The 48,096-nt window shown below is 63.6% G+C and carries 37 protein-coding genes, 1 tRNA gene and 1 riboswitch (1 of these 39 only partly in view); of the genes, 20 read left to right on the top strand and 18 right to left on the bottom strand.

Annotated features, from left to right (window positions below; all coding sequences use genetic code 11):
- The 14 genes from hscA to QYS36_RS12350 all read left to right on the top strand — a co-directional run.
- Positions 1–1,247: the 3' portion of a Fe-S protein assembly chaperone HscA gene (hscA, locus tag QYS36_RS12285; protein WP_308839737.1), read on the top strand. Its footprint begins 619 nt before the window's first position; 1,247 of the gene's 1,866 nt are visible here — the last part of the coding sequence; the start codon falls outside the window, past its left edge; the stop codon is at positions 1,245–1,247.
- Between the two features lie 3 nt (positions 1,248–1,250).
- A complete protein-coding gene (gene fdx / locus QYS36_RS12290) occupies positions 1,251–1,592 on the top strand; it encodes an ISC system 2Fe-2S type ferredoxin (protein ID WP_308839738.1) in 342 nt (113 codons plus the stop codon).
- Positions 1,593–1,607: 15 nt separating this feature from the next.
- Positions 1,608–1,808, top strand: a complete 201-nt coding sequence (gene iscX / locus QYS36_RS12295; RefSeq protein ID WP_013792386.1) for a Fe-S cluster assembly protein IscX — start codon at positions 1,608–1,610, stop codon at positions 1,806–1,808.
- Positions 1,809–1,947: 139 nt separating this feature from the next.
- Positions 1,948–2,379: a nucleoside-diphosphate kinase gene (gene ndk, locus QYS36_RS12300; RefSeq protein ID WP_111460553.1), complete on the top strand. Its 432-nt coding sequence runs from the start codon at positions 1,948–1,950 to the stop codon at positions 2,377–2,379.
- 25 nt (positions 2,380–2,404) lie between these two features.
- The gene (gene rlmN / locus QYS36_RS12305; protein WP_308839739.1) at positions 2,405–3,553 is read left to right on the top strand and encodes a 23S rRNA (adenine(2503)-C(2))-methyltransferase RlmN; all 1,149 of its coding nucleotides are present in this window, start codon (positions 2,405–2,407) and stop codon (positions 3,551–3,553) included.
- 10 nt (positions 3,554–3,563) lie between these two features.
- Positions 3,564–4,328 carry a type IV pilus biogenesis/stability protein PilW gene (gene pilW / locus QYS36_RS12310; RefSeq protein WP_308839740.1) on the top strand — a complete coding sequence of 255 codons (765 nt, stop codon included), beginning with the start codon at positions 3,564–3,566 and terminating at the stop codon, positions 4,326–4,328.
- The gene (locus tag QYS36_RS12315) at positions 4,325–5,341 is read left to right on the top strand and encodes a RodZ domain-containing protein (RefSeq protein WP_308839741.1); all 1,017 of its coding nucleotides are present in this window, start codon (positions 4,325–4,327) and stop codon (positions 5,339–5,341) included. Before pilW ends, QYS36_RS12315 begins: the two co-directional genes overlap by 4 nt.
- 1 nt (position 5,342) lies before the next feature.
- Positions 5,343–6,455, top strand: a complete 1,113-nt coding sequence (gene ispG / locus QYS36_RS12320) for a flavodoxin-dependent (E)-4-hydroxy-3-methylbut-2-enyl-diphosphate synthase (protein ID WP_308839742.1) — start codon at positions 5,343–5,345, stop codon at positions 6,453–6,455.
- Positions 6,456–6,475: 20 nt separating this feature from the next.
- Positions 6,476–7,765 (top strand): histidine--tRNA ligase, encoded by a 1,290-nt coding sequence (hisS, locus tag QYS36_RS12325; RefSeq protein ID WP_308839743.1) that lies wholly within the window; start codon positions 6,476–6,478, stop codon positions 7,763–7,765.
- A gap of 33 nt (positions 7,766–7,798) precedes the next feature.
- The gene (locus tag QYS36_RS12330) at positions 7,799–8,437 is read left to right on the top strand and encodes a tetratricopeptide repeat protein (RefSeq protein WP_308839779.1); all 639 of its coding nucleotides are present in this window, start codon (positions 7,799–7,801) and stop codon (positions 8,435–8,437) included.
- Positions 8,430–9,581, top strand: coding sequence for an outer membrane protein assembly factor BamB (gene bamB, locus QYS36_RS12335; protein WP_308839744.1), 1,152 nt, complete (start codon positions 8,430–8,432; stop codon positions 9,579–9,581). Before QYS36_RS12330 ends, bamB begins: the two co-directional genes overlap by 8 nt.
- 116 nt (positions 9,582–9,697) lie before the next feature.
- Positions 9,698–11,170, top strand: a complete 1,473-nt coding sequence (der, locus tag QYS36_RS12340; RefSeq protein WP_308839745.1) for a ribosome biogenesis GTPase Der — start codon at positions 9,698–9,700, stop codon at positions 11,168–11,170.
- 208 nt (positions 11,171–11,378) lie between these two features.
- Positions 11,379–12,056: a type 1 glutamine amidotransferase domain-containing protein gene (locus QYS36_RS12345; RefSeq protein ID WP_308839746.1), complete on the top strand. Its 678-nt coding sequence runs from the start codon at positions 11,379–11,381 to the stop codon at positions 12,054–12,056.
- Between the two features lie 149 nt (positions 12,057–12,205).
- Complete coding sequence (locus tag QYS36_RS12350; protein WP_308839747.1) at positions 12,206–14,329, top strand: TonB-dependent siderophore receptor; 2,124 nt, start codon at positions 12,206–12,208, stop codon at positions 14,327–14,329.
- Between the two features lie 225 nt (positions 14,330–14,554).
- On the opposite strand, the gene QYS36_RS12355 is transcribed toward QYS36_RS12350, so the two are convergent.
- The 5 genes from QYS36_RS12355 to QYS36_RS12375 all read right to left on the bottom strand — a co-directional run bounded on the left by QYS36_RS12355 (position 14,555) and on the right by QYS36_RS12375 (position 19,276).
- Positions 14,555–15,346, bottom strand: a complete 792-nt coding sequence (locus tag QYS36_RS12355; RefSeq protein WP_308839748.1) for an ABC transporter ATP-binding protein — start codon at positions 15,344–15,346, stop codon at positions 14,555–14,557.
- Positions 15,343–16,413 (bottom strand): iron ABC transporter permease, encoded by a 1,071-nt coding sequence (locus QYS36_RS12360; RefSeq protein ID WP_308839749.1) that lies wholly within the window; start codon positions 16,411–16,413, stop codon positions 15,343–15,345. Before QYS36_RS12360 ends, QYS36_RS12355 begins: the two co-directional genes overlap by 4 nt.
- The gene (locus tag QYS36_RS12365) at positions 16,406–17,419 is read right to left on the bottom strand and encodes an ABC transporter substrate-binding protein (RefSeq protein WP_308839750.1); all 1,014 of its coding nucleotides are present in this window, start codon (positions 17,417–17,419) and stop codon (positions 16,406–16,408) included. The genes QYS36_RS12360 and QYS36_RS12365 overlap by 8 nt, the downstream gene beginning before the upstream one ends.
- Positions 17,420–17,702: 283 nt before the next feature.
- A complete protein-coding gene (locus tag QYS36_RS12370) occupies positions 17,703–18,377 on the bottom strand; it encodes a DUF2238 domain-containing protein (protein WP_308839751.1) in 675 nt (224 codons plus the stop codon).
- A gap of 41 nt (positions 18,378–18,418) precedes the next feature.
- On the bottom strand, positions 18,419–19,276 hold the full coding sequence (locus tag QYS36_RS12375) for an SDR family oxidoreductase (protein WP_308839752.1): 858 nt from the start codon (positions 19,274–19,276) through the stop codon (positions 18,419–18,421).
- Positions 19,277–19,474: 198 nt separating this feature from the next.
- On the opposite strand from QYS36_RS12375, the gene QYS36_RS12380 reads away from it, so the two are divergent.
- The 3 genes from QYS36_RS12380 to QYS36_RS12390 are packed head-to-tail and all read left to right on the top strand — an operon-like array spanning position 19,475 to position 23,039.
- Positions 19,475–19,855, top strand: coding sequence for a termination factor Rho (locus QYS36_RS12380; protein ID WP_308839780.1), 381 nt, complete (start codon positions 19,475–19,477; stop codon positions 19,853–19,855).
- Positions 19,856–19,887: 32 nt separating this feature from the next.
- Positions 19,888–21,423 (top strand): alpha-amylase family glycosyl hydrolase, encoded by a 1,536-nt coding sequence (locus QYS36_RS12385; protein WP_308839781.1) that lies wholly within the window; start codon positions 19,888–19,890, stop codon positions 21,421–21,423.
- The gene (locus QYS36_RS12390; protein WP_374990451.1) at positions 21,420–23,039 is read left to right on the top strand and encodes an alpha-amylase family protein; all 1,620 of its coding nucleotides are present in this window, start codon (positions 21,420–21,422) and stop codon (positions 23,037–23,039) included. Before QYS36_RS12385 ends, QYS36_RS12390 begins: the two co-directional genes overlap by 4 nt.
- Here QYS36_RS12390 and QYS36_RS12395 read toward each other — a convergent pair.
- The 11 genes from QYS36_RS12395 to QYS36_RS12445 all read right to left on the bottom strand — a co-directional run bounded on the left by QYS36_RS12395 (position 23,016) and on the right by QYS36_RS12445 (position 34,893).
- A complete protein-coding gene (locus QYS36_RS12395) occupies positions 23,016–23,993 on the bottom strand; it encodes an SDR family oxidoreductase (RefSeq protein ID WP_308839754.1) in 978 nt (325 codons plus the stop codon). The two genes, QYS36_RS12390 and QYS36_RS12395, sit on opposite strands and share 24 nt — an antisense overlap.
- Before the next feature lie 195 nt (positions 23,994–24,188).
- Positions 24,189–24,262: transfer RNA gene (locus QYS36_RS12400), tRNA-Gly, on the bottom strand.
- A gap of 95 nt (positions 24,263–24,357) precedes the next feature.
- Positions 24,358–25,236: an alpha/beta hydrolase gene (locus tag QYS36_RS12405; RefSeq protein WP_308839755.1), complete on the bottom strand. Its 879-nt coding sequence runs from the start codon at positions 25,234–25,236 to the stop codon at positions 24,358–24,360.
- Between the two features lie 232 nt (positions 25,237–25,468).
- Positions 25,469–26,161 (bottom strand): pseudouridine synthase, encoded by a 693-nt coding sequence (locus tag QYS36_RS12410; protein WP_308839756.1) that lies wholly within the window; start codon positions 26,159–26,161, stop codon positions 25,469–25,471.
- A 3-nt stretch (positions 26,162–26,164) separates the two neighbouring features.
- Positions 26,165–26,386, bottom strand: a complete 222-nt coding sequence (locus QYS36_RS12415) for a cysteine-rich CWC family protein (protein ID WP_308839757.1) — start codon at positions 26,384–26,386, stop codon at positions 26,165–26,167.
- Between the two features lie 255 nt (positions 26,387–26,641).
- Positions 26,642–30,352: an urea carboxylase gene (gene uca, locus QYS36_RS12420; protein ID WP_308839758.1), complete on the bottom strand. Its 3,711-nt coding sequence runs from the start codon at positions 30,350–30,352 to the stop codon at positions 26,642–26,644.
- A 267-nt stretch (positions 30,353–30,619) separates the two neighbouring features.
- On the bottom strand, positions 30,620–31,255 hold the full coding sequence (locus tag QYS36_RS12425; RefSeq protein ID WP_308839759.1) for an urea amidolyase associated protein UAAP2: 636 nt from the start codon (positions 31,253–31,255) through the stop codon (positions 30,620–30,622).
- Between the two features lie 10 nt (positions 31,256–31,265).
- Positions 31,266–31,994, bottom strand: a complete 729-nt coding sequence (locus QYS36_RS12430) for an urea amidolyase associated protein UAAP1 (RefSeq protein ID WP_308839760.1) — start codon at positions 31,992–31,994, stop codon at positions 31,266–31,268.
- Complete coding sequence (locus QYS36_RS12435; RefSeq protein WP_308839761.1) at positions 31,991–32,929, bottom strand: ABC transporter ATP-binding protein; 939 nt, start codon at positions 32,927–32,929, stop codon at positions 31,991–31,993. Before QYS36_RS12435 ends, QYS36_RS12430 begins: the two co-directional genes overlap by 4 nt.
- Positions 32,926–33,741, bottom strand: coding sequence for an ABC transporter permease (locus QYS36_RS12440; RefSeq protein ID WP_308839762.1), 816 nt, complete (start codon positions 33,739–33,741; stop codon positions 32,926–32,928). Before QYS36_RS12440 ends, QYS36_RS12435 begins: the two co-directional genes overlap by 4 nt.
- Before the next feature lie 84 nt (positions 33,742–33,825).
- Complete coding sequence (locus QYS36_RS12445) at positions 33,826–34,893, bottom strand: putative urea ABC transporter substrate-binding protein (RefSeq protein ID WP_308839763.1); 1,068 nt, start codon at positions 34,891–34,893, stop codon at positions 33,826–33,828.
- 64 nt (positions 34,894–34,957) lie between these two features.
- Positions 34,958–35,062, bottom strand: a riboswitch (guanidine-I (ykkC/yxkD leader).
- 332 nt (positions 35,063–35,394) lie between these two features.
- Between QYS36_RS12445 and QYS36_RS12450 the strand changes: the two genes are divergently transcribed.
- The 3 genes from QYS36_RS12450 (at position 35,395) to lapD (ending at position 38,617) form a co-directional block, all read left to right on the top strand.
- Positions 35,395–35,853, top strand: a complete 459-nt coding sequence (locus tag QYS36_RS12450) for a hypothetical protein (protein WP_308839764.1) — start codon at positions 35,395–35,397, stop codon at positions 35,851–35,853.
- 122 nt (positions 35,854–35,975) lie between these two features.
- Positions 35,976–36,665: a cysteine protease LapG gene (lapG, locus tag QYS36_RS12455; protein WP_374990450.1), complete on the top strand. Its 690-nt coding sequence runs from the start codon at positions 35,976–35,978 to the stop codon at positions 36,663–36,665.
- A 20-nt stretch (positions 36,666–36,685) separates the two neighbouring features.
- A complete protein-coding gene (gene lapD / locus QYS36_RS12460; protein ID WP_308839765.1) occupies positions 36,686–38,617 on the top strand; it encodes a cyclic di-GMP receptor LapD in 1,932 nt (643 codons plus the stop codon).
- Here lapD and QYS36_RS12465 read toward each other — a convergent pair whose 3' ends face one another.
- Together QYS36_RS12465 and QYS36_RS12470 are read right to left on the bottom strand one after the other, a co-directional pair.
- Positions 38,618–38,956, bottom strand: a complete 339-nt coding sequence (locus QYS36_RS12465) for a tryptophan synthase subunit beta (protein WP_308839766.1) — start codon at positions 38,954–38,956, stop codon at positions 38,618–38,620.
- A gap of 71 nt (positions 38,957–39,027) precedes the next feature.
- The coding region (locus tag QYS36_RS12470) for an Ig-like domain-containing protein (RefSeq protein WP_308839767.1) at positions 39,028–48,096 on the bottom strand (9,069 nt) is incomplete at its 5' end.

The raw sequence follows: 48,096 nt of genomic DNA on the forward strand, positions 1-48,096 counted from the left end.
ACCTGGGCGGCGGTACCTTCGATATTTCCATCCTGCGCCTGACCGGTGGCGTGTTCGAAGTGCTGGCCACTGGTGGCGACAGCGCCCTGGGTGGCGACGACTTCGACCATGCCATCGCCGGCTGGATCGTCGAGCAGGCGGGTCTGTCTGCCGATATCGAGCCCGGCGCCCAGCGCAGCCTGTTGCAGACGGCCTGTTCCGCCAAGGAAGCGCTGACCGCTGCTGACAGCGTCGAAGTCGTGCATGAGCAGTGGCAGGGTGTGTTGTCCCGTGCCGAGTTCCAGGCGCTGATCGAACCCATGGTGGCGCGCAGCCTGAAAGCCTGCCGCCGCGCGGTGCGCGACGCCGGTATCGAGGTCGAGGACGTTGGTGCAGTGGTCATGGTCGGTGGTTCGACCCGGGTGCCGCGCGTGCGCGAGGCGGTCGGCGAGCTGTTCGGTCGCCAGCCATTGACCGATATCGACCCGGATCAGGTGGTCGCCATCGGTGCGGCGATCCAGGCCGATGCCCTGGCCGGCAACCGCCGCGCCGACGGCGAAGAATTGCTCTTGCTGGACGTCATCCCGCTGTCCCTGGGGCTGGAAACCATGGGCGGGTTGATGGAAAAGGTGATTCCGCGCAACACCACCATTCCGGTGGCGCGCGCCCAGGAATTCACCACCTATAAAGATGGCCAGAGCGCCATGATGATTCACGTGCTGCAGGGCGAGCGCGAGCTGATCAGCGACTGTCGCTCCCTGGCGCGCTTCGAGCTGCGCGGCATCCCGCCGATGGTGGCCGGTGCCGCGAAGATCCGCGTGACCTTCCAGGTGGATGCTGACGGCCTGCTCAGCGTCAGTGCCCGCGAGCTCGCCTCGGGCGTCGAAGCCAGTATCCAGGTCAAGCCCTCCTATGGCCTCACCGACGGCGAGGTGGCGCGCATGCTGCAGGACTCCTTCCAGCATGCCGGTGGCGACAAGGCAGCGCGCGTGTTGCGCGAGCAGCAGGTCGATGCCCAGCGCCTGCTCGAGGCGGTCGACGGTGCGCTGCAGGTCGATGGCGACCGTTTGCTGGACGCCGAAGAGCGCATGGTCATCGAGCTGCAGATGCAGGAATTACGTGATTTGTTGACCGGCACCGATGGCCTGGCCATCGAGCAGCAGACCAAGCGTCTGTCGCAGGTGACCGATGCCTTTGCCGCCCGGCGCATGGATTCGACGGTTAAAGCCGCGCTGGCCGGGCGCAGCCTGAATGAGATCGAGGAATAACCGATGCCCGTGGTAACTTTTCTGCCCCACGAGAAATTCTGCCCTGAAGGGCTAGTGGTCGAGGCACCCTCCGGTACCTCGATTCTGGAGCTGGCCCACGAGCACCGTATCGAGATGGAAAGCGCCTGTGGCGGCGTGTGTGCCTGTACCACCTGCCATTGCATCGTGCGCAAGGGTTTCGATTCGCTGAACGAGGCGGACGAGCTCGAAGAGGATTACCTGGACAAGGCCTGGGGGCTGGAAGCGCAATCGCGCCTGGCCTGTCAGGCCATAGTCGGCGAGCAGGACCTCACCGTCGAGATACCCAAGTATTCGCTCAATCACGCTGCCGAAGCGCCGCACTGATCAGGAAACCACGACATGAGCCTGAAATGGGTTGATGTGCTCGAAATCGCCATCCAGCTCGCCGACAGCAAGCCGGATGTCGACCCCCGTTATGTCAACTTCGTCCAGCTGCATCGCTGGGTGGTCGAGCTGCCGGAATTTTCCGACGACCCGCAGCGCGGCGGCGAAAAGGTTCTCGAAGCCATTCAGGCGGCCTGGATCGAAGAAGCCCAGTGATCCTGGGGCCGGTTCATGGCCGGTCTTTTATGCCGAGCAGGTGCCACCTTGGGGCATCGCTCTTATGCTTTTGACTGGAACCCGCGTATAATTCGCGGGTTTAATTTTTGGCTTTAATCCACCGTTTCTGGAGTTTCACATGGCTGTTCAACGTACCTTCTCCATCATCAAGCCGGATGCCGTTGCTAAAAACGTTATCGGCAAGATCACCACTCGCTTCGAAGAAGCCGGCCTGCGCGTCGTTGCTTCCAAGCAGCTGCAGCTGTCCGAGCGCGAAGCGGCCGGCTTCTACGCCGAGCACAGCGAGCGCGGCTTCTTCAAGGATCTGGTTGCTTTCATGACCTCCGGTCCGGTTATCGTTCAGGTGCTGGAAGGCGAAAACGCCATCGCCAAGAACCGTGAGCTGATGGGCGCTACCAACCCGAAAGAAGCGGCTGCCGGCACCATCCGTGCTGACTTCGCGGTTTCCATCGACGAGAACGCCGTTCACGGTTCCGACTCCGAAGCTTCCGCTGCTCGCGAAATCGCTTACTTCTTCTCCGCTACTGAGATCAACGCTCGCATTCGCTAAGGCGACGCGTGCGAAGGTGACGTTCATGACCGACACGAATGGCAAAATCAACCTGCTGGGCCTGACCCAGCCGGAAATGGAGCAGTTCTTCGAGAAGCTCGGAGAAAAGCGCTTTCGTGCCGGTCAGGTCATGAAGTGGATTCACCACTTCGGCGTCGATGATTTCGCCGCCATGACCAACGTCGGCAAGGCCTTGCGCGAGAAGCTCGAGGCCGCTGCCTACATTCGCGGGCCCGAAGTGGTCAGCGAAGACATTTCTTCCGATGGCACGCGCAAGTGGGTAGTGCGCGTGGCGTCGGGCAGCTGCGTGGAAACCGTGTACATCCCCCAAGGTGGGCGTGGCACCCTGTGCGTTTCCTCGCAAGCCGGCTGTGCCCTGGACTGCAGCTTCTGCTCCACGGGCAAGCAAGGTTTCAACAGCGACCTCACCGCGGCCGAGATCATCGGCCAGGTGTGGATCGCCTGCAAATCGTTCGGCAGCGTGCCGGCGACGATCGACCGCGCCGTCACCAACGTGGTGATGATGGGCATGGGCGAGCCGCTGCTGAACTTCGACAACGTCGTCGCCGCCATGAAGATCATGATGGACGACCTCGGCTACGGCATTTCCAAGCGCAAGGTCACGCTGTCGACCTCCGGCGTGGTGCCGATGATCGACAAGCTCGGTGAAGTGATCGACGTGTCCCTGGCGCTGTCACTGCACGCGCCGAACGACGAACTGCGTAGCCAACTGGTGCCGATCAACAAGAAGTACCCGCTGGAGATGCTGCTCGCGGCGTGCAAGCGTTACGTTTCCGGCCTCGGCGAGAAACGTGTGCTGACAATCGAGTACACCTTGCTCAAGGACGTCAACGATAAACTCGAGCACGCCGAGCAGATGGTTGCCCTGCTGGCGGACATCCCCTGCAAGATCAACCTGATTCCGTTCAACCCGTTCCCGCACTCCGGCTACGAGCGGCCGAGCAACAATGCCATTCGGCGTTTCCAGGAACTGTTGCAAAAAGCCGGACATAACGTCACGGTGCGCACCACTCGTGGTGAAGATATCGACGCTGCCTGTGGGCAATTGGTTGGTCAGGTCATGGATCGTACCCGTCGCAGTGAGCGCTATATCGCCGTACGCCAGCTCAATGGCGACTCGGATGCCCCGCGCTCCACCGCCAGCCGTAACTGAGAGGATCTCCATGACCGCGCTGCGTTCCCTGCTGTTTCTGCTGACTGCCAGCCTGCTCACCGCCTGTGTTTCCACCGGCGATGTCGACCCGATGAAAACGTCCGAGGGCCGCAAGAAGGCGTATGACTCGTTCGTGCAGTTGGGCATTGGCTATTTGCAGCAGGGCGAAACCGGCCCGGCCAAGGTGCCGCTGAAGAACGCACTGGACATCGACTCCTCGGCTCCCGATGCGCATGCCGTTCTGGCGCTGGTGTTCCAGCGCGAGATGGAGCCCAAGCTGGCCGATGAACATTTTCGCAAGTCGCTGTCCAAGAACCCCAGGGATGCACGGCTGCTGAACAACTACGGCGGTTTCCTGTTCGAGCAGAAGCGCTACAAGGAAGCCATGGAGCGCTACAGCCTGGCCGCCGAAGACAGCCTCTACCCCGAGCGCGCCCGGGTGTTCGAGAACATGGGCATGACCGCCATGATGCTCAACCAGCGCGAGCAGGCGAAAACCTATTTCGAGCGCTCGTTGCGCCTCAACAGCCGCCAGCCGCGTGCCTTGCTGGAGATGGCCAATCTCTCCTTCGAAGATCGCGAGTACGTGCCGGCGCGCAGCTATTACGAGAGTTTCAGCGCCATTTCCGAGCAGAACGCCCGCAGCTTGTTGCTGGGCGCGCGCCTGGCCACGATCTTCGAGGATCGTGACCGCGCTGCCAGCCTCGGCCTGCAGCTGAAACGTCTTTATCCCGGTACGCCGGAATATCAGCAATATCTGTCGGAGCAAAGATGAAAGCGGCCCAACCCGAAGTTGCAGCAGCTCATCGCGTCAATCCTGGAGAAGCCCTGCGTGCAGCGCGTGAGAGCCGAGGCTGGTCGGTGGCGGAAGTCGCCACCCAGCTCAACCTCACCCCGATGCGCCTGAGCCAGCTGGAGGCTGGCGAGTTCGAGAAACTGCCGGGCAACACCTTCTCCCGGGGTTACATCCGCGCCTACGCGAAATTGCTGGGGCTGGAGCAGGCGCCGCTGGTGGCCGATTTCGATCAGTTCACCGGCAGCAACGCCACCGGGGCCAGCGTGCACGCGCTGGGCCGGATCGAGGAGCCAACCCGTTATTCACAGAGCATCCTGCGCCTGGTCAGCTTCCTGCTGCTGCTCGGCGTGGGCGGTGCCTGCTTCTATTGGTGGCAGGAACAGGGCTGGCAGATCGATGACCTGAAGAGCGTCGGCCTGGGTCATGTCGAGGTCGAAGGCGCCGATGGCAGCACCCAAATTCATCCGCTTGACGAGCCGGAAGATCAGGCCGTCGCTGCGGCGCAGGGCCAGGGCACCGAGCTGCCGTTGCCAGGCGTACCGGCCGAGCAGGGAGAGGCCCCGAGCGAAACGCCGCCGGCCACCGCCACCGAACTGCTGGAACAGAACCCGCCAGCCGAGCAGGCCGCGCCAGCGCAGCAAGCACCCGCTGCCCCAACTGAGCCGGCTGCCCCTGCGGCGCCGGCGGCACCGAGCGCCCAGGCCCCGGCTGGCACGGCTGCCCAGCCGCAGGCTCCGGTTGCCGCTGGCGAAGGCCTGGTGAGTTTGAAATTCACTGCCGATTGCTGGGTTCAGGTGACCGACGCCAGCGGCAAGGTCATCGCCAGCGGGCTGAAGCGCGCCGGTGACAGTCTTGATGCCCGTGGGAAGGCCCCCATGGAGCTGCGCCTGGGCTTTGCCCGCGGCGCTCAGGTGACCTATAACGGTGCCGCGGTCGACGTGACGCCGCATATCTCCGGTGAAACCGCACGCTTGAAGTTGGGTGGGCAGTAATATGCATGGTGAATCACCGATCAAACGTCGTCTCTCTCGCAAGATCTGGGTAGGCTCGGTTCCGGTCGGCGGCGATGCCCCCATCGCCGTGCAGAGCATGACCAACACCGACACCAATGATGTTGCCGCCACCGTCGAGCAGATCCGTCGCCTCGAAGCGGCGGGCGCCGATATCGTGCGCGTCTCGGTGCCGGATATGGACGCCGCCGAAGCCTTCGGCCGCATCAAGCAGCAGGTCAACCTGCCGCTGGTGGCCGACATCCACTTCGATTACCAGATCGCCCTGCGGGTGGCCGAGCTGGGCGTCGACTGCCTGCGCATCAACCCGGGCAACATTGGCCGTGAAGATCGCGTCAAGGCGGTGGTCGAGGCCGCGCGCGACAAGGGCATCCCGATTCGCATCGGCGTCAACGCCGGCTCCCTGGAAAAGGACCTGCAGAAGAAATACGGCGAGCCGACGCCCGAGGCGCTGGTCGAGTCCGCGCTGCGCCATGTCGAGCACCTCGACCGCCTGAACTTCCCCGACTTCAAGGTCAGTGTGAAGGCCTCCGACGTGTTCATGGCCGTCGAGGCCTATCGCCTGCTGGCCAAGCAGATCGACCAGCCGCTGCACCTGGGCATCACCGAAGCCGGCGGCCTGCGCTCCGGTACCGTGAAGTCTTCCGTGGGCCTGGGCATGCTGCTCGCCGACGGCATCGGCGACACCATTCGCATTTCCCTGGCCGCCGATCCGGTGGAAGAAATCAAGGTCGGTTTCGATATCCTCAAGTCGCTGCGCCTGCGTTCGCGGGGCATCAACTTCATCGCCTGCCCGAGCTGCTCACGGCAGAACTTCGACGTGGTCAAGACCATGAACGAGCTGGAAACCCGCGTGGAAGACCTGCTGGTGCCGCTGGATGTGGCGGTGATCGGCTGTGTGGTCAACGGCCCCGGTGAAGCCAAGGAAGCGCATATCGGCCTGACTGGCGGCAGCCCGAACAACCTGGTGTACATCGACGGCAAGCCGGCCTCCAAGCTGACCAATACCAACCTGGTGGATGAGCTGGAAAAGCTGATCCGCGAAAAGGCGGCCGAGAAGGTCGCCGCCGATGCGGCCGTGATCGTGCGCGGCTGATCCGTGCTTAAGGAAAACAATTGAGCAAGTCCCTGCAAGCCATTCGTGGCATGAACGATATCCTGCCGCAGCAGACCCCGGCCTGGCGCTATCTGGAAACCACCCTGGCAACCTTGCTGGATAGCTACGGCTATCAGGAAATCCGCCTGCCGATCCTCGAGTTCACCGACCTGTTCGCCCGTGGCATCGGCGAGGGCACCGACGTGGTCGACAAGGAGATGTACACCTTTCTCGACCGCAACAACGAGTCCCTGACCCTGCGCCCCGAGGGCACTGCCGGTTGCGTGCGCGCGGTGCTCGAGCATGGCCTTACCGGTGGCGGGCAGGTGCAGAAACTCTGGTACGCGGGCCCGATGTTCCGCTACGAAAAGCCGCAGAAGGGCCGTTATCGCCAGTTCCACCAGATCGGTGTGGAAGTGTTCAACCTGCCCGGGCCGGACATCGACGCCGAGCTGATCACCCTGACCTGGCGCCTGTGGAAGCAACTGGGCCTGGCCGATGCGGTGACCCTGCAGCTCAACAGCCTGGGTTCCAGCGAAGCCCGCGGTGTGTACCGCGACGCCCTGGTGGCCTATCTGCGCGAGCGCTTCGATCAGCTCGACGAAGACAGCCAGCGCCGCCTGACCACCAACCCGCTGCGCATTCTCGACAGCAAGAATGCCCAGACCCAGGCGCTGCTCGCCGACGCACCGACCCTGCATGACTACCTGGACGACGAGTCCCGCGCGCACTTCGAGGGCCTCAAGGCGCGGCTGGATGCCGTCGGTATCAAATACGAGATCAACCCGAAGCTGGTGCGTGGCCTCGATTACTACGGCCGCACCGTGTTCGAGTGGGTGACCGACAAGCTCGGTTCTCAAGGTACCGTGTGCGCCGGGGGCCGTTACGACGGCCTGATCACCCAGTTTGGCGGCAAGCCGACGCCGGGTGTGGGCTTTGCCATGGGCGTCGAGCGCCTGGTGCTGCTGCTGGAAACCCTGCAGTGCGTGCCCACCGAGTTGCGTCGCCCGGCCGATGCCTTCATCTGTGCATTCGGTGAGGCTGCCGAGCTGGCTGCACTGGCCCTGGCCGAAGACGTCCGTAACCAGGTTCCGGGGCTGCGCCTGCTGGTCAATGCCGGCGGGGGCAGCTTCAAAAGCCAGTTCAAGAAGGCCGACAAGAGCGGAGCGCTGTATGCTCTGATTCTCGGTGAGGACGAACTGGCCAAGCGCGTGGTAGGTTGCAAACCTTTGCGCGACGACAGCGAACAACAAAGCATTGCCTGGTCGGATCTTGCCGACCACCTGGCATCCTGCACCCAGCAGGCTTGAGCGATTTAGCGATTAAGGAGTATTGGGGTGGCGTTGAACAGCGATGATGATGAACTGGCCGGCCTGAAGGACTGGTGGGATCGTAACGGCAAGCCGCTGCTGGCGGGCGGCGCCCTGGCGCTGATCGCGGTATTCGGCTGGCAGGCTTGGCAGAAGTACCAGACCAACCAGGCGCAGGGCGCATCGGTGATCTATCAGCAGCTGCTGGAATCGGCCATGACCCCGAGCGGCCAGCCGGACGCCGCCAAGGTGGCCGCGCTCGCTGGCGAGCTGAAGAAGGATTTCGGTGGCACCCAGTACGCCCAGTACGGCAGCCTGTTCGTGGCCAAGGTGGCGGTCGAGTCCGGCAAGCTGGACGACGCGGCGAGCGAGTTGCGCAGCGTGGTCGACAAGCCGGCCAACGACACCCTGGGCGAGCTCGCTCGTCAGCGTCTGGCCCGTGTGCTGGCCGCTCAGGACAAGGCCGACGAAGCGCTCAAGCTGCTCGACGGCGACGCCGACCAGGCCTTCCTGGCCAGCCGTGAAGAGCTTCGCGGTGACCTGCTGGTGAAGCTGGGGCGTACCGACGACGCGCACGCTGCCTATGTGAAAGCCAAGGGCGCGCTGGCTGAAGAAGCTGCCGTCGGTGGTCTGCAACTGAAGATCGACGACCTGGCCAAAGGGGATGCATGACGTGATGCGTTGGAAGAATGCCGCACTGTTGGCCCTGGCCGTCCTGGCCGTGGGTTGCAGCAGCAACAGCAAGAAAGAACTGCCGCCTGCCGAGCTTCCCAAGTTCACCGAGGAAGTGAAGCTGCAGAAAGAGTGGAGCCGCTCGATCGGTAACGGTCAGGGCGACATCTACAACATGCTCGAGCCCGTGGTCGATGGCGAGCAGATCTTCGCCGCCGACGTCGAAGGCCTGGTCGTGGCCATGGACCGTACCACCGGCAAGGTCGCCTGGAAGCAGGAGCTCGAGGTTCCGGTTTCCGGCGCCGTGGCGGCTGGCTACGGGATGATCGTGGTCGGCACCCTCAAGGGTGAGGTGATCGCCCTGGATTCGGCCAGCGGTGAAGAGAAATGGCGCGCCCGTGTGCCGAGCGAAGTGCTCTCCCCACCGGCGATCAGCAGCGACACCGTGCTGGTGCAGACCCAGGACGACACCCTCGTCGCGCTGGATGCCTACAGCGGTCAGCAACGCTGGATCTTCGAGAACACCCCGGCGGTACTGACCCTGCGCGGTACCGGCAGCCCGCTGCTGACCAACCAGTTGGCCATCGCCGGCCTGTCCAGCGGCAAGGTCATCGCCCTCGACGCGCAGCGCGGCATCCCGGTCTGGGAGCAGCGCGTGGCCATTCCCCAGGGCCGTTCCGAGCTCGACCGCATCGTCGATATCGACGGCGGCCTGCTGCTCTCCGGTGGCCAGCTGTACGTGGTCAGCTACCAGGGCCGAGTTGCGGCACTGGACCTGCAGAGCGGCCGGGTGATCTGGCAACGCGAAGCGTCCAGCTCCATGGGCGTGGCCCAGGGGTTCGGTAACGTTTACGTGACCCTGGCCAGCGGCACCGTGGAAAGCATCGACGAGCGTTCCGCGTCGGCACTGTGGACCAACGATGCCCTGGCACGCCGCCAGCTGTCGTCGCCCGCGGTGTTCTCCAGCTACGTCGCCTTCGGCGACCTGGAAGGCTACCTGCACCTGATCAGCCAGGTCGACGGTCGCTTCGTCGGCCGTACCCGTATCGACAGCGACGGGCTGCGCGCCCGTCCGCTGGTGGTCGGCGACTGGCTGTATGCCTTTGGCAACGGCGGCAAACTGGTGGCGCTGACCATCAAGTGAGCCCCGGCTTCGCTTGCCTGGCCGTGCCGGGCAAGCGAGGCGGATAGTGCGTGATTTGCGGCCGCTGCCTGTGCAGCGGCTTTTGTATTTTTTGAAATAACGAAGTGGAGAGCCGAATGGTTCCCGTAATTGCCCTGGTGGGCCGGCCGAACGTCGGCAAATCCACCTTGTTCAACCGCCTGACCCGCACCCGCGACGCGATCGTCGGGGATCTTTCCGGGCTGACCCGCGACCGCCAGTACGGCGAGGCCAAGTGGCAGGGGCGCACCTATATCGTGATCGACACCGGCGGTATCTCCGGTGACGAGGAAGGCATCGACGCGAAGATGGCCGAGCAGTCCCTGCAGGCCATCGAGGAAGCCGACGCCGTGCTGTTCCTGGTCGACGCCCGTGCCGGGTTGTCCGCCTCCGACCAGATGATTGGCGAGCACCTGCGCAAGCGCAACAAGCGCAGCTTCCTGGTGGTCAACAAGGTCGACAACCTCGACCCGGACCTGGCCCGCGCCGAGTTCTCGCCGCTGGGCATGGGCGAGGCCCTGCCGATCGCCGGCGCCCATGGCCGTGGCATCACCCAGATGCTCGAAGCCGCCCTGGGCAGCTTTCCCAAGGATGCCGGCGAGCCGGAAGAGGGCGAGGAGGCCGAGGAAGTCGCCGAGGGCGAGGAAGCCAAGCGCATTCCCGGCCCGAGCGAGAAGGACGGCATCAAGCTGGCCATCATCGGCCGCCCCAACGTCGGCAAGTCGACCCTGGTCAACCGCATGCTCGGTGAGGATCGGGTCATCGTCTACGATCAGGCCGGCACCACCCGCGACAGCATCTACATCCCCTTCGAGCGTGACGACGAGAAGTACACGCTGATCGACACCGCCGGCGTGCGCCGCCGCGGCAAGATCTTCGAAGCGGTGGAAAAGTTCTCGGTGGTCAAGACCCTGCAGGCCATCCAGGACGCCAACGTGGTGGTGTTCGTCATGGACGCCCGCGAAGGGGTGGTCGACCACGACCTCAACCTGCTCGGCTTCGTGCTCGAGAGCGGCCGCGCGCTGGTCATCGCACTGAACAAATGGGACGGCATGGAGCCCAGCGAGCGCGATTACGTGAAGACCGAGCTGCAACGCCGGCTGTTCTTCGTCGACTTCGCCGATATCCACTTCATCTCGGCGCTGCACGGCACCGGCGTTGGCCATCTGTACAAGTCGGTGCAGGCCTCGTTCAAGTCGGCGATCACCCGCTGGCCGACCAGCCGCCTGACGCAGATCCTCGAGGACGCCGTGCAGGAGCACCAGCCGCCGCTGGTCAACGGTCGCCGCATCAAGCTGCGCTATGCCCACCTCGGTGGTGCCAACCCGCCGCTGATCGTGATCCACGGTAACCAGGTCGACGCCGTGCCGCGCGCCTATTCCCGTTACCTGGAAAACACCTACCGGCGCGTGCTCAAGCTGGTCGGTACGCCGATCCGTATCGAGTACAAGGGTGGCGAGAACCCCTACGAGGGCAACAAGAACACCCTGACCGACCGCCAGGTGAACAAGAAACGCCGCCTGATGAGCCACCACAAGAAGGCCGAGAAGAAGCGCAAGGACAAGCGCTGACAGCTGGCGGTATTCAGCCGTTGGTAAAGGAGGGGTAGCTACAGGCGTAGCTGCCCCTTTTTTCATTTTGGCGCTCTTGCGCGGTTCAGGTTGACCGGCATCCATTTCTTGGTTGCCGCTACCTGGGGTGAACGAAAAAAGCGCGGGCACTCTCTGCCGTTTCAGACCACTAACCCAGAACCCCATCGCCACAGGTAAGGAATTCACGATGAACGTACTGATGGTACTCACCTCCCACGACCAGCTCGGCAACACCGGTGCGAAGACCGGCTTCTGGCTCGAAGAGTTCGCCGCGCCTTACTACGTGTTCAAGGATGCCGGCGCCACGATCACCCTGGCGTCCCCGGCTGGCGGCCAGCCGCCGCTGGACCCGAAAAGCGACGCAGCGGATGCGCAGACCGATGCCACCCGCCGCTTCAAGGCCGATGCCGAAGCGCAGCGCCAGTTGGCCAGCACCGTCAAGCTCGCCTCGGTGAACCAGCAGGACTTCGACACCGTGTTCTACCCAGGCGGCCACGGCCCACTGTGGGACCTGGCCGAGTCGCCCGAGTCGATCGCCCTGATCGAAGCCTTCGAGCGTGCCGGCAAGCCGATTGGTTTCGTTTGCCATGCGCCGGGTGCGCTGCGCCACGTCAAGGCGGCCGACGGCAGCCCGCTGATCAAGGGCCGTCGGGTCACCGGTTTCAGCAACAGCGAAGAGGCCGGCGTGCAGCTCACCGACGTGGTGCCGTTTCTGATCGAGGACGAGTTCCAGAAGCTCGGCGGCCAGTATGAGAAGGGTGAGGACTGGGGCTCGTTCGTGATCGAGGATGGCAAGCTGGTCACCGGCCAGAACCCGGCCAGTTCCGAAGCCGCCGCCGAGGCCTTGCTGGCGCAGCTCAAGTAATCGGTAAGCGGCGGCATCGCCACCACGACGGGCGATGCCGCCCTTGCTGATGCGGCGACGCCTCGAGGTAAGGGTGATTATCTAATGCAATTGTGAGTCAGTCTCAGCTGGATTAGAATCGCGGCCCTTCTCCCTGAGGATTACCTCCCATGCGTTGGCGTCGTGCTTCCATCTGCCTGTTGTCGCTGTGTTCCGTCGGCGTTCATGCCGCTTCGCTGACCGTGCCGGATGACGGCACGCTGGAGCTGCCCGACTCCGTCGTCACCGGCTCTGCAGAGAGCGCCACCGGCCCGGTTCAGGGCTACGCGGCGACTCGCTCGGCCAGCGCCACGCGCACCGATACCGCCCTGCACGAAACGCCCCAGTCGGTCAGCGTGGTACCGCGCGACGTGATCGACGACATCTCCGCCACCCGCCTGCAGCAGGCGCTGGACCAGGCCGGCGGCGTTGGCCGCGCCAACAACTTTGGCGGCCAGGGGCTGACCAACTTCACGGTGCGCGGCTTCACCTCCGCCGAGTTCTATCGCAACGGCTTCCCGATCAACCGCGGTTATCCCAACTCGCCGGATGCCAACACCCTGGAACGCGTGGAAGTGCTGCGCGGCCCTGCGGCCACCCTGTATGGCCGTGGCGACCCCGGCGGTACCTTCAACGTGGTCACCAAGCAGCCGCTGGACGAGCAGCGCACCACCGTCGGCAGCCAGTTCACCGACCAGGGCCTGCGCCGTGGCACGCTGGACACCAGCGGCCCGCTGGACGAAGAAGGCCGCCTGGCCTATCGCCTGAACGTGGTGGGCGAGGGCGGCGACAGCTTCCGTGACGATGTGGAGAGCGAGCGCTATGGCATCGCCCCGGTGCTCAGCTGGCAGGTGACCGACGCCACGCGCATCACCCTCGAGGGTGATTTCATGCGTAACAACCACCCGCTCGACCGTGGCCTCACGCACTTCCCCGGGCAGCGCGGCACGCCCAGCCATTCGACTTATTACTGGGAGAAGGGCACCGACAACAAGCTGCACAACGACAACGACATGGTGCAGTTGCGTTTCGAGCACCAGCTCAATGACGACTGGTCGCTGGCCGGTGGTTATCAGTACCTGGACGGTTCCCTCAAGGGTAATGCGGTCGAGGCCAACGGCATCGCTGCCGATGGTGTGACACTGGGCCGTAACTTCAGCTACCGCAAGCTGGAATGGACCGACCACAACTACCAGCTGAACCTGACCGGCCACTTCGAGACGGCGGGCCTGGCCCACACCCTGATCACCGGCGTGGAGTACGAGGATTACGACTACCGCTCGATCATCAGCCGCTCGCCGGGTGGGCTCACGGATTATCCGGTGAATATCTTCGATCCGGTGCTTGGCCAGCCGCGCCCAGCGCTGACCCGCACGCCGACCCATGACCATGAAACCCTGAAGACCTGGGCCGCCTTCGTGCAGGACCAGATCGCGCTGACCGAGCGCCTCAAGGTGCTGGGCGGCGTGCGCCTGGAGCGCTTCGAGCATCAATACGATGACTTGCGGGTAAACAACGCAGACTGGCAAAAGGCCGACAACGCCGTGACCCCGCGTGTGGGCGTCATCTATGACCTGACCGACAGCGTCGCCGTCTACGCCAACGCTTCCAAATCCTTCAAGCCCAACTCCGGCGCGGCGCGCCTGGGTGGCGGCTTCGACCCGGAAGAAGGCAAGGCCTACGAGCTGGGTATGAAGTGGGCGGCGCTGGATGGTTTGCTGAATATCGATACCGCGGTATTCCACACCATCAAGGAAAACGTGCAAACCCCCGACCCGGTCGATCCCAACTTCCGCATTGCCGCGGGAGAAGTGCGCAGCCGTGGTTTCGAGGTCAACGTGGCGGGCGAACTGACACCTGAATGGCGGGTGATCGGCGGCTACGCCTATGTGGATGCCGAGGTCACGCGGGACAGCACGCTGCCCAAAGGCACCCACCTGGCCAATATCCCGCGCAACGCCTTCAACCTGCTTAGCGTCTACGAGTTCCGCGATGGCTTCTGGCGTGGCCTGGGCCTGGGCGCCAACCTCAAGTACGTGGACCAGCGTGCCGGGCAGACCGCCGCGAACACCTTCACCATGGACGACTACACCGTCACCGACCTGCTGAGCTTCTACAAGGTCAACGAGCAGCTGCGCCTCAACCTGGACGTGCGCAACGTGTTCAACAAGGGCTACGAAGAAAGCTCGTGGAACAACTACGCCTACCCGGGCGAGCCACGCACCGTGCAGACCGGCTTCACCTACACCTTCTGATCACCCGTGGCGCTCAGAACCTGTTCATGATCTTTCAGGTCAGATTCGTCGATTTTGGCAGCTAAGCGGCGGAAACAGCCGTTCTCTATGTAGGGTGGATGACGCTCTTTTCATCCACCATTGCGATCGCAGAGCGGTGGACGGATGAAGCGTCGTCCACCCTACGACAGGCCGCTTTTGCCTTTTAGTTGCCGCTTCATGCGCATAAAGATCGTGAACAGGTTCTCAGGCGAAGGCCTGAGCGCTTAGCGGTTGCACCACCGGCCGCCCCTGACGGTCCTTCAGAATATCCACCGCCACGCCATAGGTGCTCTGCAGCAACTCTGCGGTGACGATATCGCCTGGGTGGCCGCTGGCGGCCAGCGTGCCGTCGACCAATACCAGCAGGTTGTCGGCGTACTGGCAGGCCAGGTTCAGGTCATGCAGCACCACCACGGTCACTAGGTTGCGGCTGCGGGTTTCCTGGCGCACGCGGTCGAGCAGGGCGATCTGGTGGCGCAGATCCAGAGCGCTGACCGGCTCGTCGAGCAGCATCACCTGCGGTTCGCGCATCAGCACCTGGGCGAAGAATGCCATCTGCCGCTGCCCGCCACTCAGCGAGCCAATGCCGCGCCCGGCCAGGTGGGCGATACCGACCTGGGTGAGCTTCTCCATGGCGCGCTGCAGCAGCGCGTCGTCGAGGCGCAGGCCGATCTGGCCAAGATTGCCCAGCACCACCACTTCGAGCACCGACAGCGACACCTCGGTGCTGCAGTCCTGGGGCATATAGGCGAAGTCACGCCGCCAGGCTTCCAGTACGCGGCGATTTGGCGCCTGGGCGCCGCGGCTGTGCTCGCCATGGGTGATGGCACCGCCGGCCAGCGGCAGGTCACCGGCCATGGCGCGCAACAGGGTGGTCTTGCCGGTGCCGTTGGGGCCCAGCACCACATGGATGGCGCCCGGCTGCAGGGTGGTGCTCAGGCCGTTGAGGATGGTGCGCCCGGAGCGGGCCAGGGCGAGGTTGTCGAGCTGGATCATGTGCGGCCTCGCTGGGGGGCGAAGATCAGCCAGAGCAGGAACGGCACGCCGACGATGGCGGTGACGATGCCGATGGGAAACAGCGCGCCCGGCACGATGGATTTGGACAGTACCGAGGCCGCCGACAGCATGAAGGCGCCACAGATGGCCGACAGCGGCAGCAAAAAGCGCTGGTCCTCGCCGACCAGCATCCGCGCGATATGCGGCGACACCAGGCCAACGAAACCGATCACGCCGACGAAGCTGGTCGCCGTGGCAGTCATCACCGCCACCAGAATCAGGATCTTCAGGCGCAGCACGCGGATGTTCACGCCCAGGCTCACCGCACGGGTTTCGCCGAGGCTCAGGGCCGCCAGCTTCCAGGCGTCACCCATGAGGATCACGCAGCAGACCAGGGTTACCCCGGCGGTGATGCTCAGGGTCGTCCAGGTCGCTTTGCCGAGGTTGCCGAACAGCCAGAACAGGATCTGCTGCGACAGCTCCGGCGAAGACAGGAACTGCACCAGCGACAGCAGCGACTGGAACAGGAACAGCATGGCGATGCCGCCGAGGATGATCGTGTGGCTGCCGGCGTGGCGCAGGGTGGCCAACGCGAACAGGAACACCACCGCCAGCATCGAACAGGCGAAGGCGCCCAGCGGCACGCCGATCAGCGGGCCGAGGCCGAAGCTGCCAAAGGCCAGGCTCAGCGCCGCACCAAAGCCGGCCGCGGCGGCCATGCCCAGGGTGTAGGGGCTGGCCATGGGGTTGTTGAGCAGGGTCTGCATCTGCGCGCCACCGGCGCCGAGCGCCGCGCCGACGGCCAGCGCCATCAGCGCCACGGGCAGGCGCAGGTCATGCACGATGGTATCGGTCATCGCCGCACGCTCGCCGATGTTCAGCAGCGAGCGCAGCACGTCCCACGGCGAGAGCATCGACGGACCGGTGGCGATATCCAGCACCAGGCAGGCGCCGCACAGCAGGGTGAACAGCAGGCAGTTGCGCCAGCGCTTGCGCTCGCGCAGGCGGTGTTCGGCGATGGCCTCGCGCTCGAGCGGCGAGAGGTTCAGGGCGTTTTGCTCATTCATGGGCGCTGATGGCATAGGTGCCCTCGAACGGGATCGGCAGGTACTTGCGGTAGTAATCCATGTAGTTGGCCATCGGATCCAGGTCGGCGAACAGGTCCGGGTACAGCTGCTTGGCGATGAACTGCAGCAGGGCGAAGTCGCCCAGGCTGCGCGAGCTGCCCTGGTAAACGCCGTACAAACGACCATCACGAATCGCCGGCAGTTCCGCCCAGCCCGGGCGCGAGGCGAAGGCCAGCAGCTGCTTGCGCGCCGTGGCTTGGTCTACCCCTGGGCCCATGGACAGGGCAGCGGGGTTGCTGTTGTCTTCACGGCCGGAAATGATGATCACCTCCGGGCGCGCCACCAGCACCTGCTCCGGGTTGATCTGGCCCCAGGCCTGCACGTACGGCGCGGCAATATTGTCACCGCCGACCGCGGCGGCCATGGCGCCCCACATGTTGTTGCCGTAGGTGAAGGAGTATTCGGCCGGGCCCTTGTTGCCGAACTCGATATAGATGCGCGGCTTGGGCTTGTTGGCCTTGGCGATGCGCGCCTCGATATCCTTGACCGCCGCGCTGTACAGATCAGCCAGTTCACGGGCGCGGGCCTGCTGGCCGGTCACTTCACCGAGCAGCAGGGTGGAGTTCACGTGGCGCTCCAGGGTCTGGGCGTTGTAGTCGATCACCAGCACCGGCACGCCGGCCTTCTCCAGCCGCGCGACCTCATCGGGCAGCGCCTTGAATTGCCAATCGGTCAGCACCAGCAGATCCGGCTCCAGGCTCAGTACCTTCTCGACCGAGAAGCTCTGGGTCTCCACCTCGCCGACATCGGCCAGGGTGTCCAGCTTCGGGTAATGCGCGACATAACGCTTCCAGTTCTCCGGCACCTTGCGCTCCCAGGCCCCGCGGGAAATCCCTACCACCGAGTCGAACGCCTGCTCGCCACCGACGGCCGCGTAATCCTCGAAGTTGAACCCCAGCACCACCCGCTTGGCCGGCAACGTCACCGTCACATTACGGCCCAGCACATCGACCACCTGCCCGGCGTGACAAAGGCTAGAAAAAAGCAAAGCAATAAGCATTACTACTAACGTGCGCAAGGAAGGATTGGTCATCTGTCTGGTCGTTCCTGTAATCGATGGGTGCATTCTACCCTGATCACAGCCGGCCAGCGATTCGAGCCGTGCCTCTGCACGTGGCGGCTCCAGCCAGAGCGCTCAAGTACGGCGGCATGCAACCGGACAGCCCGCAGCGTCCGTAAAAAAAGCCCTGCTAGAGCAGGGCTGGAGGCACAGTGAAGCTCAGCCCAGCCTAGTCCAAGGGGCGACGGCGCAGCCCCAGGGCGGTTTGCAGGAGCAGGGTGATCAGCGCACCGAGTAGCGCCAAGGCCATATCTTTCTGTGCATCCCATGGGTCTTCCTGGGTTGCAAGGAATGCCTTGGCTTGATCATTGCCAAGGTATTGGCCGCCCACCCACTCGATCAATTCGTAGATTGCCGAGGTGGCCAGAATCAGAGTGACCGCCATCAACGCCAGCCAGCCCCCACGCAGGGGCGTGCGCCGATAAAGAACCTCCCAGAATGGAATGAAGAACAGCGCGCCATAACTGAAGTGCACCAGACGATCATACTGATTGCGCTGCCAGCCCATCAGCGAGTCCAGCGAGTGCCCCGTGAGTTGCTGAATCCACTGCTCATACGGCACCTTGGCATAGGTGAAATGAGCACCCAGTTCGTGTATCCCGATCATCAACAGGATTGCCAGATAAGCCGCGAATGACAGGCGCAGCGCCCGCCAGGCTGCGGCAAGCCCCAGCAACAGCCCGACCGGCAGCGCATTTTCGAGCAACCAGTCCACCCGGTTATGCGGCGTGATGCCGGAGCAGATCACGGCCAGCACGGCCAAGGCCAGCAGTATGGAGGCCTGAGGCAGCGTGGCCGTTGGCAGATGTTCATGTTCAGGAGGCGCGGCACGCGTTCTAAACAAGGTAATCCCCTGGGCTTGGCATGGTCAGCGCATCATTCGGGTTACAGAATGGGTTTACCACCGGTGACCGCATACCGTGAGCCCGATATGTAGCTGCCTTCGTCGGAGGCCAGCAGTACGTAGATCGGCGCCACCTCGATCGGCTGGCCCGGCCGGCCCAGGGGTGTCTGCCCACCGAACGAAGTCACCGCCTGCTGCGGCATCGTCGAGACGATCAGCGGCGTCCAGATCGGGCCGGGGGCCACGCTGTTGACCCGGATGCCCTTGGGCCCGAGCAGTTGCGCGAGGCCGGCGCTGAAGTTGGCGATTGCGCCCTTGCTGGTTGCATAGGCGAGCAGCATGGGCGTCGGGTCGTCGGAGTTCACCGAGGTGGTGTTGATGATCGAGCCGCCCTGCGGCATCGAAGGCACCGCCGCCTGGCACAGACGGAACATGGCGGTGATGTTCACGTCGAAGGTTCTCAGCCATTCCTCGTCGGGGATGTCCTCGAGCGATTGGCGGGTCATCTGGAAGGCCGCATTGTTGACCAGAACATCGATGCGGCCGAAGCGCTCCACGGTCTTCGCCACGGTGTCCTGGCATACCGCCTTGTCGGCCAGGTCGCCGGGCAGCAACAGGCACTGCCGCCCGGCCTCTTCGACCCACTTGGCGGTTTCGCGGGCGTCTTCATCTTCTTGCCAGTAGGCAATGGCCACGTCCGCCCCTTCGCGGGCGAAGGCGATGGCCACCGCGCGGCCAATGCCACTGTCGCCACCAGTAATCAGCGCCACCTTGCCTTTGAGCCGGCCGCTGCCGGTGTAGCTCTGCTCGCCGCAATCCGGCTGTGGCTGCATGTTGCGCTGCGAGCCCGGCACGGGCTGAGGTTGGGCGGGGAACGGTGGAGTCGGGTAGGTACGCATTGCTGTCTCTCCTGTGCAAAGGAAAATTGCTGTCGTGGTTTCTTTTCGGAGAACTGCACATGCGTGAAGTTGAATCAAATCGCCTGACGTTTCGACGAAAGGTTCGTCTTGCTCGTTAGCCATTCGTCCAGCTAGCGGCACTCCCGCTCCCGGATCACTTTCAACATCTGTACTTAGACCCGTTGAGGAGTGACCGCCATGCCACGCGGAAGCAAAGACAAATACACCGACAAGCAAAAACGCAAAGCCGAGCATATCGAGGAGAGCTATGAGAGCAAGGGCGTGTCCGGTGACGAAGCCGAAGCGCGCGCCTGGGCAACCGTCAACAAGCAGTCTGGCGGTGGTGAGAAGTCAGGCGGTTCGGGCAAGAAGACCGCGTCGAGCGAAAAGAGCACAGCGCGCTCTGACTCGGCCAAGCGTGCCGCCAAGACCCGTGAAGGCAAGCCGCGGTCATCCACATCCTCGCTGGAAACGCAAACCAAGGAAAGCCTGATGAAAGAAGCGCGCAGCAAGGACATTCGTGGCCGCTCATCGATGAGCAAAGCGCAGCTGGTCGAGGCGCTTCGCAAACAGCGTTGATGCTGCTCAACCCAGCCAGTCGAGGCGTGTGCATGTCAAAGGCGAATGACGCACCGTGGTGGAAGAGCGCGGTGATCTATCAGGTATATCCGCGCTCGTTTGCAGACAGCAATGGCGACGGTGTCGGCGATATCCGTGGCATCAGTGCGCACCTCGATTACCTGAAAACCCTGGGTGTCGATGCGCTGTGGATATCCCCGGTGTTTCGCTCGCCCATGTGCGATGGCGGTTACGATATCTGTGATTACACGGACGTTGATCCGCTGTTTGGCACCCTGGATGATCTCGATACATTGATCGCCGACGCTCATCGCCGAGACCTGAAAGTGCTGCTCGATTTCGTCCCGAACCACACCTCGGATCAACACCCTTGGTTCATCGAGTCGAGTGCCGGCCGCGACAGTGCCAAGCGTGACTGGTATGTCTGGCGTGACCAGCCCAACAACTGGCGCGCCGCCTTTGGTGGAAACAGCGCATGGACCTGGCACGAGGGCAGCCAGCAATACTATCTGCACTTCTTCCTGCCGCAGCAGCCCGATCTCAACTGGCACAACCCGGAAGTCGTTGCGGCTATGCATGAGGTGCTGCACTTCTGGCTCAAGCGCGGTGTGGATGGTTTCCGGATCGATGTGGTGCATTGCGTAGGCAAGGATCCTCACTTCAACGACGACCCGCGGTGTCTGGCTGGCGAGGCAATGGTGCATATCAATGACCAGCCTCACAGCCATGAGGTACTTCGCGGCCTGCGGCGTCTGGTGGACGAGTATCCCGGTGAGCGTGTGCTGATCGGCGAAGTCAACATTCGCTCGACCCGGCAGGTCGCCGCGTATTACGGCGCCAGCGACGAGTTGCATATGTCCTTCAACTTTCCGCCGTTGGACGCCGGCTGGGATCCTGTGGTTTTCCGCCTGTGTATCCGTGAGGTGGAAAACGAATTGGGCGCGATGCTGGCATGGCCCACCTGGGTGCTCTCCAACCATGACGTCAGTCGCCATCGCAGCCGCTACGGTGGGTCATTGCGCCGAGCCCAGGCCGCCGCCGTATTGCTGCTCAGCTTGCGTGGCACACCATTCATCTTTCAGGGCGAGGAGCTTGGGTTGGAAGATATCGAGCTCAACGAGCGCAACCGTGTCGACCCGGGCGGCCGCGATGGCAGCCGGTCACCACTTCCGTGGACAGAGCAAGCGCCTCACGGCTGGGCGGGGGCACCGACCTGGTTGCCATTTTCGCTTCATGCCGGCCCGTTGTCGGTAGAGGCCCAGCATCAGCAACCGACGTCGACCCTCGCGCTATACCAACGGCTGCTCAGCTGCCGACGCACCAGCAAGGCGTTGCAGCTGGGCGATTGGCAAGAGCTGCCATCACACCCCCAGGTATTGGCCTATCGGCGTGAGCATGAAGACGACGAACGCCTGGTGTGTATCAATTTCAGTGAGGCCAGTCAGGTCGTTTCGCTTGCCGAGCCCTGGACGTTACAGGTGGCGAGCGATGGCCAGGGGGAAGGGCGGCCATTCACCGGCTGGCTGGCAGCCGAGCAGGCGGTAATTCTTTGCAGGCGCACGGCATGAAGGCTCATTGGCACCTCGACACGTTGATCTATCAACTCGACCCCTCGCTGTTTCTCGACAGCAATGGCGATGGGTGGGGGGATCTGGGCGGCATCATAGAAAAGCTCGATTACCTGCAGAGCCTGGGCGTTGGCACCTTGTGGCTGATGCCCATCTACCAGTCTCCCTGGCGCGACGCCGGCTACGACGTGACCGACCATCTCGCCCTGGATCCGCGTTTCGGCAGTGAGGCGCAGTTCAAGCGGTTGGTTCAAGAGGTCAAGCAGCGCGGTATGCACATCATTCTGGAGCTGGTCGTGCAGCATGCCTCTGATCAGCATCCCTGGTTCGTGAAGGCGCGGCAGAGCCGGGATAACCCGTATCGCGATTACTTCATCTGGTCAGACGTGCCAGTGGACGACGGTAACCAGCCTATCTTCCCATCGGTCGAAGACAGCATCTGGGAATGGGACGAGCAGGCCGGGCAATACTACCGGCACTTGTTCTATCGGTATCAGCCGGATCTGAATTTGGCCAACCCGCGTGTGCTCGAGGAAGTCGAGCGGATCATGGCGCGCTGGCTTGCCCTGGGTATCGATGGTTTTCGCCTCGATGCGGCATCGCATATGGTTGAGCAGGCCGGCCACGGCCAGGACGACCAGGGCGTCTGGCTCCTGGAAAGGCTGCATGCCGTCATGATGCGTTTCAACTCGCAGGCGATTCTGCTGGGCGAAGTAGACGTCGAACCCGAGCGCTTTCCGCATTATCTCGGCGGCGGACAACGAATGGCCCTGGTGCTCGACTTCTGGCTCAACAACCACATCTTCCTGGCCTTGGCGACTGAGCAGGCGGAGCCACTACGGCGGGCTATCGAGCGCCGGCCGCCATCGCCAGCCAGCGCCGGCTATGCGGTTTGGCTGCGTAACCACGATGAACTGGATCTTGAGCGCTTGAGCGAAGACGAGCGTGCCGAAGTCATGCGCATCTTCGCACCGGAAGAAGACATGCGCCTTTATGGACGCGGCATTCGCCGTCGGTTGGCGCCAATGGTGAGCGGCGATGTCCAGCGCCAGCTAATGGCTCAGGCGCTATTGCTGTCGTTGCCAGGCACACCGGTGCTGCGTTATGGCGACGAGATCGGCATGGGCGATGATCTGGATCTTCCCGAGCGCCTTGCGGTGCGCACGCCCATGCAGTGGTCGGACGCGCCCAATGCCGGCTTCTCCAGCGCGACCGGCAAGCTGGTCATGCCGGTCATCGATCAGGGCCCCTTCGCCTATCCGACGCTCAATGTGGCGCAGCAGCAGGGTGACCCAGCGTCCATGCTCAATCGGGTAGCCCAGCTATTGCGCTTGCGCGTCAAGCTGGCGGAAGTCGGCCAGGAGCGCATGCAGATACTCGACGTGCAGCATCCTGCGGTTTTTGCCATCGCGCATGGTGAGGACACCACTTCGCTCATGCTGGCCAACCTTGGCAGCACGCCAGCCGAGATCGTCATCGACCTCGATGGATTTTCCGAAATACTCGCGGACGCGCCCTACAGCGACGAGCGAGCAGCCGACCTGTCGATCAACCCATACGGCTACCGCTGGTTCCGGCGTGTCCGCACGCCATCAGAGCAACAGCAAGACCACTAACGCTGCAGTGATCACCAGGATTGCGCTTACCCGGCTCGAACTCAACGCCCACGCGCGCTGGCGCGAGTTTCGGGTGAAGCGCCCACGCACCTCGTGTACGCCGTTTACCGGTTCGAACAGATTTCCTGGCTGGGTCGGCAGTTGCTCATCGCCCGCCATCTGCCCCGACCACGCGTTGCGTGCCATCAGCCGGTCGAGCAGGCCTGGAAACAACAGCGTGCCCATGATGGCCTTCACGGTGGTCATGCCAAGCCACAGCTCCCTCGGCGGCGCATTGACGACGCTGAGAATCGCACGGGCAGCCACCTGAGGATCGTGGATCGGCGGCACAGGCTGCACCTGCTTGCCAAGTTTGTTGCGCGCCCAATCGAACTGAGGGGTGTTGATGGCGGGAAGTTGCACCATGCACAGTTTGATGTCACTGCGTTGATGGATGAGCTCGCAGCGCAGTGAATCGGTGAAACCGCGCACCGCGAACTTCGCCCCGCAATAGGCGGCTTGCAGTGGAATGGCGCGGTAGGCAAGCGCTGAACCCACTTGAATGATCACGCCACGATTGCGTGGGCGCATCAACGAAAGCGCCGCCATGGTGCCATGCACGGTGCCCAGGTAAGTTACCTCGGTGACCCGTTTGAGCTCGTCCGGCAGCAGCTGTTCGACGGGGGCGAATACCGTCACCATCGCCGAGTTGACCCACACGGCAACCGGGCCGAGCTCCGCTTCGAATCGTTGCGCCGACTGGGCAAGTGCTTCCCCATCCGCCACGTCCACACTGATCGCCAGCGTCTCCACGTTGTAAGACTGCAACTCCTCGACCGTTTGCGCCAAACCCTCATCGCTGCGGGCGACCAAACCAACGGCATAGCCTGCAGCAGCGAAGGCATGCGCGGTCGCACGGCCAACACCCGCGCTGGCACCGCAAATTACTACCACCGGACGATCAACGTCATTCATATCTATGTCTCGCAGGCTCCTGAGAGGTAGAGACGTAGAGTGGTGTGGGGTTCAACTGGGCGGATCAGCAGGAAATGGTCTGGCGCGGAGCTGAGAAACGTTAAGGATGCGATCAATCTGTTCGACACTTATCGACACCCCAAAACGTTGTCCACAAAAAAGCCCTGTAAAAACAGGGCTTTAATGTTTCCGATCTGGAGCGGGCTAAGGGAATCGAACCCTCGTCATGAGCTTGGGAAGCTCAGGTAATGCCATTATACGAAGCCCGCTTGAGGGCGCCTTTATACCCGAATCCGCCGACGAAATGAAGCCCGGGTTGCCCGATGGCGTTCGGCCGGGGCAACGCGGGCCCCTCTGGGTCGCCTTATACGGCCATGGCGTGCAGGCCGGGGTGAGCGGTGAAGCGTTTGCTGGTGGTGTGGTGTTGCAGAAAGCCGAGCAGGGCGTTCTGGGTCTGCAGCCAGGCGCCCTTGTGTTCCATGTCGATGAAGTGGCCGGCGTTGCTGACCGTGGCGAAGTGGCCGGCGTTGATGTAGCGGGCCATCAGGCGCGCGTCGGCGGCGGAGGTGTATTCGTCGAGTTCACCGTTGATGAACAGCAGCGGGATGTCGATGCCGCCCAGGCGGTCCAGGTGGCAGTGGGCCTGCATGCGCAGCACCTGCTGCACGTGGGCGTACATCTGCCGGTATTCGTGGGCGCTCAGGCGGCTGGTGTGCTTGTGGTTGTAGCGTTTGAACAGCGACGGCAGGTGCTTGCCGATGGTGGTGTTGATCAGGTGACCGACCTGGTCGCCGTCCTCCTGGCTCAGGCATACCAGGGCGCGGCTCAGGTAGTCGAGCATCGGCTCGTTGAGGATCGGCGAGAACGACGCGAACACGGCCTTTTCCAGCGTGGCCGGGCGCAGGCTGAGGGCGAGCATGCTGGCTATGCCGCCCCAGGAAAACGACATCAGGTACTGGGCTCCGTAGTGGTCGATCAGGTCGAGCAGGATCGCCGCTTCGTCTTCCTTGGTCATGCAGTGGTCGTTGCGGTTGTGCGGCCGCGACTGGCCGGCGTAGGGCGGGTCGAAAAGCACCACGTTGAACTGGGTGGCGAGGTATTTGACGGTCTGCGCGAAGGACGCGGTGGTCGCCAGCGAGCCGTTGACCAGGATGATGGTCTTCTGCGCCAAGGGGTTGGCGTGAAACTCGGTATGTACCTTGTACGTCCTGTGAACATCGATGACAGCGATTGCTGGCTTCATATGGATTCCTCCGGGCGCAAAAGATGAACCTGGCTGACGGCGAACCGTAAACCGGGCAAGTCACCCAGCTAGGAAAGCGCCTGGACATGACAGGGCAATGTCAGGCGGGAGGATCTTGTGATTGGCTGGTTAGCGCAGGTTTCAGGGCTTGAGGTAACGGGCTTGGGCATGCGCTCTTCTCACCAGCCGGTAGCCCCTTTGCGCGGCACCCAGGCCACTCGGCGGCGGCAGTTCACACGCTGGCGATTTCTGCTGCGCTGAGGGCGCGGTACTGGCCGGGCGCCAGTTGCGGATCGAGGACGATCTCACCCATGCGTTCGCGATGCAGGGCAACGACGCGGTTGCGGAAGTGGCCGAACATGCGTTTGACCTGATGGTAGCGGCCTTCGAACAGGGTCAGCCGGGCGTGGTGACTGTCCAGCACGTCGAGCCCGGCAGGCAGGGTGGTGAGGTCCTCGAAGGCGAAGTACAGGCCGCGGGCGAAGACCTCGGCATACTCGTCGGTGATCGGCTGCTCGGTGGTGACGTGATAGACCTTGGGCTTGCGCTGCTGGGGCTGGGTGATGCGCCGCGACCAGCGCCCGTCGTTGGTGATCAGCAGCAGGCCGCTGGTGTTGAGATCCAGGCGCCCGGCCAGGTGCAGCTCGTGCTTGTCCGGCTCGTCGAGCAGGTCGAGCACGGTGCGGTGTTCGTCGTGCTCGGTGGCGCTGACCACGCCGACCGGTTTGTGCAGCATCCAGTAGCGCGCGCTGCGCCCGGCCTGCAGCAGTTCGTCGTCCAGTTCCACGCGCTGGAAGTCGCGGATATCGACGCGCGGATCAACGATGATCTCACCGTCCACGCGCAGGCGGCCGGCGCTGATCAGCAGGCGGCTGTCCTGCCGGCTGAAGCGTGGGAAGTTACTCAGGAAGCGGTCCAGGCGCATGGTTCAGTCGGGCTCGCGATCGTGCTCTTGGGAAGCAGCGATATGCACGGCACCCGCGCAGCGCGGGCACAGGCAGGCACGGTTCAAGGCCTCGGGCGGCAGTTGCTGCAGCGCGTGCGGCTGGACCTCGACTGCGAAGCACCAGCAGTGCGCCACCTCGCTGTCGCTCGCGGCCTGGGCGCAACGGTTGGGCTGGCCGCAGGCGGGGCACAGGTTGGTGTTCATTGGGCTGGCTCGCGCAGCCGGCCATTGGCGGCCCCGTTACCGCTCCAGCCGTGGCCGGCGGCCGAAGTGGCCGTGCAAGCGGCGGCGAGCCGACCCGGCAGGGCGAGCAGCCGCAAGCGAGCGCTGGCAGTGTGGACGGACGGTGACGGCATGGTGCTGGCTTCTGGAGGGGTGGCCACCATGCTAGGTGGGCGCTGGGCAGGGCGCAAGCCGAGCGGCGCGAAGCGTGCTGTTCGCGCCGCTCGGTCGAGGCGTTTACGCCTGTTCGATAACGGCCACCCGCTGGCCGGCGCGCACCGCAGCGCCCGGCTGCACGCGGACCTCGCGGACGATGCCGGCCACCGGCGCGGTGAGCGGGATCTCCATCTTCATGGATTCCAGAATCACCAGCACGTCGCCGGCTTCGACCGAGGCGCCTTCCTCGACCTGCACCTGCCAGAGGTTGCCGGCGATATGGCTGTCGACGCTGTGCTGGCCGGCCTCGAGCGGCGCATCCTCGGTCATCTCGGCCACGCCTTCGTCGCTCTCGAAATGCGCCTGGCCGGAGTCGATCCAGCGTTGGCGTTCGGCGGCGAAGGCCGTGCGCTGCTGATCGCGGAAGGCGGCGATGCTGTCGGCTTCCTCGCTGAGAAAGTGCTGGTAGTCGGCCAGGGCCAGCTCGCTGTGCTCGATGCGCAGCTCGAAACGGCCCAGGGGGAAGTCGCGGCGGATGCGCAGCAGTTCGTCGGCACTGACCGGGTAGAAGCGGATCTGGTCGAAAAAGCGCAGCAGCCAGGGCTTGCCGTCGAAGGCCGCCACTGCGCGGTAGCGGTTCCACATCTGCAGGGTGCGGCCGACGAACTGGTAGCCGCCGGGGCCTTCCATGCCGTACACGCACATATAGGCGCCGCCGATGCCCACCGAGTTCTCGGCGGTCCAGGTGCGTGCCGGGTTGTACTTGGTGGTGACCAGGCGGTGGCGTGGGTCCAACGGCGTGGCCACCGGCGCACCGAGGTAGACATCGCCCAGGCCCATGACCAGGTAGCTGGCGGCGAATACCGTGCGATGCACCTCGTCCAGGTTCGGCAGGTCGTTGATGCGACGGATGAACTCCAGGTTGCTCGGGCACCAGGGCGCGTCCTTGCGCACTGTGGTCATGTACTTGTCGATGGCCAACTGGCAGGCCGGGTCGTCCCAGGACAGCGGCAGGTGGACGATACGTGACGGCACCCTGAGGTCGCGCGCGGCGCACACGGTGTTCCATTCGCACGCGACGATATCCAGCAGCGCTTGCAAAGGCAGGGTTTCCGGCTGGTAGTGCACCTGCAGCGAGCGGATGCCCGGAGTGAGGTCGATCACGCCGTCGAGCCTTTTGGCTTCCAATGCCTGCATCAGCGCATGGCCACGAAAGCGCAGTACCAGGTCGAGTTCCGGCGCACCGATTTCCAGCAGCAGGTGGGTGTCGCCGGACAGGCGCGCGACCAGGCGGGTGTCGGCGTGGCCGATATCCAGCACGATGGGGCTTTGTAGCCCGGATGCAATCCGGGGCTCAGGCGCTGCGTTCTCCCCGGATTGCATCCGGGCTACGGCCGTACCTGTAGGAGCGGATTTATCCGCGATTTCGCTGCCGCCTGCATCGCGAATGAAGCGGAGCGCCGCCCGGTCGTTCCTACACAGGCTGGTGCATTCGCTGGCACTGGCTTTGGCCAATGCCCGTGCCGTGGCGATATCCACCGGAACGAAACGCACCTTGTCGCCGGCCTTGAGTTGGCCGAGCTGCCACAGGTCGGCCTCGATGATGGTGACTGGGCAGACGAAGCCACCCAGGCTGGGGCCGTCCGGGCCGAGGATCACCGGCATGTCGCCGGTGAAGTCCACCGCACCGATGGCGTAGGGGTTGTCGTGGATATTGGAGGGGTGCAGGCCAGCCTCGCCGCCGCTGTCGCGCACCCATTCCGGTTTCGGACCGATCAGGCGCACGCCGGTGCGGCTGGAGTTGAAGTGCACTTCCCAGTCGGTGGCGAGGAAGGTGTCGATATAGCGCTCGCTGAAGTATTCCGGCGCGCCGTGCGGGCCGTAGATCACCCGCAGTTCACGCACCGCCGGCAAGGCCGGGCAAAGCTCGGCGGGCAGTTGCGCACCGCTGCTGGTATCGCTCAGCGGCAGCAGGTGCAGCACGTCGCCGGCGCGCAGGGCGCGGCCGCCATGGCCGCCGAACTGGCCGAGGGTGAAGGTGCTCTTGCTGCCCAGGTAGTCCGGCACCTGGATGCCGCCGCGAATGCTCAGGTAGCTGCGCGCGCCGCTGCCTGCGATGGTGCCGAGGGCCAGGGTGCTGCCGGCTGCGATCAGCAGGGCGGTGTTCAGCGGCTGGGCGACGCCATCGAGGCTGACGGGAATCTCGGCGCCGGTGACGGCGACCACGGCGGCGCAGTTGAAGCGTAGGGTAGGGCCGCTCATGGTGATTTCCAGGCCGGCGGCGCCTTCGTCGTTGCCCAGCAGGCGATTGCCCAGGCGCAGGGCACGGTTGTCCATCGGCCCGGACGGCGGCACGCCTACCGCCCAGTAGCCGAGGCGGCCGGGGTAGTCCTGCACGCTGGTCTGGGTGCCAGCGCTGAGCACCTCGAAGGTGCTGGCCTGGTAGACCAGGTTTTCCAGGCAGCGCGTCCAGGGCTTGCCGCTGGCGAAGGGGGCATCGGCCAGAATCTGGCGTAGGTAGTCGCGGTTGCATTCCACGCCGTACAGCAGCGAGTCGGCCAGGGCTTTGTCGAGGGCAGCGCTGGCCTGCTCGCGGGTCGGCGCCCAGGTGATCAGCTTGGCGATCATCGGGTCGAAGTAGGGTGGAATCTCGCAGCCGGCCTCGACCCAGGTGTCGATACGCAGGGCCTTGCCATCGGCCTCGGGAAAGCCCACGGCAGTGAGCAGGCCGGGGCTGGGCTGAAAATCGCGGCCTGGGTCTTCGGCGTACAGCCGCGCCTGGATGGCATGGCCGTTGGGGTGCAGCCTGGCCGCCAGTTCGCTCAGCGGCGGCAGGTCGCCGGCGGCCAGTTCGATCATCCAGCGCACCAGGTCGACGCCCCACACCTGTTCGGTGACGCCGTGCTCGACCTGCAGACGGGTGTTCACTTCAAGGAAGTAGAAGTGCTCGCCCTTGCTGTCGTAAACGAATTCGACGGTGCCAGCACTGCGGTAATTCACGGCCTTGGCCAGCTTGATCGCGGCGGCGCAGAGTTCGTCGGCCATGCCGGTGGGCAGATTGGGCGCCGGGGTTTCCTCCAGCACTTTCTGATTGCGCCGCTGCACCGAGCAGTCGCGCACGCCGAGGGCGAGCACCTCGCCCTGGCCGTCGCCGAACACCTGCACTTCCAGATGGCGGGCGCGCTGGATGTATTTTTCGATGAATACACCGCTGTCGCTGAAATTGTTCTGCCCCAGGCGCTTGACCGCCTCGAAGGCGTCGGCGAGTTCGCCTGCCGAGCGGCACACGCGCATGCCGATGCCGCCACCGCCCGCGGTGCTCTTGAGCATCACCGGATAGCCGACCTGTTCGCCTGCCACCAGCGCGGCATCGAGGCTTTCCAGCAGCTCGGTGCCTTCGAGCATCGGCACGCCATGCTGCTTGGCCAGGGCGCGGGCGGTGTGCTTGAGGCCGAACACCCGAAGTTGCTCGGGCGTGGGGCCGACGAAGGCGATACCGGCCGCTTCGCAGGCTTCGGCAAAAGCGGCGTTTTCGGAGAGAAAGCCGTAGCCCGGGTGGATGGCTCGGGCACCAGTCTGCTTGGCGACGGCGAGAATCTTGTCGACCACCAGATAGGTCTGCGCGGCCGGGCCTTCACCGAGGGAGAAGGCCTCGTCGGCCTGCTGGATATGCAGGCTGGCCACATCGGCTTCGGAGTAGACCGCGACGCCTTTGACGTCGAGCTCACCCAGGGTGCGCAGGATGCGGCAGGCGATGGCGCCGCGGTTGGCGATCAGAAGTTTTTCGAACATGTTCATTGACCCTCGAAGGGCGTGGCGGGCCGTCCCGCCGGTATTGGGTCTGCACCACGGTCGTCCGTGGGGGGCGTTCGAGTAACGAGGTAAACCGGCGCGTGCCCGATGATACGTTCTACGTTTTCACCAATCGGTGGACGTGAAGAGCGACGGCTACGCGCCCCGATCCACCCTACGTATCGGCTTTTTGCCGGGGAGTGGGCTTCAGGCATTGCCCCGAGCGGCTCTGGCAGAGCAGCAGCAGGATGCGGCGCAGGCGTTGGCTCAGTTCCATACCAGCACCTCGGCAGGCGTCGGGTTCCAGCCGTTGCAGGGGTTGTTGAGCTGCGGGCAGTTGGAGATCAGCACGATCACGTCGGTCTCGGCGCGCAGCTCGACATATTTGCCGGGGGCGGAGATGCCGTCCTCGAAGGTCAGGCCGCCCTCTGGGGTGACCGGCACGTTCATGAAGAAGTTGATGTTGGCGCCGATGTCGCGCTTCTCCAGGCGGCCATCGTGCAGGCTGGCGCGCAGGAAGTTGTCGCGGCAGCTGTGCATGTAGCGCTTGTCCAGCGCATAGCGCACGGTGTTGCTTTCCTGGGCACAGGCGCCGCCGAGGGTGTCGTGGCGCCCGCAGGTGTCGGCGACGATGGTCAGCAGGGGCTTGCCGAGGTTGGAGTAGAGCACCGTGCCGGTGGTCAGGTAGACGTTGTTCTGCTTGCGCAGGGTGCGCTGCGGGTCGAAGCGCTCGCGCGGGTTGGCGGCGGCGAAGAACAGCGTGTCGATCGCCTGGTTGCCTTCCAAGTCATGCAGGCGCAGGGTCTGGCCGGCCTTGACCTCGAACAGGTAGGGCTCACCCGCCGCGATGGTGTGGCGGAATACGGCGGTTTCGGGATGCAGGTTGCTTGCGGTCAGGCTCATGTCGGCCCCCTCAGAGGTACTGGCGTTCGGTGTTGTGGAAGGCGCGGCCGTTCTCCGGGCGCGAGGTGCGGCACAGCACGCTGATGCCGTCGCTCTCGACCTGGCTCCAGGTGAGCTGCACCGGCTTGGGCGCGTATTGCGGGTTGGGGTCCATCGGGTGCTGCAGGGCGGTGAGTACCACCAGGGTGTCCATCGGCGCATACAGCTCGAGGTAATCGCCGGCCTGGCTGTTGCCGGGCTGGAACTGGAAGGCACCGTCTGCATCGACGTCCACGCGGCTGAACAGGTTGAGGTTCATCAGCAGGTCCGGAAGGGCGAGGTTCCACTTGCCCATTTCCACCAGCAGGTTGTCCGTGCCGTTGCGGAAGAAGCTATTGCGCAGTTCCTGATAGCGGCCCTGGCCGTATTTCTCGGCGACTTCCTCGGCGTTGAGCACGCCACCCAGGCTGTCGTGCCAGCCGCAGGTGTCGGCGCTGATCGCCGCCAGCACGCGGCCCATGTCCGAGTACAGGCAGTGGCCGGCGGTGAGCTTGGCGGTGTGCTGGCCCTTGAGGGTATCGGGCAGGTTGAGGCGCTCGCTTTTCTCGGCGGCATTGAACAGCAGCAGGCTGACGTTGGCGCCGCCTTCGATATCGGTGAGGCGCAGCAGCTGGCCGCGCTTGAGCACGAAGGAGGTGTGGCCGCCGCCGGGGACGGTTTCCTCATAGAGGGTGGGGCGCAGGGTTAAAGAGGCAGTCATGCTCGGACTCCTTGTTGGGCAGTTGGCAAACTGTCGGTCAGGTGGGCCGGCAGCGTGTCGAGCGCGGCACGGGTGGCTCGGCGATCTTCGTTGAGAGGAATGTCGTAGGTGATGCGCGCACCGAAGGCGTTCGGCGCGTGCGGGTCGTTACGGGTCTTGTCGAACACCATCAGGCGGGTGCCGAGGCTGAAACCTTCGGCGAGGTCGTGGGTGACCATGAACACGGTCAGCCCGGTTTCGCGCCACAGTTCGAGCAGCAGGGCGTGCATGTCCTTGCGGATGCCGGGGTCGAGGGCGCCGAAGGGTTCGTCGAGCAGCAGTACACGGGGTTTCATGATCAGCGCCTGGGCGATGGCCAGGCGTTGCTGCATGCCGCCGGAAAGCTGGCTGGGGTATTTGTCCAGGGCATGGCCGAGGCCGACCTTCTGCAACATTTCGGCGGCCTGTTCGCGGGCGGCGCGCTTGGCGCTGCCGAACAGCCGGCCGAGCAGGGCGGAGCGTGGCAGCTCCAGGCCGATGGCGACGTTGTCCAGCACACGCAGGTGCGGGAACACCGAGTAGCGCTGGAACACCACGCCACGGCTGGCATCCGGCTCGCCGGCCAGTGGTTTGCCGCCGAGCAGGATCTCGCCCTTGCTGGGGCGCTCCTGGCCCAGCAGCAGGCGCAGGAAGGTCGACTTGCCGCAACCGGAGGCGCCGACCAGGGCGCAGAACTCACCTTCGGCGATGGACAGGTTCAGGCGTTCCAGAACGGTCTGGTCGCCATAAGTCTGCCAAACGTTTTTTACCTCGATGAAAGCGCCTACTGCGCGAGCCGCTGGCTGCGTTGCGCGGTGCTCGCAATCCTCAGGGACTACTTGTCCATTGCGGTTGCTGCGCTCCGTGCGCCTTGCCAGCGACTCGCTCGCTACGGCGCTACTTTTTTTATCACTCATGCTTTTGCCCCCTCGTACCAGGGGAAGCACAGCCGCGTCAGCTGGCGCAGCCCCAGGTCCATCAGCCAGGCGAGCAGGGTGATCCACACCACATAGGGCAGGATCACGTCCATGGCCATGTAGCGGCGTACCAGAAAGATCCGATAGCCCAGGCCATCGGTACTGGCGATGGCTTCGGCGGCGATCAGGAACAGCCACGCCGAGCCCAGCACCAGGCGCAGGGCGATCAGCAGGCGCGGTAGCAATTGCGGCAGCACCACGCGCAGGATCAGCGTCCAGGTGCTGGCGCCGAGGGTCTGGGCCTTGATCAGCAATTCCTGGGGAATCTCCCGGGCGCGCTGCTCCAGGTCGCGGGCCAGGATCGGGGTGATGCCGATGACGATCAGCATCACCTTGGACAGCTCGCCGAGGCCGAAGACGATGAACAGGATCGGCAGTATCGCCAGCGGCGGCACCATCGACAGCACGGTGAGCAGCGGTGACAGCGGCGCCCTCAGCAGCGGCAGAATGCCGGCGGCGATGCCCAGGCACAGGCCGACCACGGCGGCGATGCCGATACCCATGCCAAGGCGCGTCAGGCTCGAGGTGGTGTCCTGCCAGAAGGCGTATTCGCCGGTGCGCTTGTCTTCAGTGAAGGCCAGGCGGTCGACGGCAGCGATCATCTGGCTGGCGCTGGGCAGCAGCTTGTCGTTGGGATTGTCCGCCAGGCGCTGCGCCGACGCCGTGAAGTAGGCGAACAGCAGCAGCGCGAAGGGCAGCAACACCAGCAGCAGGCGACCGGCCCGGTCGGGATGTCGGTTGATCAGGCGCATAGAACTCTCATTGGCGATGGCCGTGTCGAAACGCAGGCGTCTCTGGGTGCGTTCTCACCCAGCGCATGGGAACCAGCAGCCGTCCTAGAGTTGGCCGTCAGCGGCCATCTGCATGTAGGTCGGGTCGAAGCGCAGCTTGAGGTTGCCCTGGTCACCGGTGGTCACGTCGCCCGCGAAGCTCATGCCGATGGCATCGGCACTCTGGGCGCCCTCGCCGAGCAGCCCGTGGGTGAAGGAGAAGGCTGCGACCTTGCTCATGGTTTCCGGCAGGCGTGGGCTCTTGGTGAAGGCCACGGCGTCCTTGGCGCTGTAGAACATCTTGGTGGTGGCGAGCTGCGCCTCGTAGCTCTGCAGGTCGGTGCCGGAAGCCTTGGCCATGTGTTCGCGGGCCGCCTGGCCGGCAGCGCCGCTGTCGCTCATGGTCGCCATGATTTCGTACCAGGCACCGGTCAGCGCCTTGCCCAGGGCCGGGTTGTCCTTGAGGGTGTCGCTGTTGACCACCATCAGGTCGATGATTTCGCCGGGAATCTGGCTGGAGTCGAACACCTTGGTCACCCCGGGCGTGGCTTCGATTTCGGCGAGCAGCGGGTTCCAGGTGGTCACGGCGGTGACGTCCTGGGTGGCGAAGGCGGCGACCATGTCGGCATCCGAGGTATTGACCACCTTCAGGTCACGCTCGCTGAGGCCGGCTTTTTCCAGGCCGCGGGCCAGCAGGTAGTGGGAGACCGAGAGCTCGACCAGGTTGACGTTCTGGCCCTTGAGGTCGGCAAGGGTTTTCTTTTCGCCCTTGAGCACCACGCCGTCGTTGCCGTTGGAAAAGTCGCCGACGATCAGCGCGGTGCTGTCTATGCCACCGGCAGCGGGAATGGTCAGGGCATCCATGTTGGTCATGGTGCAGCCGTCGAACTGGCCGGCGCTGTACTGGTTGATCGACTCGACGTAGTCGTTGAGCTGCACCACATCGATGTTGATGCCGTACTTCTTCGCCCATTTGTCGACGATGCCCTGGGTGGCGCCGTATTCCCAGGGCATCCAGCCGGCGTAGAGGGTCCAGCAGACGCTGAAGGTGTCTTTCTGGGCTGCCTGGCTGTTGAGGGTGATGGCCGCCGCGAGACCGGCGGCGAGAACGGAGAAGAGACGGGGCTTGCGCATGGGGACCTCCAGTTCGAGAAAGGGCGGGCAGGAGTGCGCGGCATGTCCCATCGCTGGGGGCGCGTTCTCCCGGGCTTTTGTCCCGCCGTGTAACCCCTCGAGGAGGTCGCCAACTCTCGGACCAGTCATTCGCCTTTGCTGGCGAACCGGAACCCTAGTCGGCTATTAGCAAATTGTGATGCCGCGACCCAGGCCATTACCGGGGCTTTCCTGCACATTGAGGTCTAAGCGAGGATCGTGCCAGGGTGTGACAGGGTGTCTGGCATGGGGCTAGTGGGGGTGGCGAGGGGATTGGTTGCGCCTTCGTGGTGCGTGATCAGAATTGGCTGCGCGGTTTCGGCGCATAGTGTTGAGCGTTGCAGCGGCACCACTGAAATCATTTGTAGCGACTCACCGACGAGTGGAGCGGATTCGGTCTGTGGGCAATTGTCTGATGGATTGGGAACACTCCCGGCATCGGCAGCCGCTGATGTGCGTTTCGCGGTCGAAGGAGGCCGCCCCATGATCCGTAAATCCATGCTCGTTGCGTTGTTGGGTTTCTCGCTGACCGGTTGCGCCGTGTACGGCGACAGTCGCTATGGCAATCGCTACTACGAACGCCAGTACCACCCAGGCACCTATGTGCAGCGCACCGAGGTGTATGGCGCACCCCGCGTTTACCTCTATGAGGATCGTCGCTACGATCGGCGCTATGCACCGCCGCCCGTCTACCATGCACCGCCGCCCAGGTATTACGCGCCGCCACCGCCGCCGCGCCATTACAACCCACCGGGCTATGACCAACGCTATTACGGCCGCCACGATCGCAATCGCCGTGACTACCGCCCGGCGCCGCGGCCGGGTTGGGAAGGGCAGCGCCATCACTACCAGCAACAGCAGCGCCAGCGCTATTCGCCGCCGCAATGGCAGCAGCGCGAGGCGCCCCGGCGCATTCAGGGCATGCCCGAGCGCCAGCGCTGACAGCCGTGCCGATGCGCTCTGCGAGTGCATCGGCACGTTCGTCGCCTGTAGTGGCATCTGGCAATTGTGTTTTGCGTGCCCGCGCCGCACCATGACGACGTTGCGTGTCTGGAAGCATTGTCGTGCCAATCGGCGGTCCTGGCGTTCTCTCACTTCGTTATCGCTGGCCGTTGCTGGTGGCGTGGCTGCTCGCCCTGTGGTTGGTGGCTGGCGGCCTGCAGGCGCAGTGGGACTTGCAGCGCATCGCCGCCCGTGCCGAGCAACTCTATGGCCCATTGGGCGCCGGCAAACCCCGCATCGACGCCTGGCAACGCCTGCTCGACGAGCAGCGCAACGCCCCTGAGGCCGACCAGCTCAAGGCCGTGAACCGGTTTTTCAACCTGCAATTGCGTTTCCGTGACGACCAGGAAATCTGGGGCGTTGCCGACTACTGGGCGACCCCCGTCGAGGCGCTGATGCGCGGCGCCGCCGATTGCGAGGATTACGCCATGGCCAAGTACTTCAGCCTGCGTGAGCTGGGCGTGCCGAGCGAGAAGCTGCGCATCACCTACGTCAAGGCGGTGCGCCTGAACCAGGCACATATGGTGCTGACCTATTACCCGACCCCCACCTCGGTACCGCTGGTACTGGATAACCTGATCGATGCCATCGAGCCCGCCACCGAGCGGCGTGACCTGGTGCCCGTGTACGCCTTCAACGCCGAAGGGCTGTGGGTGCCGGGGCCGGCTGGCGGCAAGCAGGTGGGAGACAGCAAGCGCCTTTCGCGCTGGCAGGATTTGTTGAAGAAGATGCGCGCCGAAGGGTTTCCTTAAGGCGTAGCGAGGAGTTGTGCATGTCACTGTTCAAGCAGTTGTGTGTCGCCATCTGCGTGCTGATGCTGGTGAGTTTCGCCGGCAGCGTCGTGGTCAACGTGGAGATTTCGCGCGAGCAGCAGGTCAACCAGTTGCGCTCCCATGCGCAGGACGCGGCGACGGCACTGGGCCTGTCGCTCGGCTCGCACCTGAACGATGCGGCGATGCTGGAACTGATGGTCAGCTCGATTTTCGACAGTGGCTATTTCGAGAGCATCCGCGTCATTGCCCCGGATGAGAAGGTGCTGGTCGAGCGCTCCGGCCCGAGCCTGGGCCGAGGTGCGCCGCAGTGGTTCGCCGATCTGGTAGACCTGGCGCCAGCCCAGGGCGATGCCATCGTCAGTGATGGCTGGAATCAGGCTGCGCGGGTCGAGGTGATCAGCCACCCATATTTCGCCATCGCCAAGCTGTGGCAGACCGCCTACGCCACCTTCCTGTGGCTGGCGCTGATCAGCCTGCTGTGCATCGCCCTGGGTGTGCTGCTGCTCAAACGCCAACTGCGCCCGCTGGAATACATGGTCGAGCAATCCAACGCCATCGCCCGCCGTGAGTTTCTCAGCGCGCCAAACCTGCCGCGTACCCCGGAGTTTCGCCGGGTGGTCAACGCCATGAACCAGATGGTGGAGAAGCTCAAGACGCTGTTCGACGAGGAAGCCTCGCGCAGCGAGAAGCTGCACGCCGAAGCCTACCAGGACAGCCTGACCGGCCTGGCCAACCGCCGCTATTTCGACCTCGACCTGCAGGCCCGCCTGACGGAGGAGGAGCGGGCCAGCAGTGGTGTACTGATGCTGTTGCGGGTCAATGACCTGAGCGGGCTGAACCAGCGCATCGGCGGGCAGCGTACCGACCAGTTGCTCAAGGCGGTGGCCGAGCAGCTGCAGCAGATCAGCCAGGGGCGCTTCCTGCTGGCGCGTAACCGCGGCGGCGAATTCGCCTTGCTGGCCGGCGGCATCGATCGCCATGAAGCCGAGCAACTGGCCGAGCAGCTGTGCAGCGCACTGCTGTCGTTGCAGCAGACCGGTGCCAGCGATTGCTCGCCGGTAGCGCATATCGGCATTACCACCTTCGCGCCGGGGGCCAGCAGCAGCGAGCTCTATAGCGCGCTGGATGCCGCACTGGCCGAGGCCGTCAGCAACGGCCGCAGCCATTGGGCGTTCGTCGAGCACCGCCAGCAGGCCGCCGCCAACAGCGAGCGCAACGACTGGCATCGCCTGCTGGACAGCGCCCTGGAGCAGGGGCGCTTCCTGCAGTACGTGCAGCCGGTGGTCAACGCCGCCGATCCCACTCAGGTGCTGCACAACAAGGTGCTGGCGCGCCTGCTCGACGCGCGTGGCGAGACCATTCCGGCCGGCCAGTTCCTGCCGTGGCTGGAGCGCTTTGGTTGGACCGCGCGCCTGGATCTGGTGATGCTCGACGCCTTGCTGGCACAGCTCGCCAATCATGAAGGGCCGGTGGCGTTGAGTCTGTCGGGCATCACCGTGCGTGATCCACTGGCCCTGCAACAGATCTACGAGCGCCTGCGCCTGAACCCGGCGGTCAGTGGCCGGCTGATTCTGGAGCTGGACGAAGGCCAGTTGCCGGGTTCTGCAGAGCTCGAGGCGATGACCCGCAAGCTGCGCAGCCTGGGTGTCGAACTCGGCCTGCAGCACTTCGGCGGGCGCTTCAGCATGATCGGCAACCTGGCCAAGCTCGGCCTGGCCTACCTGAAGGTGGATGGCAGCTTCATTCGCGGCATCGATCAGGAAAGCGACAAGCGCCTGTTCATCGAGGCCATGCAGCGAGCGGCCAACAGTATCGACCTGCCATTGATTGCCGAGCGGGTGGAAACCCGTGGGGAGTGGGAGGTGCTGCGCACGATGGGCGTCAGCGGCGTGCAGGGGCGCCTGTTCAGCGAGCCGGCCGCCTGGGCCTGATCAGATCAGGCCGCGCTCTTCGTCGTTGATCAAACGGTTCATGCCACCGAGTGCGTCGCGCGCTCGGCTGCGGCCCATCAGCTTGCTCTGGGCTGCTTCCGGCAGGTCGGTGATGCGTACCACGCCTTTCTTGATCAGCACGTCGATCAAGTCCTCGAGCACACGGATCATGTCCAGGTCGCTCTGCTTGAGCTGCAGCAGGCTGCTTTCCACGTTCTGGTTGGAAAACCAAGACCGCGCTTCTTCGCTATCGGCCGGCAGCTCGCCGTTCATTCCTTCAAAAGGTTCGGGCTGTACGCGCAGCAGCTCGCCTTCGGCATTACGTTTTATGTAGAACACGACCTTCTCCGAATAGACCTATGGGTACAGCTTAGCGCCCCGCCACGAAAGTGTGGCGGGGCATTGGCCTATCATGGGTCGACTTTGATCGTGTGGTTGGCGATCAGCGAGTTGATGTCATAGCTCGGCAGGCTGGCCTGGCCCAGGTCGATCTGTACATCGGCCTTGGCGGCGACCTGTTGGCTGGAGGTGTCGGCAGTGTTGAACTCGCCCTTGGTGCTGATCAGCAGGGTAGAGCTGCCGTTGTCGGTCACCAGCTTCAGGTAGCTGTCCAGGTTGTTGCTGTGATCCTGCAGCAGCGAGCTGAGGTCGATGGTGTCGCCCTCGGCCACGTTGAAGTCCTTGATCACATCCTTGCCGAAGTCGCCTTTCTGCCAGGCGAAGGTGTCGGCCCCGGCGCCGCCGAACAGGATGTCATCACCCGCCCCGCCAACCAGCAAGTCGTTGCCGCCCTGGCCGTAGAGGATGTCGTTGCCGCCACCGCCGTACAGCTGATCGGCACCGCCACGGGTGTCGCCTGCCACGTTGAAGGTCTCGTGATTGGCGCGGATGTAGTCGTACAGATCGCCGTTGGTTGGTGCGATGCCGTTCTTCAGCTCCAGGAAGGTTTCCAGGGCTTTCACGCCGGCACCATCATGCAGGTCGGTTGGCTTGGTCGGATTACCGTCTACGCCCCACTTCAAGCCGTCGGTGTTGATCACGTCACCAAAGATGATGTCGTTGCCATCGCCGCCGTGAATGGTGTCATTACCCACCGTTACCGGCACATGCGCGTTCGAACCGCCATGCAGGGCCACCGAGAGTTCATCGGCCGAGTTGACGATCTCGACCTTGCCCACCGGCACCTTGGTGTAATCCACCCGGCTGATGTTATCGATCCACATGGTGGCATTGGCGAGGTTGTTCGACTTGTCATCGACGGTGAAGGCCAGGCGGTAGGTGCCTGCGCCGACGACCGAGGTTTCCGCCGTGGTCCAGTTGCCTGCCGTGGTGCCACCGCCGCTCTGCACGTCGGTCCAGACACCCTGCACCAGTTGCTGCAATTTCCAGCTCAGCGAATCACCGTTACCGGTATCCGCGGTGCCGTAGGCGAACCGCAGGGTGCTGAGGGTGCCTTCGGCAATGGTCAGCGTTGGCGTGGTGGCGGTGACGGGCGAGCCTCCCGCGGTATCGCGAATCATCAGGGCATCGGAGTTGCGGCCAGCCGAGCCGCTGAAGAACCCCGTTCCGGTGATGTCCCAGTTGCCCAGGTTGTTCCAGCCGGTCGTGTCGTTGTTGAAGTTGGCCAGCGTGGCCCCCGAGCCATTGGCCAGGTAGCTGAACGCGGGCGAGTCCGTGGTGTTGTCGAACAGGCTGAGGTTCTTCTCGCTGACCCCTGAACCGATCCCGATGGCTTGCACGGCACTCTTGCCGGCGAGCACGTTGAAGGTGTCGAGCGAGCCCAGCAGTACCTGATCGTTGGTGGTCGATCCGTTGCCACTGACCGTGGTGGTGTTGCCGTTGTAGTAGAAGGTCGGGTCACCGTCGGACAGGAAAAATGTCAGGTTCTCGTAGCCGGCCGCCTTGGTATTGCCAGCAGCGCTCTGCGCATCGAACCAGGCGCTCGCTTCCTTGAAGGCGGCTTCATAGTTGGTGCCGCCATTGGCCGTCAGGCGCTGGATATCGGCCAACAAACCGTCGAGCTTGGTGCCATTCTGCAGGTCGGCCACCCTGGCGCTCAGGGTGACGTCGCCGGCGAAGCCCACCAGGGTGAGGTTGACGACGCCATCATGGCCCGCCAGGGTTTTCGCGAAGTTCGACAGCGCGCTCTTGGTCAGGCTCATGCGATCACCCTGCATGCTGCCGGAGGTATCGACGAGCAGGGCGATGTTGTAGTTGGTCGCTGGTTGAACGGTGGTCAGCGTACCGCCTGCATCACCGAGCAGCACGTCGTTGCCGGCGCCGCCCCGGATGGTGTTGTCGCCGTTGTCGTTGCTCCCGTCGCCGGCCACGTGGATGACGTTGGCAGCCTGGTTGACCTTGAGGGTAACGGTCGCCGTGTCGCTGCCGCCTTTGCCATCGCTGACGCTGTATTGGAAGCTGGCGTCGCCGTAGAAGCCGGCCTTCGGCGTGAAAATCACGTTGCCGTTGTTGAGCGTGACCGTGCCGTTGGTGGCGTTCTGCACGCTGGTAATGGACAGCGCGTCGCCATTCGGATCGGTGTCGTTGCCGAGCAGGGTGCTGCCGGCGACCGTCAGGCTTTCGCCGGACTCCACCACCAGGTTCGAGGTGCCTGGTATGTGGTAGAGCATGTCCGAGTCGACGACCTTGAAGGTGCCGCCCTGGCCCAGCTCGACCTTCAGGCGCGCATCGCCGCCCTGATCCCAGTAGATGATCTCGATCTGTTGAGCGCCCGCTTGCGCTGCGCTGATGGTGAAGGTTTTGCCGGTGGCGGTGGAGGTCGACTGGATGTTGTTGAACTCGGCAACCACCTGGCCGTTGATACGGATGCTGTAGCCGTCATCGGCCGTGACCTTGAACTGGTAGGTACCGGCAGCCAGGTTGATATAGCCAGCCATCTTGATAATGGCGTCCGAGCTGTTGCCCGGGTCTGTGGACAGCGAGTTGGCTTTGGCGCCGTTGCCTGACGCGACATCCACACCCAGGAAATTCTGCAGGTTGGTGCCGTTGCCCAGACCTGACGCATTGCTCAAGGTGCCGTAGTCCAGCTTGGTGGCATTGAAGGTCGCCGCCGGGTTGTGGCTGTCGATGAACTGGCGAACCTGGCTCAGGTTGGTCAGGTTGGCGCCATCGTTGCCTGCCCCGGTGCTCGCGTCGTTGTAGCCGTAGTATTCGGCTTTGAGCCCGGTGACCTTGGTGTAGCTGTCGTCCTTCGCATCCGGGGTGCCGTCGATGATGCCGCCGGTGGCGCTCTGGCCGCCGATATCCAGGCGCACGGTTTCCAGCGGTTCCGCGACCACATTGTCGGCAAGTGTCTGCACGGTTACCGAGAAGCTGGTGACACCAGCCGGCACGGTGATCTTCCCGGTGCTGGCGTCATAGGTCACGCCATTGCTGAAGCTCTGGGCGGTCAGCTTGTAGTCGACGTTGGCGGTTGCCGTGCCGGTGGCGTTGAAGGCCAATACGGTCGGCGTCGAGCTGGCATTGCTCAGGGTGACGTTGAAGACCAGGTTGTTGCCTTCGACCACATTGTCATCGGCCGTGCCAGCCTGACCCACGTCGATGGTTTTCACCGTCGGTACCGGATCGTTGTCGATGATGGTCGCGGTACCGGTTTTCCCACCAACAGTCAGGCTGAAGTTCTCGGTCGGCTCGTTGACGGTGTCATTGATGGTCGGAACCGTGACGGTGAAGCTGGTGACGCCCGCCGGCACGGTGACCTGGCCGGTAGTGGCGTTATAGGTCACGCCGTTGCTGAAGCTCTGGTTGGTCAGTGCCGCGTTGTAGTCGCTACCCGCCGTCGCAGTGCCGGCATTCAGCGCCAGGCTGAAGGTGGTCGGTGTGCTGCTGGCGTTGGTCAGGTTGACGGTGAACACGGCGTTGTCGCCTTCGTCCACTTGGCCGCCGGTGCTATCGACAGCCGAGCTGACGGTACTGACGGTCGGTGCGGCATCGTTGTCGATGATGGTTGCAGTACCGGTCTTACCGCCTACGGTCAGGCTGAAGGTCTCGGTCGGCTCGCTGACGGTGTCATTGATGGTCGGAACCGTGACGGTGAAGCTGGTGACGCCCGCCGGTACGGTGACCTGGCCGGTAGTGGCGTTATAGGTCACGCCGTTGCTGAAGCTCTGGTTGGTCAGGGCTGCGTTGTAATCGTTACCGGCGGTCGCCGTACCCGGGTTGAGGGACAGGCTGAAGGTCGATGCCGTACTGCTGGCATTGGTCAGGCTGACGGTGAACACGGCATTGTCGCCCTCGTCGACCTGGCCGCCGGTGCTGTCCACCGCTGCGCTGACGGCGCCAATGCCTGGGGCCACTTCGGTGCCGATGATGGTAATGGTGGCGTTCGCGGTGGCTGTGCCGCCATAACCATCACTGACGGTGTAGGTGAAGCTCTGAGTCTTGATCTCACCCGATTTCAGGTTGTTGTCATTGGCGGCAAAGTTGAAGCTGCCATCGACGTTGACCGTCAGTACACCCTTGGCCAGCACGACCTTGCCGTTTGCCGGGACGTCGGCACCATTGATCTTGACGACGTTGAGTGTCTGGTTGGCCTGGGCATCGCTGTCGTTGTTGAGTAGGCCCTTGCCCTGGTCGATGACCAGCGTCTGGCTTTCATTGACCACGTAGGTGCTGTTTGCCGAGGCAGGGCCGGAACCGGAGAAACCGGTCAGGAAGTAGTCGGAACCATCACCTGTGCCGTTTACCGTAGGCAGCGCTTCGAAGCGGATACTGTCGAAGACCTGCGTGCCGGTATTGAGCGAGAAGGTGCCTGCGCCACCTGTGCCGAGTTTGAACGTGCCACTGGCCACTTCAACGCCTTCGTACATCGCAACCCAGCGGCCGACTTCGCCGCCTTCTTCACCTGCTACCAGGCGACTTACGCTGAAGCTCGCCTGATTGAGGTTGCCACTGAAGTTCAGCGTGATGGATTCGGACTTGCCGGTGGTCGGATCGAACTCCAGCTGGTCAGGTACGGGGTTGACGACGGCGCGCGGCGAACCATCGACGCCCAGGGCGTTTTGGTTGCCATCGACATTCAGCTCCAGCAGTTTGGCGTCGTTACCATTGCCATCGCGGGCCTGGATGACGATTTTCTGATTGTTGCTGTCTTGCAGCGCCCAATTGTTGCTGGTCACTGCGCCGCCCAGATCACCGATCTGCACGGTATAAGGGCTGCCCACCGGGTCATCGACGGCGACAGGGTTGCTGTTTACCAGTGCCTGGTCGCTACCTTTGCTGGACGTGTTACCGAACTGATCCTGCAGTGTGGCGTCAACGACGATGGTCTTGCCTTCGCCGGGGGGGGCGAAGGTGGTGTCGAGGTAACCCGTGGTGATCTGCGCCGCAGTCAGTGTGAAGGTCTTGATGGTCGTGCCATCGGTGACACTGAGGGTGTCGCCGGCCACGGAACCGGCTGGCAAGCCGACTCGTACATCGATCGCACCGCTGAGCTCGTTCTGACCGATTACCCCATCGTTGTTGATGTCCTCACGGATTTCTACGGTTGGAGCTGCCCCCGTGGCACCTGCCAGCGTATCGACGCGGGCGCTGTCGGTTCCCTTGTTCGACGTGTTGCCGAACTGATCCTGCAGCGTTGCTTCGACGGTTAGCGTGTTGCCTTCGCCTGGACTTGGGAAAGTGGTGGTAACGAAGCCCGCGGTGATTTGCGCTGCGGTGAGCGTAACGGTCTGTGGTGTAGTGCCGTTGGTGATGACCAGCGTGTCGCCAGCTACGGCACCGGCTGGCAGGCCTACACGTACGTCGACCGGGCCATTCAGTTCAGCCTTGCTGATGATGCCGTCGTTGTTGGCGTCTTCAGTGATGGTGACGACCGGAGCTGCACCTGTGGTGCCGGCCAAGGTGTCGACCTTGGCGGTGTCGGTACCTTTCTCGGAGGTGTTGCCGAATTGGTCTTTAAGTACAGCATCGACAGTGATGGTCTGACCTTCGCCCGGGCTTGGGAAGGTAGTGCCGACCTGGCCAGCTGTAACTTGCTCGGCAGTCAGGACGATGTCCTTGGTGACGGTGCCCGAGGTGATACTGATAGTGTCACCCGCGACAGCGCCAGCCGGCAGGCCTACACGTACATCAATTTCTCCGTTGAGCTCTGCCTTGCTGATCACGCCATCGTTGTTGGCGTCTTCAGTGATGGTGACGACCGGAGCTGCACCTGTGGTGCCAGCCAGGGTGTCGACCTTGGCGGTATCGGTACCTTTTTCGGAGGTGTTGCCGAATTGGTCGCGCAGGGTGGCTTCGACAGTGAGTGTGTTGCCTTCACCCGGGTTGGCGAAGGTCGTTGTGACGAAGCCTGCGGTGATTTGTGCTGCGGTGAGCGTAACGGTCTGCGGCGTGGTGCCGTTGGTGATGACCAGTGTATCGCCGGCGACAGCACCGGCTGGCAGGCCTACACGCACGTCGACCGGGCCATTCAGTTCAGCCTTGCTGATGATGCCGTCGTTGTTGGCGTCTTCAGTGATGGTGACGACCGGAGCAGCACCCGTAGTGCCGGCCAAGGTGTCGACCTTGGCGGTGTCGGTGCCTTTTTCAGAGGTGTTGCCGAACTGATCCTGCAGCGTTGCTTCGACGGTTAGCGTGTTGCCTTCGCCTGGGCTCGGGAAGGTCGTTGTAACGAAGCCCGCGGTGATCTGCGCAGCCGTGAGCGTAACGGTCTGCGGCGTGGTGCCGTTGGTGATGACCAGCGTATCGCCAGCTACTGCGCCGGCCGGCAGGCCTACGCGTACGTCGATAGGGCCATTGAGTTCGGCCTTGCTGATGATGCCGTCGTTGTTGGCGTCTTCTGTGATCGTGACTACCGGAGCTGCACCTGTGCTGCCGGTCAAGGTGTCGACCTTGGCAGTATCGGTACCTTTTTCAGAGGTGTTGCCGAACTGATCGCGCAGCGTTGCTTCGACGGTTAGCGTGTTGCCTTCGCCTGGACTCGGGAAGGTAGTGTCGACGTAACCAGTAGCGATTTGCGCTGCAGTCAGGGTGATGGTCTGCGGCGTAGTGCCGTTGGTGATCACCAGCGTATCGCCAGCTACGGCGCCTGCTGGCAGGCCTACGCGTACGTCGACGGGGCCATTCAGTTCAGCCTTGCTGATGATGCCGTCGTTGTTGGCGTCTTCAGTGATGGTGACGACCGGAGCAGCACCTGTGGTGCCGGCCAGGGTGTCGACTTTGGCGGTGTCGGTGCCTTTTTCGGACGTATTGCCGAACTGGTCTTTAAGTACAGCATCGACAGTGAGCGTGTTGCCTTCACCAGGGCTCGGGAAGGTCGTTGTAACGAAGCCCGCGGTGATCTGCGCAGCGGTCAGCGTAATGGTCTGTGGCGTGGTGCCGTTGGTGATCACCAGCGTATCGCCAGCCACTGCACCGGCCGGTAGGCCTACGCGCACGTCGACGGGGCCATTGAGTTCAGCCTTGCTGATCACGCCGTCGTTGTTGGCATCTTCGGTGATGGTGACGACCGGAGCAGCACCGGTGGTGCCAGCCAAGGTATCGACCTTGGCAGTATCGGTACCTTTTTCAGAGGTGTTGCCGAATTGGTCGCGCAGGGTGGCTTCGACGGTGATGCTGTTGCCCTCGCCGGGGTTGGCGAAGGTCGTTGTGACGAAGCCAGCGGTGATCTGCGCTGCGGTCAGCGTAATGGTTTGCGGCGTGGTGCCGTTGGTGATGACCAGCGTATCGCCAGCCACTGCGCCGGCCGGCAGGCCTACGCGTACGTCGACTGTGCCATTCAGTTCAGCCTTGCTGATCACGCCGTCGTTGTTGGCATCTTCAGTGATGGTGACGACCGGAGCAGCACCGGTGGTGCCAGCCAGGGTGTCGACTCTGGCGGTATCGGTACCTTTTTCGGAGGTGTTGCCGAACTGGTCGCGCAGCGTGGCTTCGACGGTGATGCTGTTGCCTTCACCGGGGTTGGCGAAGGTAGTTGTGACGAAGCCAGCGGTGATTTGCGCTGCAGTGAGCGTGACCGTTTGCGGCGTGGTGCCGTTGGTGATGACCAGTGTATCGCCGGCGACAGCACCGGCTGGCAGGCCTACACGCACGTCGACCGGGCCATTCAGTTCAGCCTTGCTGATGATGCCGTCGTTGTTGGCGTCTTCAGTGATGGTGACGACCGGAGCTGCACCGGTGGTGCCGGCCAAGGTATCTACTTTGGCGGTGTCGGTGCCTTTTTCAGAGGTGTTGCCGAATTGGTCGCGCAGCGTTGCTTCGACGGTTAGCGTGTTGCCTTCGCCTGGATTTGGGAAAGTGGTGGTAACGAAGCCAGCGCTGATTTGCGCTGCGGTCAGCGTAATGGTCTGTGGCGTGGTGCCGTTGGTGATCACCAGCGTGTCGCCAGCCACTGCGCCGGCCGGCAGGCCTACACGTACGTCAATTTCTCCGTTGAGCTCTGCCTTGCTGATCACGCCATCGTTGTTGGCGTCTTCGGTGATGGTAACGACCGGAGCTGCACCCGTAGTGCCGGCCAAGGTATCGACCTTGGCGGTGTCGGTACCTTTTTCGGAGGTGTTGCCGAACTGGTCGAGCAGGGTGGCTTCGACAGTGAGCGTGTTGCCTTCACCCGGGTTGGCGAAGGTAGTCGTGACGAAGCCCGCGGTGATTTGCGCTGCAGTGAGCGTGACCGTTTGCGGCGTGGTGCCGTTGGTGATCAGCAGCGTGTCGCCAGCCACTGCGCCGGCCGGCAGGCCTACACGTACGTCAATTTCTCCGTTGAGCTCTGCCTTGCTGATCACGCCATCGTTGTTGGCGTCTTCAGTGATGGTGACGACCGGAGCAGCACCCGTCGTGCCGGCCAAGGTGTCGACTTTGGCGGTGTCGCTGCCTTTCTCGGAGGTATTGCCGAACTGGTCGCGCAGGGTCGCTTCGACGGTGATGCTGTTGCCTTCACCTGGGCTCGGGAAAGTGGTGGTAACGAAGCCCGCGGTGATTTGCGCTGCAGTGAGCGTGACCGTTTGCGGCGTAGTGCCGTTGGTGATGACCAGTGTATCGCCAGCTACGGCGCCGGCTGGCAGGCCTACACGCACGTCGACTGGGCCATTCAGTTCAGCCTTGCTGATGATGCCGTCGTTGTTGGCGTCTTCAGTGATCGTGACGACTGGGGCCGCGCCGGTGTCGCCGGCAAGGGTGTCGATAGCGCCATTGTCGGTAGCGTTGCCAGTATTACCAGCCGGGTCAGTAACCTGAGCCTCAACGGAATAGGGGCCTTCAGCCAGTGCCTGCGGTACATCGACGGTATAAGTGCCACCAGCTAAAACCGGTGTGGTCACGGTAGTGACGGTGCTGCCCTGGGTGATGGTCAGCGTGACAGTGCTGCCAACCGGCGCATCGGTAGTGCCGGTGATTGTCGGGGTGGTGTCATTGCTGACTGCCGGAGCATCGACAGTGATTGCCGGAGCGGTGATGTCGACGCTATAGCCTTCGGTGTCGGAGGCGGTGCCGACGTTACCGGCGGCATCGGTGGTGCTGATGCT

This window comes from Pseudomonas sp. G34 (assembly GCF_031119625.1).
Taxonomy (GTDB): Bacteria; Pseudomonadota; Gammaproteobacteria; order Pseudomonadales; family Pseudomonadaceae; genus Aquipseudomonas.

What these genes read in the sequence shown, in the direction of transcription:
- fdx (WP_308839738.1), top strand. Translation starts at nt 1,251, where the DNA reads ATGCCCGTGGTAACTTTTCTGCCCCACGAGAAATTCTGCCCTGAAGGG.
- iscX (WP_013792386.1), top strand. Translation starts at nt 1,608, where the DNA reads ATGAGCCTGAAATGGGTTGATGTGCTCGAAATCGCCATCCAGCTCGCC.
- ndk (WP_111460553.1), top strand. Translation starts at nt 1,948, where the DNA reads ATGGCTGTTCAACGTACCTTCTCCATCATCAAGCCGGATGCCGTTGCT.
- rlmN (WP_308839739.1), top strand. Translation starts at nt 2,405, where the DNA reads ATGACCGACACGAATGGCAAAATCAACCTGCTGGGCCTGACCCAGCCG.
- pilW (WP_308839740.1), top strand. Translation starts at nt 3,564, where the DNA reads ATGACCGCGCTGCGTTCCCTGCTGTTTCTGCTGACTGCCAGCCTGCTC.
- QYS36_RS12315 (WP_308839741.1), top strand. Translation starts at nt 4,325, where the DNA reads ATGAAAGCGGCCCAACCCGAAGTTGCAGCAGCTCATCGCGTCAATCCT.
- ispG (WP_308839742.1), top strand. Translation starts at nt 5,343, where the DNA reads ATGCATGGTGAATCACCGATCAAACGTCGTCTCTCTCGCAAGATCTGG.
- bamB (WP_308839744.1), top strand. Translation starts at nt 8,430, where the DNA reads ATGCATGACGTGATGCGTTGGAAGAATGCCGCACTGTTGGCCCTGGCC.
- der (WP_308839745.1), top strand. Translation starts at nt 9,698, where the DNA reads ATGGTTCCCGTAATTGCCCTGGTGGGCCGGCCGAACGTCGGCAAATCC.
- QYS36_RS12345 (WP_308839746.1), top strand. Translation starts at nt 11,379, where the DNA reads ATGAACGTACTGATGGTACTCACCTCCCACGACCAGCTCGGCAACACC.
- QYS36_RS12350 (WP_308839747.1), top strand. Translation starts at nt 12,206, where the DNA reads ATGCGTTGGCGTCGTGCTTCCATCTGCCTGTTGTCGCTGTGTTCCGTC.
- QYS36_RS12355 (WP_308839748.1), bottom strand. Translation starts at nt 15,346, where the DNA reads ATGATCCAGCTCGACAACCTCGCCCTGGCCCGCTCCGGGCGCACCATC.
- QYS36_RS12360 (WP_308839749.1), bottom strand. Translation starts at nt 16,413, where the DNA reads ATGAATGAGCAAAACGCCCTGAACCTCTCGCCGCTCGAGCGCGAGGCC.
- QYS36_RS12375 (WP_308839752.1), bottom strand. Translation starts at nt 19,276, where the DNA reads ATGCGTACCTACCCGACTCCACCGTTCCCCGCCCAACCTCAGCCCGTG.
- QYS36_RS12380 (WP_308839780.1), top strand. Translation starts at nt 19,475, where the DNA reads ATGCCACGCGGAAGCAAAGACAAATACACCGACAAGCAAAAACGCAAA.
- QYS36_RS12385 (WP_308839781.1), top strand. Translation starts at nt 19,888, where the DNA reads ATGTCAAAGGCGAATGACGCACCGTGGTGGAAGAGCGCGGTGATCTAT.
- QYS36_RS12390 (WP_374990451.1), top strand. Translation starts at nt 21,420, where the DNA reads ATGAAGGCTCATTGGCACCTCGACACGTTGATCTATCAACTCGACCCC.
- QYS36_RS12395 (WP_308839754.1), bottom strand. Translation starts at nt 23,993, where the DNA reads ATGAATGACGTTGATCGTCCGGTGGTAGTAATTTGCGGTGCCAGCGCG.
- QYS36_RS12405 (WP_308839755.1), bottom strand. Translation starts at nt 25,236, where the DNA reads ATGAAGCCAGCAATCGCTGTCATCGATGTTCACAGGACGTACAAGGTA.
- QYS36_RS12410 (WP_308839756.1), bottom strand. Translation starts at nt 26,161, where the DNA reads ATGCGCCTGGACCGCTTCCTGAGTAACTTCCCACGCTTCAGCCGGCAG.
- QYS36_RS12415 (WP_308839757.1), bottom strand. Translation starts at nt 26,386, where the DNA reads ATGAACACCAACCTGTGCCCCGCCTGCGGCCAGCCCAACCGTTGCGCC.
- uca (WP_308839758.1), bottom strand. Translation starts at nt 30,352, where the DNA reads ATGTTCGAAAAACTTCTGATCGCCAACCGCGGCGCCATCGCCTGCCGC.
- QYS36_RS12425 (WP_308839759.1), bottom strand. Translation starts at nt 31,255, where the DNA reads ATGAGCCTGACCGCAAGCAACCTGCATCCCGAAACCGCCGTATTCCGC.
- QYS36_RS12430 (WP_308839760.1), bottom strand. Translation starts at nt 31,994, where the DNA reads ATGACTGCCTCTTTAACCCTGCGCCCCACCCTCTATGAGGAAACCGTC.
- QYS36_RS12435 (WP_308839761.1), bottom strand. Translation starts at nt 32,929, where the DNA reads ATGAGTGATAAAAAAAGTAGCGCCGTAGCGAGCGAGTCGCTGGCAAGG.
- QYS36_RS12440 (WP_308839762.1), bottom strand. Translation starts at nt 33,741, where the DNA reads ATGCGCCTGATCAACCGACATCCCGACCGGGCCGGTCGCCTGCTGCTG.
- QYS36_RS12445 (WP_308839763.1), bottom strand. Translation starts at nt 34,893, where the DNA reads ATGCGCAAGCCCCGTCTCTTCTCCGTTCTCGCCGCCGGTCTCGCGGCG.
- QYS36_RS12450 (WP_308839764.1), top strand. Translation starts at nt 35,395, where the DNA reads ATGATCCGTAAATCCATGCTCGTTGCGTTGTTGGGTTTCTCGCTGACC.
- lapD (WP_308839765.1), top strand. Translation starts at nt 36,686, where the DNA reads ATGTCACTGTTCAAGCAGTTGTGTGTCGCCATCTGCGTGCTGATGCTG.